General features: G+C 47.8%; 57 protein-coding genes and 4 tRNA genes (2 of these 61 only partly in view). 52 read left to right on the top strand and 9 right to left on the bottom strand.

Annotated elements, in window-relative coordinates:
* The 4 genes from TOL_RS16850 to TOL_RS16835 all read right to left on the bottom strand — a co-directional run.
* On the bottom strand, positions 1–586 hold the 5' portion of the coding sequence (locus tag TOL_RS16850; RefSeq protein WP_015488577.1) for a class I SAM-dependent methyltransferase. It extends 191 nt beyond the left edge of the window; the window shows 586 of its 777 coding nt (coding positions 1–586); the start codon lies at positions 584–586; its stop codon lies beyond the left edge, outside the window.
* 2 nt (positions 587–588) lie between these two features.
* The gene (locus TOL_RS16845; RefSeq protein WP_015488576.1) at positions 589–1,896 is read right to left on the bottom strand and encodes a phenylacetate--CoA ligase family protein; all 1,308 of its coding nucleotides are present in this window, start codon (positions 1,894–1,896) and stop codon (positions 589–591) included.
* Complete coding sequence (locus tag TOL_RS16840; RefSeq protein WP_015488575.1) at positions 1,889–2,599, bottom strand: hypothetical protein; 711 nt, start codon at positions 2,597–2,599, stop codon at positions 1,889–1,891. The genes TOL_RS16845 and TOL_RS16840 overlap by 8 nt, the downstream gene beginning before the upstream one ends.
* Positions 2,600–2,684: 85 nt before the next feature.
* The gene (locus TOL_RS16835) at positions 2,685–4,946 is read right to left on the bottom strand and encodes a beta strand repeat-containing protein (protein ID WP_015488574.1); all 2,262 of its coding nucleotides are present in this window, start codon (positions 4,944–4,946) and stop codon (positions 2,685–2,687) included.
* A 321-nt stretch (positions 4,947–5,267) separates the two neighbouring features.
* Between TOL_RS16835 and TOL_RS16830 the strand changes: the two genes are divergently transcribed.
* A complete protein-coding gene (locus tag TOL_RS16830; protein WP_015488573.1) occupies positions 5,268–5,801 on the top strand; it encodes a methylated-DNA--[protein]-cysteine S-methyltransferase in 534 nt (177 codons plus the stop codon).
* Here the strand turns inward: TOL_RS16830 and TOL_RS16825 are convergent.
* The 3 genes from TOL_RS16825 to TOL_RS16810 all read right to left on the bottom strand — a co-directional run bounded on the left by TOL_RS16825 (position 5,798) and on the right by TOL_RS16810 (position 9,332).
* A complete protein-coding gene (locus TOL_RS16825; protein WP_015488572.1) occupies positions 5,798–6,052 on the bottom strand; it encodes a hypothetical protein in 255 nt (84 codons plus the stop codon). The genes TOL_RS16830 and TOL_RS16825 overlap by 4 nt on opposite strands.
* Positions 6,042–7,898, bottom strand: coding sequence for a Na/Pi cotransporter family protein (locus TOL_RS16820; RefSeq protein WP_041588546.1), 1,857 nt, complete (start codon positions 7,896–7,898; stop codon positions 6,042–6,044). The genes TOL_RS16825 and TOL_RS16820 overlap by 11 nt, the downstream gene beginning before the upstream one ends.
* A gap of 441 nt (positions 7,899–8,339) precedes the next feature.
* Complete coding sequence (locus TOL_RS16810; RefSeq protein WP_015488569.1) at positions 8,340–9,332, bottom strand: adenosine kinase; 993 nt, start codon at positions 9,330–9,332, stop codon at positions 8,340–8,342.
* A 147-nt stretch (positions 9,333–9,479) separates the two neighbouring features.
* Here TOL_RS16810 and TOL_RS16805 point away from each other — a divergent pair, with 147 nt between their 5' ends.
* From TOL_RS16805 to TOL_RS16795, 3 genes are all read left to right on the top strand, one after another.
* A complete protein-coding gene (locus tag TOL_RS16805; RefSeq protein ID WP_144055397.1) occupies positions 9,480–10,610 on the top strand; it encodes a potassium channel family protein in 1,131 nt (376 codons plus the stop codon).
* 91 nt (positions 10,611–10,701) lie between these two features.
* The gene (locus TOL_RS16800; protein ID WP_015488567.1) at positions 10,702–10,986 is read left to right on the top strand and encodes a DUF2946 family protein; all 285 of its coding nucleotides are present in this window, start codon (positions 10,702–10,704) and stop codon (positions 10,984–10,986) included.
* 56 nt (positions 10,987–11,042) lie between these two features.
* Positions 11,043–13,193, top strand: a complete 2,151-nt coding sequence (locus TOL_RS16795) for a TonB-dependent receptor (RefSeq protein WP_015488566.1) — start codon at positions 11,043–11,045, stop codon at positions 13,191–13,193.
* Positions 13,194–13,249: 56 nt separating this feature from the next.
* Here the strand turns inward: TOL_RS16795 and TOL_RS16790 are convergent, their stop codons facing one another.
* Complete coding sequence (locus TOL_RS16790) at positions 13,250–14,065, bottom strand: type 2 periplasmic-binding domain-containing protein (RefSeq protein ID WP_197537898.1); 816 nt, start codon at positions 14,063–14,065, stop codon at positions 13,250–13,252.
* Positions 14,066–14,265: 200 nt separating this feature from the next.
* Here TOL_RS16790 and TOL_RS16785 point away from each other — a divergent pair, with 200 nt between their 5' ends.
* From TOL_RS16785 to tuf (TOL_RS16745), 9 genes are all read left to right on the top strand, one after another.
* Entirely contained in the window at positions 14,266–19,230 is a 4,965-nt protein-coding gene (locus TOL_RS16785; RefSeq protein WP_015488564.1) for an alpha-2-macroglobulin family protein, read from the top strand.
* Positions 19,230–21,626: a penicillin-binding protein 1C gene (pbpC, locus tag TOL_RS16780; RefSeq protein ID WP_041588543.1), complete on the top strand. Its 2,397-nt coding sequence runs from the start codon at positions 19,230–19,232 to the stop codon at positions 21,624–21,626. The genes TOL_RS16785 and pbpC overlap by 1 nt, the downstream gene beginning before the upstream one ends.
* 110 nt (positions 21,627–21,736) lie before the next feature.
* The gene (birA, locus tag TOL_RS16775; protein WP_051052434.1) at positions 21,737–22,693 is read left to right on the top strand and encodes a bifunctional biotin--[acetyl-CoA-carboxylase] ligase/biotin operon repressor BirA; all 957 of its coding nucleotides are present in this window, start codon (positions 21,737–21,739) and stop codon (positions 22,691–22,693) included.
* On the top strand, positions 22,674–23,387 hold the full coding sequence (locus TOL_RS16770) for a type III pantothenate kinase (protein WP_015488561.1): 714 nt from the start codon (positions 22,674–22,676) through the stop codon (positions 23,385–23,387). Before birA ends, TOL_RS16770 begins: the two co-directional genes overlap by 20 nt.
* Complete coding sequence (locus tag TOL_RS16765) at positions 23,363–24,022, top strand: hypothetical protein (protein WP_015488560.1); 660 nt, start codon at positions 23,363–23,365, stop codon at positions 24,020–24,022. The genes TOL_RS16770 and TOL_RS16765 overlap by 25 nt, the downstream gene beginning before the upstream one ends.
* Before the next feature lie 91 nt (positions 24,023–24,113).
* Positions 24,114–24,197, top strand: a tRNA-Tyr gene (locus TOL_RS16760).
* 83 nt (positions 24,198–24,280) lie between these two features.
* Positions 24,281–24,354 (top strand) — tRNA-Gly (locus TOL_RS16755).
* Positions 24,355–24,361: 7 nt separating this feature from the next.
* A tRNA-Thr gene (locus TOL_RS16750) sits at positions 24,362–24,437 on the top strand.
* Between the two features lie 79 nt (positions 24,438–24,516).
* On the top strand, positions 24,517–25,740 hold the full coding sequence (gene tuf / locus TOL_RS16745) for an elongation factor Tu (RefSeq protein WP_015488559.1): 1,224 nt from the start codon (positions 24,517–24,519) through the stop codon (positions 25,738–25,740).
* 135 nt (positions 25,741–25,875) lie between these two features.
* Here tuf (TOL_RS16745) and fusA (TOL_RS16740) read toward each other — a convergent pair whose 3' ends face one another.
* Positions 25,876–27,966 (bottom strand): elongation factor G, encoded by a 2,091-nt coding sequence (fusA, locus tag TOL_RS16740; RefSeq protein WP_015488558.1) that lies wholly within the window; start codon positions 27,964–27,966, stop codon positions 25,876–25,878.
* 310 nt (positions 27,967–28,276) lie between these two features.
* Here fusA (TOL_RS16740) and tuf (TOL_RS16735) point away from each other — a divergent pair, with 310 nt between their 5' ends.
* The 39 genes from tuf (TOL_RS16735) to rpsK all read left to right on the top strand — a co-directional run.
* On the top strand, positions 28,277–29,500 hold the full coding sequence (gene tuf, locus TOL_RS16735; RefSeq protein ID WP_015488557.1) for an elongation factor Tu: 1,224 nt from the start codon (positions 28,277–28,279) through the stop codon (positions 29,498–29,500).
* 66 nt (positions 29,501–29,566) lie between these two features.
* Positions 29,567–29,642, top strand: a tRNA-Trp gene (locus TOL_RS16730).
* Positions 29,643–29,694: 52 nt separating this feature from the next.
* Positions 29,695–30,063 carry a preprotein translocase subunit SecE gene (gene secE, locus TOL_RS16725; protein WP_015488556.1) on the top strand — a complete coding sequence of 123 codons (369 nt, stop codon included), beginning with the start codon at positions 29,695–29,697 and terminating at the stop codon, positions 30,061–30,063.
* 11 nt (positions 30,064–30,074) lie between these two features.
* A complete protein-coding gene (gene nusG / locus TOL_RS16720; protein ID WP_015488555.1) occupies positions 30,075–30,611 on the top strand; it encodes a transcription termination/antitermination protein NusG in 537 nt (178 codons plus the stop codon).
* An 83-nt stretch (positions 30,612–30,694) separates the two neighbouring features.
* Complete coding sequence (gene rplK, locus TOL_RS16715; RefSeq protein ID WP_015488554.1) at positions 30,695–31,129, top strand: 50S ribosomal protein L11; 435 nt, start codon at positions 30,695–30,697, stop codon at positions 31,127–31,129.
* On the top strand, positions 31,129–31,824 hold the full coding sequence (rplA, locus tag TOL_RS16710; RefSeq protein WP_015488553.1) for a 50S ribosomal protein L1: 696 nt from the start codon (positions 31,129–31,131) through the stop codon (positions 31,822–31,824). The genes rplK and rplA overlap by 1 nt, the downstream gene beginning before the upstream one ends.
* Before the next feature lie 216 nt (positions 31,825–32,040).
* Positions 32,041–32,535: a 50S ribosomal protein L10 gene (rplJ, locus tag TOL_RS16705; RefSeq protein WP_015488552.1), complete on the top strand. Its 495-nt coding sequence runs from the start codon at positions 32,041–32,043 to the stop codon at positions 32,533–32,535.
* A gap of 79 nt (positions 32,536–32,614) precedes the next feature.
* Entirely contained in the window at positions 32,615–32,986 is a 372-nt protein-coding gene (gene rplL, locus TOL_RS16700; RefSeq protein ID WP_015488551.1) for a 50S ribosomal protein L7/L12, read from the top strand.
* Between the two features lie 195 nt (positions 32,987–33,181).
* Entirely contained in the window at positions 33,182–37,258 is a 4,077-nt protein-coding gene (rpoB, locus tag TOL_RS16695) for a DNA-directed RNA polymerase subunit beta (protein ID WP_015488550.1), read from the top strand.
* A gap of 65 nt (positions 37,259–37,323) precedes the next feature.
* Complete coding sequence (gene rpoC / locus TOL_RS16690; protein WP_015488549.1) at positions 37,324–41,547, top strand: DNA-directed RNA polymerase subunit beta'; 4,224 nt, start codon at positions 37,324–37,326, stop codon at positions 41,545–41,547.
* Between the two features lie 292 nt (positions 41,548–41,839).
* Positions 41,840–42,214 (top strand): 30S ribosomal protein S12, encoded by a 375-nt coding sequence (rpsL, locus tag TOL_RS16685; protein WP_015488548.1) that lies wholly within the window; start codon positions 41,840–41,842, stop codon positions 42,212–42,214.
* 91 nt (positions 42,215–42,305) lie between these two features.
* Positions 42,306–42,776: a 30S ribosomal protein S7 gene (gene rpsG, locus TOL_RS16680; RefSeq protein WP_025266469.1), complete on the top strand. Its 471-nt coding sequence runs from the start codon at positions 42,306–42,308 to the stop codon at positions 42,774–42,776.
* Positions 42,777–42,795: 19 nt separating this feature from the next.
* Complete coding sequence (fusA, locus tag TOL_RS16675) at positions 42,796–44,889, top strand: elongation factor G (protein WP_015488546.1); 2,094 nt, start codon at positions 42,796–42,798, stop codon at positions 44,887–44,889.
* Positions 44,890–44,918: 29 nt separating this feature from the next.
* Entirely contained in the window at positions 44,919–46,142 is a 1,224-nt protein-coding gene (gene tuf, locus TOL_RS16670; protein WP_015488545.1) for an elongation factor Tu, read from the top strand.
* 150 nt (positions 46,143–46,292) lie between these two features.
* Positions 46,293–46,604 (top strand): 30S ribosomal protein S10, encoded by a 312-nt coding sequence (rpsJ, locus tag TOL_RS16665; RefSeq protein WP_015488544.1) that lies wholly within the window; start codon positions 46,293–46,295, stop codon positions 46,602–46,604.
* Between the two features lie 88 nt (positions 46,605–46,692).
* Positions 46,693–47,325 carry a 50S ribosomal protein L3 gene (gene rplC, locus TOL_RS16660; protein ID WP_015488543.1) on the top strand — a complete coding sequence of 211 codons (633 nt, stop codon included), beginning with the start codon at positions 46,693–46,695 and terminating at the stop codon, positions 47,323–47,325.
* A 3-nt stretch (positions 47,326–47,328) separates the two neighbouring features.
* Positions 47,329–47,931: a 50S ribosomal protein L4 gene (gene rplD, locus TOL_RS16655; protein WP_015488542.1), complete on the top strand. Its 603-nt coding sequence runs from the start codon at positions 47,329–47,331 to the stop codon at positions 47,929–47,931.
* Complete coding sequence (rplW, locus tag TOL_RS16650; RefSeq protein WP_015488541.1) at positions 47,928–48,224, top strand: 50S ribosomal protein L23; 297 nt, start codon at positions 47,928–47,930, stop codon at positions 48,222–48,224. Before rplD ends, rplW begins: the two co-directional genes overlap by 4 nt.
* Positions 48,225–48,238: 14 nt before the next feature.
* Positions 48,239–49,066, top strand: coding sequence for a 50S ribosomal protein L2 (rplB, locus tag TOL_RS16645; protein WP_015488540.1), 828 nt, complete (start codon positions 48,239–48,241; stop codon positions 49,064–49,066).
* Positions 49,067–49,083: 17 nt separating this feature from the next.
* A complete protein-coding gene (gene rpsS, locus TOL_RS16640) occupies positions 49,084–49,359 on the top strand; it encodes a 30S ribosomal protein S19 (RefSeq protein WP_015488539.1) in 276 nt (91 codons plus the stop codon).
* Between the two features lie 13 nt (positions 49,360–49,372).
* A complete protein-coding gene (rplV, locus tag TOL_RS16635; RefSeq protein ID WP_015488538.1) occupies positions 49,373–49,708 on the top strand; it encodes a 50S ribosomal protein L22 in 336 nt (111 codons plus the stop codon).
* Positions 49,709–49,719: 11 nt separating this feature from the next.
* On the top strand, positions 49,720–50,409 hold the full coding sequence (rpsC, locus tag TOL_RS16630) for a 30S ribosomal protein S3 (protein ID WP_015488537.1): 690 nt from the start codon (positions 49,720–49,722) through the stop codon (positions 50,407–50,409).
* A 12-nt stretch (positions 50,410–50,421) separates the two neighbouring features.
* Positions 50,422–50,835 carry a 50S ribosomal protein L16 gene (rplP, locus tag TOL_RS16625; protein ID WP_015488536.1) on the top strand — a complete coding sequence of 138 codons (414 nt, stop codon included), beginning with the start codon at positions 50,422–50,424 and terminating at the stop codon, positions 50,833–50,835.
* Complete coding sequence (rpmC, locus tag TOL_RS16620; RefSeq protein WP_015488535.1) at positions 50,835–51,026, top strand: 50S ribosomal protein L29; 192 nt, start codon at positions 50,835–50,837, stop codon at positions 51,024–51,026. The genes rplP and rpmC overlap by 1 nt, the downstream gene beginning before the upstream one ends.
* A 2-nt stretch (positions 51,027–51,028) precedes the next feature.
* Positions 51,029–51,295, top strand: a complete 267-nt coding sequence (gene rpsQ / locus TOL_RS16615; RefSeq protein WP_015488534.1) for a 30S ribosomal protein S17 — start codon at positions 51,029–51,031, stop codon at positions 51,293–51,295.
* Positions 51,296–51,327: 32 nt separating this feature from the next.
* Positions 51,328–51,696, top strand: coding sequence for a 50S ribosomal protein L14 (gene rplN, locus TOL_RS16610; RefSeq protein WP_015488533.1), 369 nt, complete (start codon positions 51,328–51,330; stop codon positions 51,694–51,696).
* Positions 51,697–51,709: 13 nt separating this feature from the next.
* On the top strand, positions 51,710–52,024 hold the full coding sequence (gene rplX / locus TOL_RS16605; RefSeq protein WP_015488532.1) for a 50S ribosomal protein L24: 315 nt from the start codon (positions 51,710–51,712) through the stop codon (positions 52,022–52,024).
* Between the two features lie 17 nt (positions 52,025–52,041).
* Positions 52,042–52,581, top strand: coding sequence for a 50S ribosomal protein L5 (gene rplE, locus TOL_RS16600; protein WP_015488531.1), 540 nt, complete (start codon positions 52,042–52,044; stop codon positions 52,579–52,581).
* 10 nt (positions 52,582–52,591) lie between these two features.
* A complete protein-coding gene (gene rpsN / locus TOL_RS16595; protein ID WP_015488530.1) occupies positions 52,592–52,897 on the top strand; it encodes a 30S ribosomal protein S14 in 306 nt (101 codons plus the stop codon).
* A gap of 58 nt (positions 52,898–52,955) precedes the next feature.
* Entirely contained in the window at positions 52,956–53,348 is a 393-nt protein-coding gene (gene rpsH, locus TOL_RS16590; RefSeq protein ID WP_015488529.1) for a 30S ribosomal protein S8, read from the top strand.
* Between the two features lie 11 nt (positions 53,349–53,359).
* Positions 53,360–53,893: a 50S ribosomal protein L6 gene (rplF, locus tag TOL_RS16585; RefSeq protein ID WP_015488528.1), complete on the top strand. Its 534-nt coding sequence runs from the start codon at positions 53,360–53,362 to the stop codon at positions 53,891–53,893.
* Positions 53,894–53,903: 10 nt separating this feature from the next.
* A complete protein-coding gene (rplR, locus tag TOL_RS16580; protein WP_015488527.1) occupies positions 53,904–54,254 on the top strand; it encodes a 50S ribosomal protein L18 in 351 nt (116 codons plus the stop codon).
* Positions 54,255–54,265: 11 nt separating this feature from the next.
* Positions 54,266–54,790, top strand: a complete 525-nt coding sequence (gene rpsE, locus TOL_RS16575) for a 30S ribosomal protein S5 (RefSeq protein WP_015488526.1) — start codon at positions 54,266–54,268, stop codon at positions 54,788–54,790.
* A 6-nt stretch (positions 54,791–54,796) separates the two neighbouring features.
* A complete protein-coding gene (rpmD, locus tag TOL_RS16570) occupies positions 54,797–54,982 on the top strand; it encodes a 50S ribosomal protein L30 (protein WP_015488525.1) in 186 nt (61 codons plus the stop codon).
* A 1-nt stretch (position 54,983) separates the two neighbouring features.
* Entirely contained in the window at positions 54,984–55,418 is a 435-nt protein-coding gene (rplO, locus tag TOL_RS16565; protein WP_015488524.1) for a 50S ribosomal protein L15, read from the top strand.
* Positions 55,418–56,740 carry a preprotein translocase subunit SecY gene (secY, locus tag TOL_RS16560; RefSeq protein WP_015488523.1) on the top strand — a complete coding sequence of 441 codons (1,323 nt, stop codon included), beginning with the start codon at positions 55,418–55,420 and terminating at the stop codon, positions 56,738–56,740. The genes rplO and secY overlap by 1 nt, the downstream gene beginning before the upstream one ends.
* A gap of 20 nt (positions 56,741–56,760) precedes the next feature.
* A complete protein-coding gene (gene rpmJ / locus TOL_RS18850) occupies positions 56,761–56,874 on the top strand; it encodes a 50S ribosomal protein L36 (protein ID WP_015488522.1) in 114 nt (37 codons plus the stop codon).
* A gap of 103 nt (positions 56,875–56,977) precedes the next feature.
* On the top strand, positions 56,978–57,334 hold the full coding sequence (gene rpsM, locus TOL_RS16555) for a 30S ribosomal protein S13 (protein WP_015488521.1): 357 nt from the start codon (positions 56,978–56,980) through the stop codon (positions 57,332–57,334).
* A gap of 76 nt (positions 57,335–57,410) precedes the next feature.
* Positions 57,411–57,671, top strand: partial view of a 30S ribosomal protein S11 gene (gene rpsK / locus TOL_RS16550; protein WP_015488520.1) — the 5' portion only. The gene runs 129 nt beyond the window's last position; only the first 261 of its 390 coding nucleotides appear in the window; its start codon is at positions 57,411–57,413; its stop codon lies off the right edge, out of view.

Below are 57,671 nucleotides of genomic sequence, written 5' to 3'. Positions count from 1 at the left end.
AATTTCGATTTTCAGCTTTGGTTACAATAAAGCCTGCTTGTTCTAAGTCGATTAAATCTTGGCTACTGAAGTACCAACCGTGATGGCCCATACTGTTGTGTTGTCCCATCCAGCCATCAAGAAAATCCGCTGTTTTAGAATCTTTATGCGCATCAGCTAGAACTAGAACTCCTTCTTCTTTAAGAACTCGAAAGAGTTCTCTAAATAGTGGTTTTTTATCTTCAGTGTGATGTAAACCCGCCAAACTTAGGGCTAGGTCAATGGTGTTACTGGCATCAGGCAAATTATCGAGCTGACATAGTGTTATCGGGTGACGGCTACCCGAATGACAGTGTTGCTCGAATAGTTTTGCAAATAATTCACTGGTTTCAATATGATGAATATGAGTGTCATTAGGCAGATAGTTGGCAAGGTAACCGCCGCCTGAAGGGACATCTAGAATGCGCATATTCGGAATAATGTCCAAGCCACTGAGTATAGCCTGAAACTCTTGATCACGTGCCGATGGCCAGTCTAACATGGCCTTGTGGTAAGCATCTGCTCGCTGATCAAAAATAGCTTGATAGGTTGTGGCGGGTTTAAACACAATTAAATCCTTGAGACAAACTCTTCGAATTTACCAGAAGGAGCTCGCGGTACGTTATTAACCAGATGAACGGTTACTTTGAAAGGGTAACCTATAGCTTTTTGAATTATTTCTTCGGCTTGTAGACACTGCTCCGATGTTGGCGTATCTGGCGCTTCAATATTAAGTCGTAATTCTTCAACACTAAGTTGTTCTATCTGAAAGCGCGCGAGGGGGAATAAATTCATCAATGCCATTGGATTGTAGGCTGGCCAGCTTTTATCGCCATTTGGATAAGATACGAGATTTCGTGAGCGACCAATAATGCGTTCTAATACGGGTAAATTAATTCCGCAATCACATTTTTTTCCAGGAATGGCGTAGTCACCAATTTCATACCGAATGAGTGGCATTAAGTAATTTTGCAAAGAAGTGACAATAACACGACCCACTTGGCCAGGGGTGCAAGGTTGATTATTGTCATCTAGTATTTCCACCATGCAATTTTCTAATTGAATATGATAATGGTCATATAGAGGACATTGAAGAGCAATATATCCGATTTCTTGAGAGCTGTAGATGTCATGAATTTTGCAGTTGAAGGCTTCCATTACTAATGTTCTGACGAATGGAGGTAGGGTTTCCCCTAATGTCGAAATATTATGTAAGCTATTTAGTTTTTGTTCTCTTATTTGTATTTTGGCTAGCTCTTGCAGTGTGCTCGGGTAGGTCACTAAGTATTTAGGTTGATGTTCGACTAACCACTGATATTGGCGTTCAACTGGCTCTGAGCTATTTAGTAGCATAGCGGGAGCGCTATATCCCAAAATTGCCGTCGATAAGCCCCAGTTGTTACTGGTTTGACCTGGGTATAAGGCTTTGCCATCCGCTAGAAATTTTATCGCTGCTAGCGAAGCGGTTAAATCTCTTTTAGCCCATAAGTGGTCTCGCATCGTGAATGCTCGCCAAAAAAATTGAGCATACTCTGTTGTCCATGTATGTACTGGGCGTCCGGTAGAGCCAGAGCTACGAAAATCGAAGTGTTTGCCATGATTTTTAGGTGGATTCTTACTTATTAATAGCTCTTCATTGGCTTGTAATTCTTTACGGGTCAATATCGGGAATTTATTCCATTCAATATTGCCATTCATGGATCGTATTTTGGGGTGCTGCTGGTAGTAAGGGACAGAACTTAATGCATGAGCCAAAATCGATTGTATCGATTTGCTTTGAAGGCTGGTTTGAAGTGCTGTCGGAGTCTTTTCGCTTTGTAGTAGTTTAAATTGTAAAGCGAGCGGGAGTGCTTCTTCTGCTGATGGAAGACTAATCATCCGTACTACTACCTTCAGAGTTATCGGTTAATTCCACCTCAATGTTAGGGTAGCGGCTTTTATGGATCATAAGTAGGCGGTCGTATATTTCGGGGTCGGTTTTTTTGAACTTTTTGAGTTCCGTAATAGCCTCATTTTTTAATTCATTTTCTTTTTTCAACCGTTTCTTTTCATGTGCTTCTCTTTCTTCTTTTGAATGTGATCTATTTTCTTCGTGTTTTTCTTGCGCATCTAATCTGGCGGCTTCTCTTAATGCTTTTGCTTTTAAAACTAATTGGCGCTGCTCACTTTCTTGTGTGGATAACTTTGCGATTGACTGGTCGGTTAGGTGTGGAGTTGATGAATCGTCATTCGCTTTAATTAGTGTGCTGCGTTGATATTCGCCTTTCGGTAACACTTGTAGCGTGATGATATTTTTTTGATCATTGAACGTTTTAATTATTGAGAAGTTTTGATCTAAAAAGCGTAGTACTGCGTCTTCTGATAAATTTGACCCTCGTAATAAGTCCGGTACGACCACTTGAGGGTCGTAAAATATTTGTATTCCTGATAAAGAACTAAATTCATTGAAAAGCTCTGTTGAGCTGAGTATTTTTTCTGGAAAGTGGTAAGTTTGCGAGGTGTTATCGTATTGAATGGTTGAATCACACCAGACGCTAGGAGCAAAACAAATAAAAAAAAGAGCGAATAAGAGTGACTTCATTGTACCAAGACTTAAAAATAAAATGGGTTGATTGATTATAAAAAAAGGGAGGCCATACGGCCTCCTTTTTTATCGTGTAGCAGTGTTATGGCATTGCAATAGTATTCGTACCACAAATGCCTTCTAAGCAATCAGATTCTAAGAATACACCGCCAGAGAAGCCAGCATCTGTGCCAGTGCCTCCTGCGATATCATAGGCAGCGCCAATTTTGGCTTTTGCATTACCACTAACTACGTATAGAGAGCCGCCTGCACCACCTAGGGTATCTTCATCATTGATGAGGGCTGTGGAAGCATTACCGCCGCCTACGTCAATATTGCCCTTAACGCTACCACCCAGTGCGGATGTAACTGCGATATAGCCACCGTTACCACCCTCTATTTGACCGTTACCACCAGCTGCCGTAACGGAGGCATTCACATTTGCTACGCCAAATGTACTAGCAATGCTTATGCTGCCACCTTGCTTACCTTCATTGTAACCATCGTCTTCACCTTCTTCCGGAATGGCATTATCACTACCGCCATTAAAGGAGAACTCTCCGGTTACATTGATATCATGAATTGCTGAAATCCATGCATATCCAGCGCGAGATGTAGAACCATTATTCACATCGGAACCATTCGATGAAACAATACCGTCGAACTCAATATTCAAGTTCTTCTGTAGGGAAGCAAATCCAGTATCGATGTAGATGTCTAAATCACCGCCACGAGATCCCGATGGCGTAGCCGTTAGTTCACCTGTCGTAACAACCTCACCGGCATTCAATGTCAGGTTGGTCTTAACATTGATTGGAGCCGCTGGTGCATATGCGGTTTGATAGCCGTCGTTAGAATTTGATTCCGTGTAGATTTCGATATCGCCGCCGCTGCTCGCTTGATGTGCAGAGCCACCAGATACGTCAATACTGGTATAACCAACAATTTGGGTAGCTAATGTCGACGCAATTTGAGATGCGTGTGATATCACAATGTCACCACCGTTTCCTGCGTCACCAGATCCTGTATCAGTGGTGGCCGATGTATTACCACCGTTCGCGGATAGATTACCCGAGATAGCGACTAATATCGGGTTTACGTAGCTTTCACCACCATCATATGAATCACTGGCACCGATGTATATTGCACCACCATTACCAGCATCGTAGCTGTCAAATGCGCTGTTACCACCATTTACATTGATGCTGCCGGTATTGATCATGCGTGGAATGGCAATATTCGTACCGCCTTCACCGCCACCTACGTATAGCGATACGTCTCCACCCCCACTGCCTTCGCCACCTGCTGTTACGTCGGTATTGGTCACTGCGGTTGAGCCGATGGCGGTGATATCACCCGTGTTAATCACTTCACTGCTTGAAAAAATGTATGTATTACTTGGATCAATATAGGTGGAACCATTGATACCTGTACCAGCATTACTGCTTATGGTCCCTGTGTTATAGACACCTTTGTAGCCGTAGATGTTAATGTTTTCACCTGCACCTGCGGTGCTTGATGCGCTATCGCCACCTTCGGCAGTTAAGTTGCCAGTGTTTTCAATATACACATTACTATTGATACCGATACTTCCTGCGTCTCCACCAGCAAGCCCTTCCGTATCACCATCTGCGCCCGATGTGTTGAACGTTCCACTGTTCTGTATGATCGACGCGTAAATACTTAGATCACCGCCATCTTGGCCTGGATATTGGCCTGATAAATCTATGCTGCCACTGCCGTAATAGGCTGCTGGATAGAATGAAAGGTTACGAACGGCACTGTCACCTTCTTCCGCAAGGACTTTAATTGTTCCGTCGTTCTGAACGTCATTGAAGAAGTACAATGAATTTGACGTGTTAGTAAATTCTAAAGATAGCGTTGTCCCCGCGGCCACTTGTAAGCCGGTAATGATAGTTGTTCGTTTACCAAGTATCGGAGCATCGACATCGTCAACGGCGCCATCATAGCGATAGATGCGTTGATTATAAAAATAGAGTGTTCCCGCGGATGCGGCGTTAAAACTCGAGGTGTCAGCTGAAATAGTAGTATCAGCCGAAATTGTCGCAGGATTTGTTCCAAGCTGGACCTCGCTGTTGAGCAGGTCATAAGATGCATCAGGGATCCCGTTGACAGTAATATTCAAAGGAGCATCGCTATAGCTTTTATATATGGTGACATCACCACCGTCGCCACTATTGTGCTGCCCATTACCACCTTTAGCGCTCATAACTGCAGTGCCAGCATTATTGCTTGCTAGTCCGGAAGGCGTACTACCGCCGGATGAGCTGCCACCACCGCATGCTGTCAACGTGACGGCTATCGCGAGTATGCTTGTTTTAAAGGGAAGTTGATTTAGGTACATATTTGCTCCGAGCTCTTTACTTTTTGATTGGTTACTAATTGTTCAGTAACTGGGTATTAAAAACGTCTACTAAAGCAGCAGGTTGTGTCGTGGTGTAAATCAGTTATTGTGAAAATCAATCTCTATTTTTTGTATTTATAATTTCGACGTAAGGATTTGGTCACCATCTTGTCATTCCCCATTGTTACACTTCCGCGATTATTAAAAATGTCCGCTTCTGTCGGTTGTTTCTTCAGTGGAATAGGATGTTCTCTGGCGGCGGTCGCTTGTCGTCGTTGAAAGGAGTAACGTGTGCTCACGTCTTTAGAAGGATGGCAGACCATGAATACATCACACACAGAGCTACTGGATTATGGTTGGGGTTTGTCCTCGCTGGGTTTAATTCTAGTGGCGGGTTCTGATACCGCTATTTGTGCAATTTTGGTGGGGGATGATCGTAGTTCGCTCTTAAATGAATTACAGCAGTCGTTTCCTGCTGCGCGCATTCGTCAGGATGATGGGCGCTTGGCTACGCGCATTGGTAAGGTTATTCGGTGCCTAGAGCAACCCCAAGAATTATCGGCATTACCGGTGTTAGAAATGCGTGGTACAGAGTTTCAGCGTCGTGTTTGGAGTGCTTTGCAGCATATTCCGGTTGGTTCAACAGTAAGTTATTCGGCGTTGGCAGAGCAAATCGGTGCGCCAGCGGCAGTTCGTGCGGTGGCCGGTGCTTGTGCGGCGAATAAGTTGGCGGTGTTGGTTCCTTGTCATCGAGTGGTGCGCTCAAATGGCGAGCTATCAGGTTATCGATGGGGTGTTCAGCGTAAGCAGTTTTTATTGCAGCGTGAGCGTCAGTGGGTAAAAGAAGCGGGCTAATCTGTACTATTGTTTTTCTTATTGCTGAGTAGCTGCTCGGCTTTTTCTTGCTGTACCTTAACGATGGCCAATTTTTCTCGCGCGTTTTGGCGTTCTTCTTCGCTTAGTTCTAAATCAATACTGTGTGCTTCGAGCTTAAGTTGTTTTTCTTTAAGCCCTTTTATGACTTGTTTGATGGCTCGTCGAGACACTCCGCGCGCGTCATCACTCATAAAGTTCGCTATTTTCTGCACTATTTTTTCAAGCTTCATTACTTGGTTCCTCGCTCGCATCCGTGGCGAGAGTTTGGCGAACTTGGGTTACATCTTCGTCACTGAGCTGAATCATAGTTTGTGCTTTGGATGTCTGCGGTAGCTGAGCCAAAATAAGTGCCTGCCCTGCGCTAATCAAGCTCAAGGCTATTTGGCGCGCGTAGCCTTGATCGTTCATTAGTGATGTTGCTTGTGCCGGTGTCACTATATGTTCACGAATCATACGTTCGGTTTCACTATCTGCCCGCTCGTGCGCATCATCAAGACGTAATTTCTGGTGTTCTAATTCCAGCAAATAATCATTGAAGAAACTGGCCGCTGCGCTCGGCTCATTGGTGCTTTTGGCAATAATGTTTTCGAGTAATGTAATCACCTGACGGATGTCTTGGCGTAGGGCTTCATAAGCTGCGTGCAAAGTGTGGTGACGACCGTGAAGCGCTGGGTATAAGTTACCATGCAGTTGACCTGATGTTTTAACTGCTTCGACCATGTGATACGTCGCAGAGCGAAACTGCCTGAGGGGCTCAAGCTCTGTTGTGCCAGGCGTTTTATGAGCAAGGCTAATAAAACGCACGATGGCGTTGTAGAGCGTTTTGATGCGGTTGTGATAAGCATCGTCGATTTGTTTTTCAGTGAATTCTTTTGCGGGTGGTAGAAGCGATTCGGTATGAGAGCTGCGCGGCTCCCAATCTAACGCTCGTAATACAATATCCAAGGCATGACGTGTCAGGCGCTGACTTTCTTGGCGCGTGACGCTGGTTGTCGCCAGAGCGGACTCTAGCGCTGCATCGTTAAGGTAGCGCGGTACTTTTATCGAAATCGTATCCGCAGGAATGCGTTTTTCTAGCCACTTTGTTAGGCGTTCTAACTGCGGCAGCATGATGGCTACCCCTAAGGTATTAAAGACCGTATGGAACAAGGCGAGACGTAAGGTGTAGTTGTCTGCTGCTATGCCCAAGCCATTACCCAGCAGTTCGACCACAGGTATTAGAATAGGCAGCGCGAGGAGCGCAACAAGGCCGGTGACGAGATTAAAAACAACATGCCCTAGCGCTAAGCGTTTACCCGCTGCATTAGCGCTAATACTGCCGAGGATGGCCGTGACTGTGGTGCCAATATTGGCGCCGATAGCGACAGCAAGTGCATCCTCATAGTGAATTTGTTGATGAGCTAGAGCGGTGAGTATCAATATTAATGTCGCATGACTTGACTGCATAACAACGGTGGCAATGATGCCTAAGCCGGTAAATAGCAGAAGAGCGGTAAAACCTTGAAAAGGCATCGCGGTTAATTGCATTTGGCTTTGCAAATTGCTGAAGCCGTCCTTCATGAACTGAATGCCAAGAAAAAGAAAGCCAATCCCAGTTAATAAGTGCCCAAGGCTACGCCATGAGGGGCGGCTTTGTAGTTGCAGTACGATACCGAACACCAGTAGAGGTAATGCAAGATCGGATAAATTAACTTTCAAGCCGAACCCTGCGATCAGCCATGCGCCAGAGGTCGTGCCTAAGTTAGCCCCAAATATGATGGCCAGCCCACTGCTGAGTGAAATTAATCCTGCGGATAAGAAGGAAATACTCAATAGCGATATCAGTGAACTGGATTGCATTAGGGAGGTGCTCACGACACCTAACGAAACGGATTTCCCAGTGCTATTGGTTAAGCGTTGAAGCCAGTGTTCCATCCAGCCGCCACTAAGACTCTGAAATCCACGCTCCAGCGACATCATGCCAAATAGAAAAACGGCCACACCAGCGGCAACGGTTAAAAAGGCTTCGCTACGCCAAAATCCCAACCCCAGCCCTAGCAGAAGCACAGGTAGTGCTATCCGCTGAAATTTCGTCATGCATGACCCTTAATCTGAATATGTATTCAGTAAAGCTAATTGTCGCCGTACAGCAAGTTATAAGCAGTGATCAAGATCACGTTTTTGTTATCCACATGTATCCACAGGAAGGTGTGTATAAGCTGTGGGCGCGACGGGGTTATCTTGTGTGTAATCAAAATTGACGAATTTTCACAGCTTGCCTGAGTGGATAAACGACGTGCAAGGCGACAAAATTCCGCCAAGCTATATTGATGATTTTGTTAATGTTTTGACGTTTTTTGCGATAATAGACAGTTCTCTAAAAGAACGTTTCCCAATCATGAAGATGTCCACAGATTCTGTGGATAACCACTCGGATAAGTGGCAAATAAACATTAAGCGGGGGACTGAAATCGGAACGTGCGTTTGAATTGTTTAAAAAATAACCAGCGGCGAGTTGCTCGCCGCTGGTTGTTTTCATTAGGCCAAGTGCTGTTTTAGCGGTTCGTGCTGTTCAGCATTTAGACGTGGTCCAAATTGGCTTACTACTTGTGCAGATGCGGCACTGGCTAAGCGGCCTGCAGCCGCAAAATCATGGCCGTGAGTAATGGCATACAAGAAGGCACCTGCGAACATATCGCCAGCACCATTACTATCGACAGCAGTAACGCTGTGCGGCGCAATGGTGTGTAATTGCTCGCCATCAAAGGCGACAGCGCCCTTTGAGCCAAGCGTAATGGCGAAGGTTTTGGCGACTTTTTTCAAGCCTTCGATCGCGGCGTCGATATCATCAGTATTAGTGAATAACTTGGCTTCTTGTTCGTTGCAGAACAATAAATCGACACCTGTACCTATCATGTCGGTAATGCCTTCTTTGAAGAACTGCACCATGGCAGGATCAGAGAAAGTCATCGCTACTTTGACGTTATTTTGACGGGCTAGCTCACGCACACGAATAGCGGCTTCGCGCGATAGTTCAGATGTGACTAAGTAGCCTTCGATGTAGACATATTCAGATTGCGCTAAAGCGTTTTCATCAATGTGCTTTTGATGTAGTTCGCTGGTAATACCTAAATAGGTATTCATCGTGCGTTCGGCGTCTGGGGTTACCATTACAAGGCACTTTCCGGTCACGCCTTCGTCGCGTGGGCCGTTCATGTTGGTGTCGACACCGGCCGCCTGCATATCGGCCACATAGAATTCACCAGCTTCGTCGTTGGCGACATTGCAGGTGTAGTAAGCCTTGGCCCCGAAGTAGCTAGCACCAATAATAGTGTTGGCAGCGCTGCCGCCACAGGCGCGTTTCTTTAAGCCATACTCGGCTTGCAACGTCGCCAACATGCTGGCCAATTGATCTTCTTCGATCAATGTCATCATGCCTTTTTCAATGCCAGCCTTGGCAAAGAAGGCGTCGTCAACTTCAAACTCTTTATCGACCAGCGCGTTGCCGATGCCGTAAATGTGGTAACCCATGTGGACTCTCTAATTTGGAAATGTAAAACCGAAGGCAGTTTAACTTACTTTGCCCTAGATATCTGACATTGGCATGAATTCGCGCTGTTGTTACAACTTTTTCTTTGCACGTTGGCTGTGTGGCTCGCGGCAGTTTATGATGGCGGCATGAATAAATTCACCCGTTTTGTGCGCCAACGTAAGCGCGTACGCCAAGCGGTCTATCAAACCGACCGCAATATCATGCGCAGCATTGTGCGAACCATGTTGGTGTTGTGTTTGTTTGTGCTGCTGCACGTGAGTGCCATGGTGCTGTTCGAAGGCATGTCGCCTTGGCATGGATTTTGGCTAACCATGACAACCTTAGCGACGGTTGGTTATGGTGATACTTCTGCGACTACGGTTGCAGGCCAGCTTTCTACCATTATCTTGATGTTTATCTGTGGCATAACCGTGATGACCTTGCTCATTAGTGATTATGCCGATTATCGAATTGCACGCCGCGAACGCATTCGTAGCGGTCACTGGGACTGGAACATGGCTGATCACATCCTCATTATCAATGCCCCTAAATACAATCGAGAGTCGTATTTTCATCGCATGATTTCGCAAATTCGTGAATGCGGTGAATTTAACGACACGCCGATTATGCTGCTGAATGAAGACTTTACCGATGGCTTGCCCGATAGTTTGCGTCAGTTAGGCGTTGTGCATGTGACTGGACTTGCTAGTCGTCCTGAAGATTTGGATCGTGCCGGTGCGAAGCGTGCTGCGCATATTGTTGTCTTGGCTCGAGACGAATACTCTGCCGACAGCGACAGCTATACCTTTGATGTTTCGCATCGTTTATTCGAGCTACACCTTGGCCACAAAACGATTGTTGAATGCGTTGATGATTTTAATCGCCCACGTTTAAAAGCACTCGATATCCGTGCCTTGTTGCGACCCATTCGTTCGTATCCCGAAATCATTGTGCGTGCCATGGTTGCTCCAGGATCTGAGCTGTTGATTGAGGATATGTTTACTCATGCTAACGACCATACGGTACGTTATCCTGTGTGGTTGGAAGGTGAGCGTTGGGCTGATGTGGTAACGGCTATTGTGCAAGCGAGTTTAGGTACTCCGCTGGCCTATGTTACGAAAGACGGCCATGTTGAAACGCACCCGGATGGTGAGTCTCACATCCATGCACAGTCGCTGCTGATTTTGGTACACACCGAACGGACTCCGACTACCAAAGAAGTTCATCGAGCAATCGAGCATCACTTCAATACGCGTTTAAAAGACGTCGAAAATTAAGAAAAAGCGCCTGACTTTACCGCATGGCGCTTTACCCTTTGGCATAAATTGGGCAAACTATAGCCAAATTGTAACTTTATAACAGTTTCCTATGCCGCCACGCCAATCCGGTTCCACTCTTGCTTTAATGCTCTGCACTCTGGTCATTATGATGGCCAGTATGCAAACGCTGCACGAGGAGTTAGTGGGCCACGCGATTGGCGAGCACTGCGAGTTGTGCTTAACCGCTGCCGATAGTGGTGGCTTAATCCCGCTAGCGATTGCTTTACCGACTTTAATTCTCGATAAAACGCCAGAGCCCTTAGCGCCACTATTGCCAACCCATGGCGAAGTGCGTGTTATTCCTCAAAATCGCGGACCTCCTACCGCGAACTAACGTCACGCTAGTTATTACATTCAAATCATTGACTTAGTTTTTTTAGAGGAAGACGCATGCGTCCTTTTTTCCGTGCTCCTGTTATTCATACAGTGGGCTTGCCTTTGCTATTGGCAAATTCTGTATTGGCTTATGCCGATGCCAATGCTCCAGATCACGATAACGCCATCGAATTAGAAACCATTACAGTCACAGCATTGCCCAATAATGCTTCAGCCACCGATTCTGCGCAGCCGGTGTTTGTTTTATCTGACGATGATCTAGAGCGAGCTCGTGCAACGTCCTTGGGTGAAACCCTGAGCCAGCAGCCGGGCATCCATAACAGCAGTTTTGGTAGTGCGGTCGGCCGACCTGTTATTCGTGGGCTAGGGGGTGGCCGTGTCAGCATATTGCAGGATGGTCTTAAGGCTGTAGATGCATCAACGGTAAGCCCTGATCATGCCGTCGGTGTGCAAACCAACACAGCACAACAAATTGAAGTAATACGTGGGCCTGCAACCTTACTTTACGGTAGTGGGGCTTTTGGTGGTGTGGTCAATGTGGTTGCTGCAGAGCCGCAGGAAGAGGGGGTCGAATCCGAGATTAACTTGGGCTACAACACGGTTAATCGCGGTAAAGATATTCGTCTCAATCAACAAGGTCGTCAAGGCGACTGGGGTTGGAACTTCGGCGCAGGTCAATTACGCAGTGACGATTATCGCGTGCCGAGAAAAGCTGGTGAAATTCATAATGACGATGGTGTGTTGGAATACCACGATGCTGAGTCGAGTCGTTTAGACAACAGCGATATTGAATACAACCGTCAGTTGAGTGCTGGTGGGCGTTATTTCTTTGATACTGGTTCGACCGGTTTAAATATCAGTCGCCTTACTAGCCGGTTTGGTTTGCCCGGGCATGATCATGGCGACGAAGAAGCGGTACTTGATCCTGCGGCGGCAGCTGATGAAGAGGGCGTTGCCCGAGTGAATCTAAAGCAGCTTCGTATTGCTTTAGACGCCAAAGCCAGTGATCCGCTTCCGGGGGTCACTAATCTTAATTTCGATTTAGCGTGGACGGATTACGAACATAGCGAAGGCCATGTAGAAGCGCATGATGATGCGGCTGTTGCGGAGCCTGATCATGAAGAGCATGGGCCAACCACCTTTGCTAAAGAAGCAATAGAGTCGCGTGTAGCACTATCCCTAACGCCGATTAGAAGTATCGAACAGACAGTGGGGCTGCAAGGTTCGCAAACCGACTTTTCCGCCATGGGTGAAGAGGCACTCGTGCCATCGACTCAAACCAACGAGATAGGGGTCTTCTGGTTGGCCGAACGCAACTTTGGTGCCGTTACTCTGAGTGCCGGAGCGCGCTGGGACCGAGTTCAGCACTCACCACAAACTCCAGATGACGTTAACAGTGTTTGCGGCTTTGGCTTAGACGCGTATCAAAATAAAACGTTTGGTAATACGAGCGCCTCCCTTGGTGCTCTGTACGATATTGATGCCAGCTGGCAGTTAGCGATTTCGGCAACATCGGCTTTGCGTGCGCCGGATGCAGAAGAGCTGTTTTCTTGCGGTGCGCATGAATCCACTCTGACGTACGAAATTGGTAATCCTGATTTAGATTCAGAGCACTCATATAATTTGGATGTTTCTGTACGTCGCAATGTCGGGCGTTGGACCGGAAGCGTCAGCCTATATCAAAATCGGGTAGACCAATTTATCTATCAGCAGGCTTTATTAACAGGTACTGATATCGTGCTGGTGGATGATTTACCGGCTTATCAATTTATCCAAGACGATGCCGTGTTGCGCGGTGGTGAAGTGACTGTTGGTTACACCATTACGCCGCAGTGGCAACTTACGGCAATGGCCGATCGGGTGCGTGCTGAGTTAGTTGACGGTGGAAATTTACCGCGTATGCCTAGCGACCGAATAGGCACTGGGGTTAATTATCAAGCCTTGCATTGGCAGGGGTTTGTTAATTGGATACATAATGCGGAGCAAAATCGTTTAGCCGATAATGGCGAAATCCCAACCGCTAGCTATCAGCTGTTAGATGCTGGCATTGGTTATCGCTGGTATCTACCTACGGTGGAATATCAATTAGATTTAAAAGGTACCAATTTATTGGATGAAGTGGTGCGATATCACACCTCGTTCGTTAAAAACACTGTACCGCAACCTGGACGTGGCTTTCAGTTAGCGTTTGCTGCGCAGTTTTAACGAAAATTGAAGGGTGGTAATGGCAACATGGATGTTGCCAACAGCACAACAACGAACTATTTAAAGGGAATCCACAACTTTGGATTATTAATGGGAGTTGTATTCGGCAGAGAAATATTCGGCAAATCAAAAATCAAAGCATCGTCGAAGCGAGTTAAGGGGAAGGCATCTTTGGTCGTCGGGTGTGTTTGCAAAAAATTGCGCAACTCACCACTTGTCACCATTTTACCTAAGCCATATGTCAGGCGCTCGGCCAGTGCTACGTTGTCTTTGGCGACAAAAAAGTACATCGGAAACGGATAGGAAATAATAATATGATCGAAGACAATTAAATCATCACCACCGTATCCCTCTATCTCGGCATAGACTTCCGTTATTGCTCGAGGAAAGTAATCACAGCGTCCTGCTCGAAGCATGTTGTACATCAATTCAAACTTGTGCACACGTTCAAGTGTATAGCCCGCGCTTTCTAATATGTCAGAATCTGGCCATTGATCGCCTTGACAGGCCGTGAGGGCTTTTAGTGCCGCTTCTTCACGAATATCCTGAAATTTAGTCAGATCGCCACGGCGAATAACGGGTACTCGCCGCCCTAGCAATCCTGCGTAAAGCGGAATACGAATGGGCAGACTGTTTTTTTCGCGCTCAGTAGTGGAACCGGCCCAAAAGATATCAATCCAACCATCTTCAAGCCCTAGGAATCCACGATTTTGGCTAAAGTTATTTGGGCTTTCTGCAATCGTGGCGGCACCGTACTTGTCGGCACTCGCATCCATGACTTTGTTTAACAAATCGATGTAGTAACGGTGACTGCCGTCAAAATTCGTACGCGTTGACTGCACTAGATACTCTGTCGCCTGTGCCGCTGGCATGAGAATCATAAGGCAGAAAAGCAGGGGTAGTAATCTCATAAATGGAGCGATAACCATTGCAACAGAAAAATAAGCATAGCGTAAGGCGTAACAAGTTTGTGTAATAAACCTGAAAGCGGCGCAAAGTTACATATTCTCACCATACTCGCGCTGACGTTTTGATTCTATATACTGCCGTCTCCTAGCAAAGGATTGTTTCCATGTTAAACCTTCGTTCATTATCGTTCGCACTATTAATTCCAGCATTGTTGAGTCTATATGGCTGCCAAGATGACAAATCAGAAGCGACAGCTGGGCAAACGTCTACGGCTAGCCCCAACGCTATGGCGACCGATGACACTAGCGGCCCTATTAATGAGCCGATAGATCCTTCCCTGTACCAAGGTATGCCACTTGAAGTCGCCTTGATTGCCGAAGGTACTTATGATGACGGCACCGTACTAGCAGTCACTTTTTCTGCTCCACTTGATCCAAAACGTGATTTTCAATCGTTTTTACGTGTTAATCGGCTAATTAAAAATAGTAGTGATCAGGCCTCTGAGGCAGAGCATGTAGCCGAGGTGATCTCGGGCCAGTGGATATTAGCCCCTGATGCCCGTCATGCTTACTTTACTCAAATCGATCCAGATACTCGTTATCGGGTGACGGTGCAGCCAGGCTTAGTTGGACTGACGGGTGTTAGCTTGATGCAGCCGCATACGGCTGATATCGATATTGGCTCTATTGCGCCGAGTGTGTCGTTTGCCAGTTCTGGCCACTTTCTCCCTTTAGGTTTGCATTCTGGCTTACCGATTTATGCTCTGAATGTCGCCGAAGCAAATGTGAGCTTTTTTCGCGTTGAACCGGGCAAAGAAAAAGCCATGATGAACTGGATCGGCAATAGCGTTAGTCGTCCTTATTATTGGATGGATACCATTCCAACCTTTGCATCTTTGATACACGAAGGCCGATTTACGTTGACGACTGAACGCAACAAACGCCGTCAAATGAACTTGCCGATTCAGGATGTCGCCGCTCTGCAGCAAGCGGGTGTTTATGTCGCGGTGATGTCGCGTCCGGGGCAGTATGATAGCCAGTTCGCGATTACCTATTTTATGGTCACGGACCTTGGTGTTCACGTTCGCCAGTATAAAAACAGCTTTGATATTTACATTTCTGATTTAAATTCCCCAAGCCCGATTGCGGGTGCCGATGTGCGTATCTATAACGACAATGGTTCTGTTGCTTTTGATGCATCCAGTAGTGCAAGCGGCGTGGTGAATGTTGCTCAGTTGCCGAAGCATGGACAACTGCTTGTCGTCACTAAAGGCGATGCCACCAGTATTTTACCATTGAGTACAGCTGCATTAGATTTGTCGGAGTTTCATTTGTCTTCGCGTGATTATCGTGAAGAAGAGTTATTTATTTATACCCCACGAGACATTTACCGAGGGGGCGACGAAGTTGTTTTATCGGCTTTATTACGTAACGACGATGGCAAACCATTAGCAGCTCGCCCACTGCAAGCCAGTTTATTTCGCCCCGATGGTCAAAAGATAAAAACCTTCGCATGGCAACCGTCGGCACCGGGTTATTACGAATGGCGTTATGCTCTAGGTGATGACGCGCAAACCGGTAATTGGCGCTTAACGGTCGAGGGTGCCTCTGCTGCTCAGTCGTTCCAATTTAAAGTGGAAGACTTTATGCCTGAGCGGCTGAAAATTACTTATAACGAAGGCAAGCCAGCCAAACTGCTGGCTAAGTCGGATGATATGAGTGTTGCCGTTTTGGGTGAATATTTATACGGCGCCCCCGCAAGTGGTAATAAATTTTCGGCAGCAATACGTATTCGTCCAGAGCCACATCCATTTGCTGAATTAGCTGATTTCTCATTCGGTAATGCGGGTACTGACACGGACCGAATAAATTTTGACTACGATGACAAAGAATTAAATAAAGATGGAAAACTGGATCTGGTTGTAGCGTCGCGTTGGCAGAATACTGCAACACCGTTAAAAGTCACTCTAACAGGCAGCCTGTTTGAAAGTGGCGGTCGCCCAGTAGTGCGTCGTTATAGTGCCAACGTTATTCCTGCCGATACCATGATAGGAGTGCGGCCATTATTTAAAGATCGTGCTAAAGCCCGAACCTTGGCGCAATTCGAATTGATTCGTACAAACCAAGCCCAAGAGAAACTTGCTGCTGCAGAGTTGACCGTACGCTTAATTAATCGTACCCATCGCTATCATTGGCGTTTTTCTAGTAGCGACGGTTGGTACATGGACGACACCGCCCAAGAATTTACCGAGTTAACGTTAACTTCGGCGATTACTGCGGGTGAAACGACGAACATTGAATTCCCAGTCGATTGGGGGGATTACCGTATTGAAGTGAGTGACCCTGATAGCAATATTCTAACCAGCTATGAATTTAGTGCGGGCGAAAATTGGTATCGTCGCTGGTCGCAAGCGAGTGATGCTGAGCAAGGTGCCGCGCCAGATCAGGTTGTATTGGCACTCGATCGCTCTGGTTATAGTGCTGGTGATGTGGCTAAGTTGCGAATTGTGCCGCCAGCCGCAGGTCATACTTTGGTGATGGTCGAGAGCGATCATTTATTATGGATGCGCCGCGTCGAATCACCGGCCGAAGGTACGACGGTGGATATTCCGATTAGTGCCGATTGGGCGCGTCATGATCTTCATATTACCGCGTTGCACTTGCAATCAGCCGATGAGCAAGAACGCATTACTCCAACGCGCTCGGTCGGTATTATTCATTTGCCGTTGGATCGTAGCGCGCGGGAATTAACCGTAACTCTTCCTGAAGATGCCTCTTGGTTACCAAATACTGAGGTATCTGTTGCTGTTGACGTGGCGGATAAGCAGGGGCAGCCAATACAGCAAGCTTGGGTGACGTTGGCTGCGGTTGATGTCGGTATTTTATCTATTACTGATTTTAAAACCCCGGATCCATTTAAGTACTTTTTTGAACCACGCGCTTATCGTGTCGATATGTTCGATATGTACAGCCGCTTAATTAGCCTCAATCGTAATCCTTTAGCGCGTCAACGCTTCGGTGGCGATGCGCCAGCGTTAAGTCGCGGTGGCGATAAAGCGCGTGCAGAAGTGCAAATCGTCTCGCTATTTAGCGGCTTAGTAACCGTGACCGATGGTAAAGCCAATATTTCATTTACGTTGCCTGATTTTAATGGCCGAGTGCGCTTAATGGCCATAGCGTTTGATGACACTCGCTTTGGTATGGCTGAGCAAGAAGTGACAATTGCCGCGCCAGTCGTTACGCAGCTATCTATGCCACGCTTTTTAGCCATGGGTGATTTATCCCAAGTGGCATTAGATGTCAGTAATTTGAGCGGTAAAGATCAAACGTTTAAATTGCAATTAAGTAGCAGTGGCGCTGCGGTCGGCAATTCGATTCAGCGAGATCTGGTTTTGAGCGATGGCGCGCGAACGACCATTATTTTACCTGTGGAAGGCAGTTATCCTGCGGGTGCGATTGATATCGCTATGCAATTAACGGACGAATCCGGTGAGGTATTGCAACGCCATTGGCAATTAAATACTCGCGCTGCGAATCCGGCAAAAACAGAGCAATACAATCGGCTACTGAATGCTGGTGAGTCCTACCATTTATCACCTGCGGCTATGGGGAATTGGCTACCTGAAACCTTGGGTGTCAGCGTTAGCATTAATAATCAAATTAATTTAAACCCTAAGAATCAATTACGTGAATTATTCCACTACCCTTATGGCTGTTTAGAGCAGTCGATTAGTTCGACATATCCATGGTTGTATATTAGCGAGAAAAAAGCCGCAAAAATCATTCAGCCTTTACCTCAAGGGCAGCGTGAAAAGAGTTTGATCGAAGGATTGAGGCGAGTTGTGACGCGCCAAAAAGTGAATGGTGGCTATGGCTTGTGGTCGAGTAATGACACGTACGAGCAGCATTGGTTAACCGCTTATGCCGGTGATTTTTTAACGGATGCGATTGATCAAGGAGTGGACGTACCTAAAGATGTTATGCAGCAAACACTTAATCGTTTGAAAGAATACGTGCGTGGTCGCGGCACGATGCAAGAGCGCTGGAGTGGACGTCCCGATTTATATCGCCCTACATATACTGCTTATGCCGCCTATGTTTTAAGTCGTCATAAACGTGCGCCTTTGGCTGATATTCGTCGTTTGGCTCAAGAACGTCCAAAAGATTTATCGTCCTTGCCATTACTGCATTTAGCTTTAGCTGCGGACGCTCAGGGCGATAAAGCATTAGCCGCTGAATTATTAACAGCGATGAAAAATGCGCCACGAGAAAGTAATTTCTATTTGGGTGATTATGGTTCGGATATTCGTGATGATGCGAAAATTGTAACCTTATTATTAACTCATAATATTGAGCAAAGTTACGCAATGACATTAGCTGCCAGTCTTGCTGAATCTGTGCGTAAACATCGCTATTTAAGCACCCAAGAGCGTAATGCTCTATTTATGGCCGCCTTGCAATTAGCGCAAACCAAAGGTGAAAGCTGGCAGGCAAGGTTGGAGCTGGCAGGCTTACAACGGACCTTGCAGCAAGTCGGTGAATTTGCTGAAGTACATTACGGACCGGAGCTGAGCGATGGTTTGGCGATAGTGAATAGCGGTGATAAACCAATACTTGCGGTAGTACAAACTCAAGGCATTTCGAATACCCCGCCAAAGCCAGAGGCCAATGGCAGTACTTTAGAGCGCCGTTATTTTAGCTTAGCGGGTGAACCTATTTTTCCTGTCGACGGTGCCTTAAATATGAAAGTCGGCGACATGATGCTGGTACAGGTAGAGTTAACGGCACAAAAGCGCCATCCAGATATGCTGTTGGTCGATTTATTACCCGCAGGATTAGAGCTGGAAAATCAAAATCTCTCCAGCAGTAAAAAATTAGATGAACTCAGCTTACAAGGTAAGCCACTTAGTGAATGGCAAAATGCAAAGATAGTGCATGAAGAATTCCGCGATGATCGTTATGTTGCTGCGGTCGATTTGAATCACTATCGTACTAATCGTTTGTACTATTTAGTGCGTGCCGTTACGCCGGGTCATTATCAAGTGCCCGCGCCTTTGCTTGAGGATATGTACAATCCAAGTATTCGTGCGATTGGTAAAACTCCCGATATTTTAAATATCGAGCCTTAATGACGCGAAGCGATAAAGTAATTGTAGTAACTGGATTGAGGCGCCGTGCGTTAAAGCTCGGCGTATTAGTTTTCGCGATAGTTATTTTAATTGCGTTATTACTGGATCTCTTATTTCCGATGGATGTTCCACGACTGAACGCTGCTTCGTTCGGTCAACGTTCGGATTTTGCGCAGTTGGTTGTTGATCGCAATAACCGCCCTCTGCGTGCCTTTGCTGATTACGACGGGGTGTGGCGTTATCCCGTTGCCTTGTCAGAGGTTTCGCCACTATATATTCAAGCGCTACTGGAATACGAAGACCGTTGGTTTTATTCGCACCCCGGAATTAATCCTGCCGCGCTACTACGCGCAGCTTGGCAAAACTGGCGCTGCCATTGTGTGGTATCCGGTGGTTCTACATTAACCATGCAGGTGGCACGACGTTTTTATCCTCATGATCGAACGGTGCTCGGTAAAACCACACAGATGCTGCGCGCTTTGCAATTGGAATGGCATTTCAGCAAAAATGAAATTCTCACGCTCTATCTTAATTACGCCCCGATGGGCGGCACGATTGAAGGTGTGGAAGCGGCGAGTCGCCAGTATTTAGACAAACCGGCCGCGCAACTCAGCCAAGCCGAGGCCGCTTTGCTGGCCGTATTGCCACAGGCACCGTCACGTTTACGTCCGGACCGTCACCCACAACGTGCGCGCTTATACCGCGATAAAGTGCTTAAGCGGTTATTCGATTTTGGTGTTCTAAGCGCACAGGCTTTGCAGCAAGCCATGCTTGAGCCGGTGCTTGCCGATACACCGCAGACGCCGATGTTAGCGCCGATATTTTCGCGCTGGGCACGTTCGCAACGACCCAATTCCGCCATAGTACACAGCACCTTAGACGCTGAGTTGCAGTGGCAGTTAGAGGATTATTTGCAGGCGCTTATTCAAAGCTTTCCGAGTCAGCATTCTGCCGCCATTTTAGTGATGGATAATGCCAGCGCAGAAGTGCGTGCTTATCTTGGTTCGGCTGATTTTTTAGACAGTCGCCGCGTTGGCCAAGTGGATATGGTGCAGGCCCAGCGCTCGCCGGGATCAACACTTAAACCTTTTGTTTATGGCCTGGCGATTGAGCAAGGGTTGATTCATTCCGAAAGTTTATTGCGTGATGTACCACGGCAATTTAGCCAATATCAGCCGGATAACTTTACCGGTACATTTTCTGGCCCAGTTTCAACTTCTGAGGCGTTACGTCGTTCACTCAATTTACCCGCAGTGCAAGTAATGGAAGCGTTAGGCCCAAGTGTGCTTTACAACGCCTTGGCTAGTGCCGGTGTGCGCATAGAATTACCGGCATTTGCTGAACCCAATCTCGCCTTAGTATTGGGTGGTGGCGGTTTGTCCTTGTGGCAGTTGGTGCAACTTTACGGCGGCTTGGCCAATCAGGGCTTAGTGCGCGAACCACAGAGCTTATTGCCACTGGTCGCGGATTCCTCGCGTTGGTTGTTGTCGCCCGCTAGTGCTTATGTGGTTGGTAATATGTTGCGCAGTCCACGCCCTGATCGTGCTCGTAGCGATTCGATTGAAGGACAGGGTCATCGCATTGCTTGGAAAACTGGTACAAGTTACGGCTATCGCGACGCTTGGGCTGTGGGTTTTACCCCGCGTTATACCATTGGTGTTTGGTTTGGTCGTCCTGATGGTACACCGTCGCCGGGTCAGTACGGTGCGATAACCGCGCTACCGGTATTGTTTCAAGTATTTGATCGCCTCGACCCGCATCCAGATAATTTCCCACAGCCAGTAGATGTTAGTAAGGCCACAATTTGTTGGCCGCTGGGGCAATTGGCAGCGGCGACACCCGGTAATCAATGCCATCAACAACGCGATGCGTTATTGGTGCGTCAGCAAGTGCCACCGACACTCATCGACGCCACGGTGGATGGTTTTGCCCGCAATCCCTTAACTTTAGCAATTAGTGAGCACCAGTTGCGGGTGGATGGTTACTGCAATGTCAGTGAGCGCCAGTCACTTGAAGTAGCACTTTGGCCTCGCAATTTAGAACCTTGGATTACGCCGAGCTGGCGTTATGCGCAACAAGTACCAGCGCTTGATCCACGTTGCCAAGATCGTGTGCCGGTATCCACCGCGCCCCTGCATATTATTGGTTTAGAAGCCCACACCATAGTGCGTTCTAGTCGCCAAGGGGGGGATGGTGCAAGCCTTGTGATGCCAGAGTTAGACTTACAGGCTATGGGTGGCTCTGGCCTACGCTATTGGTTTGTCGATGGGCAATTCATACGTAATAGCGAGGAAACTCACCCGTGGCGGTGGCGGGCGTCAACGCCGGGGCTGCACGATATTGTTGTAATGGATGAGCAGGGTAGTTTGGATCGAATCGAAGTCGAAGTGCAATAAATATGGCTCTAGCGTCACGACGTCGAGTGCCGGTAGTTAGTCTCAATTCCTTGCGCTTTTGATATAGTCGGTTTTTATACAGATGGCAGCCAACAACTATGGGGATCGGCATGCTGAATAAATTATTGGCTTTGCTCGCGGATGGCCAATTTCATTCCGGTGAAGAGTTAGGTGAAGCACTCGGTGTTAGTCGTGCCGCCGTATGGAAGCAATTAAAGAAGCTGGATGATCTGGATATTCCCTATTCGTCGGTTAAAGGTAAGGGCTATCGGCTGCATGATGCCATCGAATTACTCGACCCTAAACGCATTCGTGGCAGCATTAGCCAGCGTTTGGATATTCTCGACGTTTTGCTGGATGTGAACTCAACCAACTCTTATTTGTTTGAACGCGCTAGCGACCACATGGGTAAGCGCTATGCCGTGTTGGCTGAAAAGCAAACGGGTGGGCGTGGGCGACGTGGTCGTCAGTGGGTTAGCCCATTCGGTAAGAACATTTATTTATCTTTGCTGGTGTCATTTTCTGGCGGCATGTCATCGTTAGAAGGCCTTAGTTTGCTAACCGCGATTGCGGTTGAACGCGCTTTGGGACGCTTAGGTATCGAAAGTATTGGCCTGAAGTGGCCGAACGATATTTATGCTGATGGGCGTAAGCTAGCGGGCATACTTTTAGAAGTGACGGGTGAATACAACAGTCATTGCCAAGTGGTGATTGGTATTGGTTTAAATCTATCGCTGAGCGAAGCCGATGCTGCCGCTATCGATCAGCCTTGGGCCGAATTGCGTAGCCTTAATCCAAATTTATCGCGTAATGAGGTGGCTGCCACCTTGCTAGACGAATTGCTAAAGCTGGTGGATGAATTTCAGCGAACTGGCTTTGCCCCTTGGCAAACCTATTGGTCGGAAAAAGATATTTATCACGATAAAGAGGTCAATATCATTTCTCCGTCTCAAACGATTAGCGGCTTGGTTAAAGGCGTGAATCGCAAAGGTGAATTGATGCTGAAAACCGAACGCGGCATGGAAATTATTAGTGCAGGAGAGCTTAGTGTCCGTCCTGCTTCTTGATGTGGGTAATAGCCGCGTTAAGTGGCGGCTGACAACGCTAAGCGGCGAACGCTATTACGGTGACAGCGATGCTGCCGACATTGCACTGCAAACTTGGGTGGAGCAACCGCAGCGGGTAATGGTATCGAGCGTGCGTGAACAGGCCGATTTGCATACTCAGTTGGAGTTGATCTTCGGTCAGCGTTTGCAGTGGCTGAAAGAGCCGTTGCCGTCATCGCCGCAATTTCAGCATTGCTACCCAGAGCCTCGACGTTTAGGGGTTGATCGTTGGTTGGCTATGCTCGGTGGGCGCGTTCAGCAGTCAGGCGATTTGCTGGTGGTGGACGCTGGAACCGCTCTAACGATAGATTTGTTTTCGGGCGATAATCAGCATCAAGGTGGCTATATCGTACCGGGCTTACGTATGGCGCAAAATGCTTTGTTTACTGGTACTGATCGCGTGCGTCCATACCAAGATGAGCAAAATGAGCAAGATACTGCCCCTGGTAAGAACACTTTAAACTGCGTCGCTGCAGGGGTTTTGCGACAAAATCTGGCTCTGGTGCAATCCTTATTGGACGAGTACCCTGAGCACCAACCTCTTATTACTGGAGGTGATGGACAATTATTGGCCGGTCGTTTGGGGCTTAGCTACAGCCCAGACTTGATATTTGATGGTATGGATTCCTTATGCGCTGGATCTTCTATAGTTTAGTTATCGCTAATATCGTGGTGGCTGGGTATTTCTTGGCTCAACCGAAAAGCGAATCAGTCGCCAATACCGTCGCTGCAGCGCCTATTGCCGGCAAGACATTGCGTTTAGTTGGGGAGGCCGAGCAACCACTGGCGCCAGCCCCTAAATCTGAATTTAGCTCAGCACCGCGTCAACTTTGCTATGTGCTTGGCCCTTATAAAGATGATCTTGATGCGCGCCATGTACAAGCTCGTGCTGCGGCATTGTCATTGACAGGCATGATCAATAGCATTGGCGTTGGCGAGCAAACCGATATCGAATATTGGGTTCATGTACCGCCACGTATTGATCGTGCCGCTGCAATGGCAACGCTAAAAGAACTTCAGCGCCGTTCTATTGATAGCTACATAATTACCCAAGGCGATCTTGCCGAAGGTATCTCTCTTGGGTTGTTCCACAGCCTAGATTCCGCCAAGAAACTTAAAGCTGAAGTCGAAGTCTATGAATTTCCAGTGGATATTCTCGAGATGGGGAAGCGTCAGCTGGAATATTGGGTAGAAATTCGAGAAGTGGCTCAGCTCACGGAACGCATGCGTGAACGTGTTCAAGCTGGTGATCATGGGGTTGAGTGGAAGTTGGTGGAGTGTCTTAACTGAAGTCGACTTAGACTTATCAGCTAAGTCGATAATAAATAAGCCAAAAAGAGTTGACAGCTTGTCGTCTCATCCTGATAATGCGCGTCACTTTGGTGGGGTTCCCGAGCGGCCAAAGGGATCAGACTGTAAATCTGACGCGAAAGCTTCGCTGGTTCGAATCCAGCTCCCACCACCAGTTTTAAAATGATAAGCGCCTCGGCGATTATCGGAGTAGGCCGGAAAGCTATATAGCCGTTAGCGGGCCAGCCTGCTAGATAGGCGGGTATGGTACAATGGTAGAACCTCAGCCTTCCAAGCTGATGATGCGGGTTCGATTCCCGCTACCCGCTCCAAATATTCGCTGATATAGCTCAGTCGGTAGAGCGCATCCTTGGTAAGGATGAGGTCCCCAGTTCGACTCTGGGTATCAGCACCAATATTGATACGACAAGGTAGGCCATGAGCCTGCCTTTTTGTGCATCTAAATTTTACACCACTGACAGAGAGATAAGGTCATGGCAAAGGCAGCGTTTGAACGCACAAAACCCCACGTAAACGTGGGTACTATCGGTCACGTTGACCACGGTAAAACAACTCTAACTGCAGCGTTAACTCGCGTATGTTCAGAAGTATGGGGCGGTGCTGCCGTTGCATTCGACGGTATCGACAATGCTCCAGAAGAGCGTGAGCGCGGTATCACTATTTCAACGTCACACGTTGAGTACGAATCACCATCACGTCACTACGCACACGTCGACTGCCCAGGACACGCGGATTATGTAAAAAACATGATCACTGGTGCTGCACAGATGGACGGCGCGATCCTAGTATGTGGCGCGACTGATGGCCCAATGCCACAGACTCGTGAGCACATCCTGTTGTCTCGTCAGGTTGGTGTACCTTACATCGTTGTATTCCTGAACAAAGCGGATCTTCTTGCTGAAGATTGCGGCGGCGCAGACTCAGAAGAATACGCAGAAATGCTTGAGCTTGTTGAAATGGAATTGCGTGACCTGTTGTCAGAATATGACTTCCCAGGCGACGACACTCCAATCATCGCGGGTTCTGCTTTGATGGCATTGAACGGCACTGATGACAACGAAATGGGTACAACCGCTGTTAAGAAGCTGGTTGAAACTCTGGATTCTTACATCCCTGAGCCAGAGCGTGCTATCGATGGCGCATTCTTGATGCCAATCGAAGACGTATTCTCTATTCAAGGTCGTGGTACGGTTGTTACTGGTCGTGTTGAGCGCGGTATCGTTCGTACTGGTGAAGAAGTTGCGATCATCGGTATCAAAGACACCATCAAAACTACCTGTACTGGTGTTGAGATGTTCCGCAAGATTCTAGACGAAGGCCGTGCTGGTGAGAACGTTGGTGTTCTGCTGCGTGGTACTAAGCGTGAAGAAGTTGAGCGTGGCCAAGTATTGGCTAAGCCAGGTTCTATTACTCCACACACAACTTTCCAATCAGAAGTTTACGTGTTGGGTAAAGATGAAGGTGGTCGTCATACGCCATTCTTCAAAGGCTACCGTCCACAGTTCTACTTCCGTACAACTGACGTGACCGGTGCTTGTGAACTTCCAGAAGGCGTAGAAATGGTAATGCCAGGTGATAACGTTCAATTGACCGTTACTCTGATTGCACCAATCGCGATGGATGAAGGTTTACGTTTCGCAATCCGTGAAGGTGGCCGTACAGTTGGCGCCGGCGTGGTAGCAAAAGTTATCGCTTAATTGCAGATGGCTAGTAAAGAAAGGTCGCTTCGGCGGCCTTTTTTTATGGGTGTGAGTTTGTACCTCGGTTGCTTTTAGATAATAAAAAACCCCGCTCAGCTTGCGCTGGCGGGGTTTTTCTTTAGCGAGTAAGGCTTACTTTTCAGCAGCTTTACGCGCTTTAGCTTCTGCAATAACTTTCTCTGCTACCTGTGCTGGGCACGGTAGGTAGTGAGAGAATTCCATTGAGAACTGACCACGACCAGAAGTAATGGTACGTAGGTGACCGATGTAACCAAACATTTCCGATAGTGGAACGTCTGCTTTAACACGGATACCAGTAGAGCTTGGCTCTTGGTCTTTGATCATACCGCGACGACGGTTAAGGTCGCCGATCACGTCGCCAACGTTGTCTTCTGGAGAGAAAACGTCAACTTTCATGATAGGTTCGATCAGCTGTGGACCTGCTTTCGGCATAGACTGACGGAATGCGCCTTTGGCAGCGATTTCGAAAGCGATAGCCGAGGAGTCAACAGCGTGGTAAGAACCGTCGAATAGCTCGATTTCAACGTCTAGAACAGGGAAGCCAGCCAATGGGCCTTCTTCCATCATCAAACGGAAACCTTTTTCAACTGCAGGCCAGAATTCTTTAGGAACGTTACCGCCAACCACTTTAGAAGCGAACGCGAAGCCTGCACCTGGCTCGGCAGGACGGATGCGGTAATCGATCTTACCGTATTGACCAGAACCACCAGACTGCTTCTTGTGCGTGTAGCTATCTTCGATCGCTTTAGTGATGGTTTCGCGGTATGCAACCTGTGGTTGACCAACGATTAATTCAACACCGTAAGTACGCTTCAAGATATCCACTTTAATATCTAAGTGAAGTTCGCCCATACCTTTAAGGATGGTTTCACCTGAATCTTCGTCAGTTTCAACTTGGAACGTTGGATCTTCTGCAACCATTTTACCGATCGCAATACCCATTTTATCAACAGAGCCTTTGTCTTTAGGCTGAACAGCAATTGAGATTACTGGCTCTGGGAACACCATGGCTTCCAAAGTACATTCATGTTTAGGATCACATAGAGTGTGACCGGTTTGAACGTTTTTCATGCCCACAATCGCGATGATGTCACCGGCTTGTGCGTTACTTAGTTCTGTACGTTCATTGGCTTGCATCTCAACCATGCGGCCAACACGCTCAGTTTTGCCGGTGAAGCTGTTAAGGATGGTATCGCCCTTAGCAATTTTACCTGAGTAGATACGCACGAAGGTCAGGGCACCGAAACGGTCATCCATGATCTTAAATGCCAAAGCGCGGAAAGGCTCTTCAGTAGATACAATGGCGTGCTTACCTGTTGGATTGCCTTCTTCGTCAGTCAGATCTTGTGGATCAACTTCGGTTGGTGATGGCAAGTAATCAACAACGGCATCCAATACGAGCTGCATGCCTTTGTTTTTAAATGCAGAACCACAGTACGTTGGGAAGAACATAAGATCGCGAGTACCTTGACGGATACAACGCTTGATATCTTCCATTGATGGCTCAGTGCCTTCTTCAAGGTATTCCATAAGCAGATCTTCATCAGCTTCTAATGCTGTTTCGATCAATTGCTCACGATACATCTGTGCGTCATCAAGCATATCCGCAGGGATATCCGTGATTTCGTAGTTTTCTGGTAATCCAGAATCATCCCAAACGTAAGCTTTCATGCTTAGTAGGTCGACAACACCAACAAATTCATCTTCACGACCAATTGGCAGCACCATAATAAGTGGGTGTGCGCCCAATACTTTCTTAACCTGATCAGTAACGCGGAAGAAATCTGCGCCCATGCGGTCAAGTTTGTTTACGAAGATGATACGAGCAACTTCAGAGTCGTTCGCATAGCGCCAGTTAGTTTCTGACTGTGGTTCAACACCACCAGAACCACAGAATACGCCGATACCGCCATCAAGTACTTTCAATGAACGATAAACTTCAACAGTGAAGTCAACGTGTCCAGGGGTGTCGATCACGTTGAAGCGGTGATCTTTCCAGAAACAGGTGACAGCAGCAGACTGAATGGTAATGCCGCGCTCAGCTTCCTGTTCCATGAAGTCAGTGGTCGATTCGCCATCGTGAACTTCACCAGTTTTATGGATTTTACCGGTGAGCTTAAGGATACGCTCGGTGGTAGTGGTCTTTCCCGCATCTACGTGGGCAAAGATACCAATGTTTCTATATTTCGACAGATCCGTCATAACGTTACTCGGTTAGCAGAGACAAAATTCGCGCGTAACTTTACATGTTTTCTTCATTACTTTCTCGCCGTTTTTGCAATGAAACGCGTAAATATTCAGATAAGTAGGAAAAAAGTGACTTTCGGCGGTCGCTTAAGTGGCAAATGTGGACTCTTTTGCGGCTGCTGGGAAGTGATTTACTGAATAGCTCAGTGATTTGTTGACAGGTTCGCTGCCATGGGTATGATTACGGCCCTTAGTGGCGAGTCGGCATCAATAGGATGCACACCAGATCGCCAGAGTATTTACTTCTATTATTGAGGGTATGACGGTGGCAAAGGCAGCGTTTGAACGCACAAAACCCCACGTAAACGTGGGTACTATCGGTCACGTTGACCACGGTAAAACAACTCTAACTGCAGCGTTAACTCGCGTATGTTCAGAAGTATGGGGCGGTGCTGCCGTTGCATTCGACGGTATCGACAATGCTCCAGAAGAGCGTGAGCGCGGTATCACTATTTCAACGTCACACGTTGAATACGAATCACCATCACGTCACTACGCACACGTCGACTGCCCAGGACACGCGGATTATGTAAAAAACATGATCACCGGTGCTGCACAGATGGACGGCGCGATCCTAGTATGTGGTGCGACTGACGGCCCAATGCCACAGACTCGTGAGCACATCCTATTGTCTCGTCAGGTTGGTGTACCTTACATCGTTGTATTCCTAAACAAAGCGGATCTTCTTGCTGAAGATTGCGGCGGCGCAGACTCAGAAGAATACGCAGAAATGCTTGAGCTTGTTGAAATGGAATTGCGTGACCTGTTGTCAGAATATGACTTCCCAGGCGACGACACTCCAATCATCGCGGGTTCTGCTTTGATGGCATTGAACGGCACTGATGACAACGAAATGGGTACAACCGCTGTTAAGAAGTTGGTTGAAACTCTAGATGAGTACATCCCTGAGCCAGAGCGTGCTGTTGATGGTGCCTTCTTGATGCCAATCGAAGACGTATTCTCTATTCAAGGTCGTGGTACGGTTGTTACTGGTCGTGTTGAGCGCGGTATTGTTCGTACTGGTGAAGAAGTTGCGATCATCGGTATCAAAGACACCATCAAAACTACCTGTACTGGTGTGGAGATGTTCCGCAAGATTCTAGACGAAGGCCGTGCTGGTGAGAATGTTGGTGTTCTACTGCGTGGTACTAAGCGTGAAGAAGTTGAGCGTGGCCAAGTATTGGCTAAGCCAGGTTCTATTACTCCACACACAACTTTCCAATCGGAAGTTTACGTGTTGGGTAAAGATGAAGGTGGTCGTCATACACCATTCTTCAAAGGCTACCGTCCACAGTTCTACTTCCGTACAACTGACGTGACAGGTGCTTGTGAACTTCCAGAAGGCGTAGAAATGGTAATGCCAGGTGATAACGTTCAATTGACCGTTACTCTGATTGCACCAATCGCGATGGATGAAGGTTTACGTTTCGCAATCCGTGAGGGTGGCCGTACAGTTGGCGCCGGCGTGGTAGCAAAAGTTATCGCTTAATCAACTTTAAGGGTTGATTAATTGATGTGGGTGCTGTAACTTACGGCGCCCTGATTGAGAGTCTTTAGGCCAGTAGTTCAATTGGTAGAGCACCGGTCTCCAAAACCGGGTGTTGGGGGTTCGAGTCCCTCCTGGCCTGCCAAAATTCTTAAGATGGCAGCTTCGGCTGCCATTTTTGGCTTTAGGGAATAGTGATGAGTACCGATAGCAAAGCTGTAAATATGCCACTTGATATTGCTAAGTGGTTCGTGGCGCTCGCATTTCTGGCCGCCGCTGTCGCAGGGAATTACATGTACGCCGAAGTCGGCTTACTTTATCGCGTCCTTGCTGTTGTTGCGTTGATGTTGTTGGGTTCTGGTGTCGCTTTGACGACTGCCAAAGGTCAAACATTTCTGCAGCTATTGAAAGACGCCAACATTGAGCGTCGCAAAGTTGTCTGGCCGACGCGTCAGGAAACAACGCAGACCACTATGATTGTTGTTTTGGTGGTTGTGCTTGTTGGATTGGCGTTGTGGGGTTTGGATACTCTGTTGGGTTGGCTCGTTAAGCTGTTGGTTGGCTGAGGAAGAAAATTATGGCAATGCGTTGGTATGTGGTTCACGCCTATTCCGGCTATGAGAAGCGCGTCCAGAATGCGTTGAAAGAACGTATTGAACTGCATGATATGCAGGATCAATTCGGTGATGTGCTTGTGCCTACTGAAGAGGTAGTTGAAGTTCGCGACGGTAAAAAACGTAAGAGCGAGCGTAAGTTCTATCCGGGTTATGTCTTGGTGCAGATGGATATGAATGATGCGACGTGGCATTTGGTTAACCAGACGCCGCGCGTAATGGGTTTTATTGGTGGTACGGCAGATAAGCCTGCGCCTATTACTCAAAAAGAGGCTGATGCCATTCTGCAGCGAGTGCAGGAAGGTGTTGATAAGCCTACGCATAAAACGATTTATGAGCCGGGTGAAGTGGTTCGTGTTGTTGATGGTCCGTTTGCCGACTTTAACGGTGTCGTTGAAGGTGTGGATTACGAAAAGTCCCGCGTGCAAGTGGCTGTTACTATTTTTGGTCGTTCTACCCCGGTCGAGCTGGAATTTACCCAGATCGAGAAGTCGGCGTAAGAACTGTTTAATGATCGCTACGGTGATCGGGGAGCTAAGCCCGCTTTGTTGCGGCGGCGTTAATACCCATTTAGGAGTAAATCATGGCTAAGAAAGTAGAAGGCTACATCAAGCTGCAAGTTGCAGCTGGTAAAGCGAACCCAAGTCCGCCAGTAGGTCCGGCTCTGGGTCAGAAAGGTCTGAACATCATGGAATTCTGTAAAGCGTTCAATGCTCAGACTCAAGGTATGGAAGTTGGAATGCCAGTTCCTGTAATTATTACAGCGTACAGCGACCGTTCTTTCACCTTCGAATTGAAAACTCCGCCAGCGTCTTTCTTGTTGAAGAAAGCAGCTGGTCTAACTAGCGGTTCAGCTCGTCCTAACACTGTTAAGGTCGGTACTGTAACTCGCGCTCAGTTAGAAGAAATCGCCACTGTAAAAATGAAAGACCTGACGGCTGCTGATATGGATGCAGCTGTTCGTACAATCGCTGGCTCTGCTCGCGCGATGGGTCTTAACGTGGAAGGAGTTAACTAATGGCTAAGCTAACCAAGCGCCAGAAGCTGATCGCTGAACAAGTTCAACCAGGTAAAGTATATTCTGTTGAAGAGGCTGTTACTTTATTGGCTGGTTTGCCAGGCGCGAAATTTAAAGAGTCTATCGACGTAGCAGTGAATCTGGGTATCGATGCCCGTAAATCTGACCAAAACGTACGTAGCTCAACCGTTCTGCCAAACGGTACCGGCAAAACCATGCGTGTTGCTGTGTTCACTCAAGGCGCCAACGCTGAAGCAGCTCGTGCTGCAGGCGCTGACGAAGTGGGTATGGACGACTTGGCTGAAAAAATCAAAGGCGGCGACCTGAACTTTGACGTCGTTATTGCTTCTCCTGATGCAATGCGCGTTGTAGGTATGCTGGGTCAGGTATTAGGTCCACGCGGTCTGATGCCAAACCCGAAAGTAGGTACAGTGACTCCAGACGTTGCTACCGCTGTTAAAAACGCCAAAGGTGGTCAGGTTCGTTACCGTAACGATAAGAACGGTATCATCCACACCTCTATCGGTAAGATTGACTTCACTGCAGAAGCAGTAAAAGGCAACTTGACTGCACTGTTGGCTGACCTGAAAAAAGCTAAACCATCTTCTGCCAAAGGCGTTTTCATGAAGAAGGTAACCCTAAGCACAACTATGGGTCCTGGTTTAGTGGTTGATCATTCTGCTCTTGATATCTAATCGAAAGCATTGATTGACCAAAAGATCTTTGGGGTTGCTGCTGTATGTTTACATGCAGGCAGCAGCTGTCAAAGACCGCAGGAGTTGTTGTGAGACCTCGGTTGATTAACAACTTAATATTTCCTGCGTAGATAGTGTGTGGCCCCGTTCAGAATTCTGAATTGTCACACCGAGACTGGCTCAACTGAGCTCAACTTAACTTGTTAGGAGTTAATCGTGGCCTTAGGACTCGAAGATAAGAAGGCGATTGTCGCCGAAGTCCAGGAAGCAGCTCAAGGTGCTCTGTCTGCTGTTGTTGCGGATTCCCGCGGCGTAACAGTAGGCGCCATGACCGCTCTACGTAAAGAAGCGCGCGAAGCTGGTGTTTGGATGAAAGTTGTCCGTAACACATTGGCTCGTCGTGCTGTTGAAGGTACCCCGTATGAGTGTCTTAACGACATTCTGGTTGGTCCAAGCTTAATTGCGTTCTCAAGTGAACATCCTGGTGCGGCTGCCCGTATCTTTAAAGATTTCGCTAAAAAGAACGACAAGTTTGAACTGAAAGGCGGTGCATTCGATGGTGCTATGGTTTCTGTTGATATGCTGGCTACTTTGCCGACATACGACGAAGCGATTGCACGTCTGATGAGCGTCATGAAAGAAGCGTCTGCAGGCAAATTGGTTCGTACCATTGCTGCTATCCGCGACCAAAAAGAACAGGAAGCTGCGTAATTCATACGCCGTTTTTTAATGATTTATCGAGCCAAAGCTTATTCATAGCTAGTGCTCCTGTAAATTTAGGAAAAGTGTCATGTCATTGACTAAAGAAGATATCATGAATGCAATCGCCGACATGTCTGTAATGGACATCGTTGAGTTGGTTTCTGCAATGGAAGAGAAGTTCGGCGTATCTGCAGCTGCAGCTATGGTTGCTGGTCCTGCGGCAGCTGACGCTGGCGCTGCTGAAGCACAAACTGAATTCGACGTTATCCTAAGCGGTGCGGGCGATAAGAAAGTTAACGTGATCAAAGCAGTTCGCGAAATCACAGGCCTTGGCTTGAAAGAAGCTAAAGCAGTTGTTGATAACGCTCCAGGCGCTGTTAAAGAAGGCGTTTCTAAAGAAGATGCAGAAGCTGCTAAAGCAGTTCTTGAAGCAGCCGGTGCATTGGTTGAAATCAAGTAATTTGCAATTCGTTGCAAAGCAAGACATGTCGCTCTAGAGTCTAGAGCGGCGATTGGCTGACGGGTTTACCCGTCAGCCTTTTTCACGTTATGGAAATCGTGAGCACACTGGCGTAATGCTGGGTTCAAATGCAAGGCAAGTCCTTGAGCCATGGGCGTCAACGCTCAATCGAGGATAACAGTCCGGGGATAACTGATGGCTTACTCATATACTGAGAAAAAACGTATCCGTAAGGATTTCGGTAAATTACCGAGTGTCATGGATGTGCCATACCTTTTGGCAATTCAAATTGACTCTTATCGCAAGTTTTTGCAAGAAGGCGGCAGCGCGGAAGCGCGGAATGACGTCGGTCTTCATGCAGCATTCAAATCTGTTTTCCCAATCGTAAGCTACTCCGGGAATGCGGCGCTGGAGTACGTTAGCTACCGTTTGGGTACGCCAACGTTTGATGAAAAAGAGTGTATGCTCCGTGGTGTGACCTTTGCTGCGCCTTTGCGCGTCAAGGTTCGTCTGATTATTTATGATAAAGAATCAGCTACCAAAGCCATCAAAGATATCAAAGAACAAGAAGTCTACATGGGCGAAATGCCTTTGATGACGGATAACGGTACCTTTATTGTTAACGGTACTGAGCGTGTAATCGTGTCCCAGTTGCACCGCTCTCCTGGTGTGTTCTTTGACCACGACAAGGGTAAAACCCACTCGTCCGGTAAGTTGTTGTATAACGCTCGCGTTATCCCTTACCGTGGTTCTTGGCTCGACTTTGAATTCGATCCAAAGGATCTTGTGTTCGTACGTATTGACCGTCGTCGTAAATTGCCGGCGTCAATTTTGTTACGTGCATTGAATTTCTCTACCGAAGAAATTCTGGCGACCTTCTTTGAAAACGATAACTATCGTCTAACGACTGATGGTGCAATGCTGAAACTGATTCCTTCGCGCTTGCGCGGTGAAACAGCGGCATTCGACATCCTAGATAACGATGGCAATATTATTGTTGAAGCGACTCGTCGTATCACAGCACGTCATATCCGTCAGCTTGAAAAATCTGGCGTCGAAGAACTGACTGTGCCGATTGATTACCTCTTGGGTCGCGCCTTAGCGAAAGACATTGTTGATTCGAAAACTGGCGAAGTATTAGCACCTGCTAACGCTGAACTAACTGTCGAATTGCTTGCTCGTTTTGCTGAAGCGAAGATTACCGATTTCGAAACGATTTATACCAATGAGTTGGATTGCGGTCCGTTCATTTCTGATACTTTGCGTGCCGATCCAACCAGCAACCAATTGGAAGCTTTGGTTGAGATCTACCGCATGATGCGCCCTGGCGAACCACCAACAAAAGAAAGTGCAGAGACTCTGTTTGAGAATCTGTTCTTCGCTGACGAGCGCTATGACTTGTCTGCAGTGGGTCGTATGAAGTTCAACCGTCGTATTGGCCGTGAAGAAATTCTTGGTTCAGGCACGTTGGACAAGAGCGACATCATTGAGGTGCTGCGTACCCTGATCAATATTCGTAACGGTATTGGTAACGTCGATGATATCGACCACTTGGGTAACCGTCGTATCCGTTCTGTAGGTGAAATGGCCGAGAACCAATTCCGTGTTGGTTTGGTGCGTGTTGAGCGTGCGGTACGTGAGCGTCTGTCTATGGCAGAAAGCGAAGGTTTGATGCCGCAAGATTTGATCAACGCTAAGCCGGTTGCGGCAGCGGTGAAAGAATTCTTCGGTTCATCACAGTTATCTCAGTTTATGGATCAGAACAACCCACTATCAGAAGTCACGCATAAGCGTCGTATTTCTGCGTTGGGACCTGGCGGTTTGACGCGTGAGCGTGCCGGCTTCGAAGTTCGTGACGTTCATGCGACTCACTACGGACGTGTATGTCCTATTGAGACGCCAGAAGGTCCGAACATCGGTTTGATCAACTCCTTGTCTTCATATGCTCGTACTAACGAATACGGTTTCTTAGAAACTCCGTACCGTAAAGTAATTGATGGTGTTGTTACTGACGATATTATCTATGTGTCAGCTATTGAAGAAGCCGATTACGTAATTGCACAGGCATCGGTTCCGACGGATGAAACTGGCCGTCTGCAAGGCGACTTGATTTCTGTACGTCATCAGAACGAATTTACGGTGATGTCACCGGTTAACGTAACCCTGATGGATGTATCTCCACAGCAGGTTGTGTCGATCGCGGCTTCATTGATTCCGTTCTTAGAACACGATGACGCCAACCGTGCATTGATGGGTTCTAACATGCAGCGTCAGGCTGTTCCGACTTTGCGCTCTGAGAAGCCATTAGTAGGTACAGGTATTGAACGCTCAGTAGCATCCGACTCTGGCGTTTGTGTGGTTGCTAAACGTGGTGGTGTGATCGATTCAGTCGATGCATCGCGTATCGTTGTAAAAGTTAACGATGACGAAACGGTTGCTGGTGAAGCCGGTGTCGACATCTATAACCTAACTAAGTACACCCGTTCTAACCAGAACACCTGCATTAACCAGCGTCCTGTGGTTAAGTCTGGTGATTCGATTGAGCGCGGTGACATCATGGCTGATGGTCCATCGGTTGACTTGGGTGAGCTTGCGCTTGGCCAGAACTTCCGTATCGCCTTTATGCCGTGGAATGGTTACAACTTCGAAGACTCGATTTTGCTATCTGAGCGTGTTGCTCAGGAAGACCGCTTAACCACTATCCATATTCAGGAACTTACCTGTGTGGCACGTGATACTAAGCTGGGTGCAGAAGAAATCAGCGCGGATATCCCGAACGTGGGTGAAGCTGCTCTGGGTAAACTGGACGAGTCTGGCGTAGTTTATATCGGTGCAGAAGTTAAGCCGGGTGACATTCTGGTTGGTAAGGTGACACCGAAAGGTGAAACCCAGCTGACGCCAGAAGAGAAGCTACTACGCGCTATCTTCGGTGAAAAAGCATCGGACGTAAAAGATACCTCTTTGCGTGTTAAGACCGGCACTACTGGTACTGTTATTGACGTTCAAGTCTTTACCCGCGATGGCGTGGAAAAAGACAAACGCGCGCAAGACATCGAAAAAATGCAGCTCGACGAAGTCCGTAAGGATTTGAACGAAGAGATGCGTATCGTTAAAGGCGCTACTTATGAGCGCTTGCATCGTGCGTTGGTTGGTCAAGTTGTGAATGCAGCTCCTAACCTGAAGAAAGGCGACACTCTGACTGCCGAATACCTACAGTCATTGTCTGCAGATCAGTGGTTCAAAATCCTGCCTCAGGACGAAGCGCTGGCGGACATGCTTGAGAAAGCAGAGCAGTCTCTTGAAGAGCGTGCGAAGCAACTGGATGACAAGTTCGAAGACAAGAAGCGCAAGTTACAAACTGGCGATGACTTGGCTCCGGGCGTCCTGAAGATTGTTAAGGTTTACCTAGCCATCAAACGGAAAATCCAGCCAGGTGATAAGATGGCGGGTCGTCACGGTAACAAAGGTGTTATCTCTGCGATCAAGCCTATCGAAGATATGCCATACGATGAAAACGGTGTCACCGTTGATATCGTACTGAACCCGCTGGGCGTACCGTCGCGTATGAACGTGGGTCAGATCATGGAGATCCACTTGGGCATGGCGGCCAAGGGTCTTGGTGATAAGATCGACCGTATTATCAAAGAACAGCAGGAAATCGCTAAGCTCCGCGAACTGCTGCACGAGATCTATAACGGTGGTGATGGTCGTATCGAAGATCTGGACAGCTTCAGTGATGCTGAGATTCTAGAACTTGGTCGTAACTTGAGTAACGGTGTGCCGATGGCAACGCCTGCATTCGATGGTGCGAAAGAGAGCGAAATCAAGCGCATGTTGCGTCTAGCTGAGTTGCCAGAATCAGGTCAGTTTAACTTGTACGATGGTCGTACTGGTGAGGTCTTCGACCGTCCAGTGACCGTGGGTTACATGTACATGCTGAAACTGAACCACTTGGTTGACGATAAGATGCACGCTCGTTCTACCGGTTCTTACAGCTTGGTTACTCAGCAGCCGCTGGGTGGTAAAGCGCAGTTCGGTGGTCAGCGTTTCGGGGAGATGGAAGTATGGGCACTGGAAGCATATGGTGCTGCTTACACTCTACAAGAAATGCTTACTGTTAAGTCGGACGACGTGGCCGGCCGTACCAAGATGTATAAAAACATCGTGGATGGCGATCACCGTATGGAGCCTGGTATGCCAGAGTCCTTTAACGTATTGGTTAAAGAGATTCGCTCGCTGGGTATCGACATCGAACTGGAAAACGAAAAGTAGCGGATTAGTAGTCTGTCCCGCCATCGTGGCGGGCAGGCTCTGACTCCAAACGGAGCTATAGCCATATGAAAGACTTAGTCAATTTTCTGCGCAATCAGAACAACGCTGACGAGTTTGACGCCATCCGCATCGGCCTCGCCTCTCCAGCAATGATTCGCTCATGGTCCTTCGGTGAAGTTAAAAAGCCGGAAACCATTAACTATCGTACGTTCAAGCCTGAGCGTGATGGTTTATTTTGCGCACGCATCTTTGGTCCTATTAAGGACTATGAATGCTTGTGTGGTAAGTACAAGCGCCTTAAGCACCGCGGAGTAATCTGTGAGAAGTGTGGCGTTGAAGTTACTCAAGCCAAAGTACGTCGTGAGCGTATGGGTCACATCGACCTAGCGTCACCGGTTGCACATATTTGGTTCTTGAAGTCACTGCCATCTCGTATCGGTTTGATGCTGGATATGACCCTGCGTGACATCGAACGAATTCTTTACTACGAATCATTCGTTGTAACTGAGCCAGGCATGACCACGCTTGAAGTGGGTCAGTTGCTGTCTGATGAACAGTACTACGAAGCGATTGAAGAATTCGGTGATGAGTTCGAAGCTAAAATGGGTGCTGAAGCCATCCAGATGCTATTGGGCCAAATCGATCTACCAGAAGAAGTTCAGCGCCTGCGTGAAGAAATTCCGGGCACGACTTCTGAAACTAAGATCAAGAAGCTATCAAAGCGTCTAAAAATACTTGAGGCCTTCCATAATTCTGGAAACGATCCTCAGTGGATGATCATGTCTGTATTGCCAGTATTACCACCGGATTTGCGTCCATTGGTACCACTGGATGGCGGTCGTTTCGCTACTTCGGATCTAAATGATCTGTATCGTCGCGTTATTAACCGTAACAACCGTCTAAAGCGTTTGTTAGAGCTTAGCGCTCCAGACATCATCGTGCGCAACGAAAAGCGTATGCTGCAAGAAGCGGTAGATGCCCTGTTGGATAACGGTCGTCGCGGTCGTGCGATTACGGGTTCTAACAAGCGTCCTTTGAAGTCACTGGCTGACATGATCAAAGGTAAGCAAGGTCGTTTCCGTCAAAACTTACTTGGTAAGCGTGTTGACTACTCAGGCCGTTCGGTTATTACCGTAGGTCCGCAGTTGCGTCTGCATGAGTGTGGTCTGCCGAAGAAAATGGCACTTGAATTGTTCAAGCCGTTTATCTTCAGCAAACTAGAGCACCGCGGTTTAGCCACAACCATTAAAGCTGCAAAGAAAATGGTTGAGCGCGAAACACCAGAAGTTTGGGATATCTTGGCTGACGTGATTCGCGAACATCCAGTCATGCTGAACCGTGCACCAACATTGCACCGTTTGGGTATTCAGGCGTTCGAACCACAATTGATTGAAGGTAAAGCGATTCAGTTGCACCCACTTGTGTGTGCGGCATACAACGCCGACTTCGATGGTGACCAAATGGCGGTACACGTACCGTTAACAATCGAAGCACAGCTAGAAGCCCGTGCTCTGATGATGGCCACCAACAACGTATTATCGCCTGCCAACGGTGAACCTATCATCGTTCCTTCACAGGACGTTGTATTGGGCTTGTACTGGATGATTCGTGATCGCATCAACGCGAAAGGTGAGGGCATGATGCTCGCCGATCTTGATGAAGTGACTCGTGCTTACCAGACTGGCGCTGCTCACCTGCAAGCAAAAGTTAAAGTACGTATCAAAGAAACGTCTATCGACATTAATGGTGGTTCTGAAACCATCACTCGTGTTGTTGATACGACGATTGGTCGTGCATTGTTGTTCCGTATTGTGCCAGACGGCTTATCTTTCGACTTGGTTAACCAACCAATGAAGAAGAAGGCAATCTCAAACTTGATTAACACGGCGTACCGTCGCGTTGGTCTGAAAGATACTGTTATCTTCGCTGACCAAGTGATGTATACCGGCTTCCAGTTTGCGACTCGTTCTGGTTCGTCTATCGGTGTTAACGATTTCGTTATCCCAGATGAAAAAGCGGAAATCGTTGCTAACGCGGATGCGGAAGTAAAAGAAATTGAAAGCCAATTCGCTTCAGGTCTTGTGACCCACGGCGAAAAGTACAACAAGGTTATCGACATTTGGTCGCGCGCTAACGAATTAGTAGCGAAGGCGATGATGGATAACTTGGGTAAAGAAAAGGTTATTGACCGCGACGGCAACGAAGTGGATCAAGAGTCTTTCAACTCTGTATACATGATGGCCGACTCAGGCGCTCGTGGTAGCCCGGCTCAGATCCGTCAGTTGGCGGGTATGCGTGGTCTGATGGCGAAACCAGACGGTTCCATCATCGAAACGCCAATCGTGGCGAACTTCCGTGAAGGTTTGAACGTACTTCAGTACTTCACCTCGACTCACGGTGCTCGTAAAGGTTTGGCCGATACGGCATTGAAGACAGCTAACTCCGGTTATCTGACTCGTCGTTTGGTTGACGTAGCCCAAGATTTGGTTGTTACCGACCGTGATTGTGGCACTGAGCACGGCTTACAGATGACTCCGCTAATTGAAGGCGGTGACGTTGTTGTGGCATTGGGTGGTCGTATTCTTGGTCGTGTTATCGCGACTGACGTATACAAGCCAGGCAGTGTTGGCGATATCGTCGTGCCAGCGGGTACTTTGATTGATGAAGCTTGGGTACAAAAGATCGAAGCTGAAGGTATCGACGAAGTGAAGGTGCGCTCTGCGATTACCTGTGAATCACGCGTTGGTATTTGTGCGGCTTGTTACGGTCGTGACCTTGGTCGTGGTCATCAGGTTAACGTTGGTGAAGCAGTCGGCGTTATCGCTGCTCAGTCGATCGGTGAGCCTGGTACACAGTTAACCATGCGTACGTTCCACATTGGTGGTGCGGCATCACGTTCTTCTGCTGCTGATAGCGTTCAAGTTAAGAACAACGGTACCGTTCGTTTGCATAACTTGAAAACTGTAACGCGTGATAACGGCAACCTAGTTGCAGTATCGCGTTCAGGTTCGATTGCCTTGGCAGACGAACACGGTCGTGAGCGTGAGCTATACAAGCTGCCTTACGGCGCGGTTATCAGTGTTGTTGACGGCGAAAAAGTACAAGCTGGCCAGAAAGTGGCAAGCTGGGATCCACATACTCACCCAATCGTGACCGAAGTAAAAGGTCGTATCGAATTCGTGGGTATGGATGAAGGTATCACCATCAACCGTCAAACTGACGAGTTGACGGGTCTATCCAACATCGAAGTTATTGATCCAAAAGATCGCCCAGCGGCGGGTAAAGATATTCGTCCGATGGTTAAACTGGTTGATGCATCAGGCAACGACGTTTCTCTACCAGGCACAAACGCACCAGCACAATATATGCTGCCGCCGAATGCCTTGGTTAACCATGAGAACGGTACTGAAGTATCAGTGGGTGACATCATTGCGCGTATCCCACAAGAAACCTCTGGTAACAAGGACATCACGGGTGGTCTGCCACGCGTTGCTGACTTGTTCGAAGCACGTAAGCCGAAAGAGCCTGCAATTCTTGCAGAGATCACCGGTACTGTGAGCTTCGGTAAAGAAACCAAAGGTAAGAAGCGTTTGGTAATTACTCCGAACGATGGTGGTGACGTTTATGAAGAACTGATCCACAAGTGGCGCCACATGAACGTGTTCGAAGGTGAACAGGTTGAGAAGGGTGAGGTTATTTCCGATGGTCCGATGAACCCACACGATATCTTGCGTCTGCAAGGTGTAGGTCAATTGGCCATGTACATCACTAACGAAGTACAGGAAGTTTACCGTCTACAAGGCGTTGGCATCGATGACAAACATATCGAAGTTATCGTTCGTCAAATGTTGCGTAAGGTTCTAATCCATGAAAATGGCGACAGCTCTTTCATTCCGGGTGATCAGGTGGAATACACCAATTACCTAACTGAAAATGAGAAGTTGGTAGAAGCTGGCAAGATTCCGGCGAAGAGCGAGCGCGTGCTATTGGGTATTACCAAAGCATCGTTGGCAACCGAATCGTTTATCTCTGCGGCATCGTTCCAGGAAACAACTCGTGTACTCACCGAAGGTGCAGTAACCGGTAAAGTTGATAACTTGCGCGGTCTGAAAGAAAACGTGGTTGTGGGTCGTTTGATCCCTGCTGGTACAGGTTTGGCTTATCACGCTGATCGTAAGCGTAAGCGCCTGAATCGCGATAACGAACGTCGTAAAGCATTGCCAGAAGGTCTCAGCGTTTCAGCTGAAGACATGGAAGCAAAACTGAGCGAAGCGTTCAGCGATAAATAATCACTGAGTTAATCAGCGGTTAAATAAAAACGGGAGCTTCGGCTCCCGTTTTTTATTGACTTATTATTAATCGCTATCGTGATTCTCTAGATATAGGTTTGGCGTCGTTTGAACGATCGAATACGCCAGCTAAATGCTGTCGTTATCCACGTTTTAGTTGCCTTGAATACCTTTTAACCCCTTGACCTAAAACCGTTCTAAGAGTACTCTTCCCGCCCCCTTTATTGTGTCGGTAGCTGTATATTGGCTGTCGGTATGATAGATGACTTTAGAAATAATTGGAGTTTGCTAAATGGCTACAATCAATCAGTTGGTTCGTCAGCCTCGTAAACGCAAAGTGGCTAAGAGTGACGTACCTGCATTGCAAGCATGTCCTCAGCGTCGTGGTGTATGTACTCGTGTATATACCACTACACCTAAAAAGCCTAACTCGGCATTGCGTAAAGTATGTCGTGTGCGTTTAACGAATGGTTTCGAAGTAACTTCGTACATCGGCGGTGAAGGTCACAACCTGCAAGAACACAGTGTTGTACTGATCCGTGGCGGTCGTGTAAAAGACTTGCCAGGTGTTCGTTATCACACAGTACGCGGTTCGCTAGATACTTCTGGTGTTGCTAACCGTCGTCAAGCACGTTCTAAGTACGGTGCTAAGCGTCCTAAGAAGTAATTTTTAGGACTTAATGTTAGATAAGAGTAAGGCTGAGCTGATTGTTAAATCGGGATGTTCAGACTGACCTGAAGACCTATGAGGGCTTATCATGCCAAGAAGACGCGTCGCCGCGAAACGCGAAATACTGCCAGATCCGAAATTCGGAAATACTGTACTGGCTAAGTTCATGAACCATGTAATGGTTAGTGGAAAGAAATCCGTTGCCGAGAAAATCGTTTACGGTGCATTGGATACTATGGCTTCAAAACAGGGTGGCGATCCGCTAGAACTGTTTGAAAAAGCATTAGAAGCAATCCAGCCTTTGGTAGAAGTTAAGAGCCGCCGTGTTGGTGGTGCTACTTATCAAGTACCTGTTGAAGTTCGTCCTTCACGTCGTCAAGCTTTGGCGATGCGTTGGTTAGTAGATGCAGCTCGTGGTCGTGGTGAAAAGTCCATGGCTCAGCGTCTTGCGAACGAGATGCTGGATGCAGCTGAAGGTAAAGGTTCTGCGGTTAAGAAGCGTGAAGACGTTCACCGCATGGCTGAAGCGAACAAAGCGTTCTCTCATTACCGCTTTTAATTAGACCGAGGACTGCACAGTGGCACGCACAACGCCGATTGAGCGTTACCGTAATATTGGTATTGTGGCTCATGTCGATGCGGGTAAAACCACAACGACGGAGCGCGTACTTTTTTACACCGGTGTTTCTCACAAAATCGGTGAGGTACATGACGGCGCCGCTACCATGGACTGGATGGAGCAGGAACAGGAGCGTGGTATTACTATCACCTCCGCTGCGACCACTTGTTTTTGGGCCGGTATGGCACAGCAATTTAACCAGCACCGTATCAATATCATTGATACGCCTGGGCACGTTGACTTCACTATTGAGGTTGAGCGTTCGTTGCGTGTGTTGGATGGCGCTGTTGTGGTGCTGTGTGGTTCCTCTGGTGTTCAGCCTCAGACTGAAACAGTCTGGCGTCAGGCGAACAAGTATGAAGTTCCCCGCCTTGTATTCGTTAATAAGATGGACCGTGCTGGTGCCGACTACTTTATGGTGGTTGAGCAGCTGAAGAGTCGTCTTGGTGCGAATGCAGTGCCTATTCAAATCAATATTGGCGCTGAAGAGAATTTCAGTGGCGTTATCGATTTGATTAAGATGAAGGCAATTCGTTGGAGTGAAGCTGATCAAGGTATGACCTTTGTTTATGAGGACATTCCTGAAGACATGGTTGACGTGGCACAAGAGTGGCGCGAAAACATGATCGAAGCAGCCGCGGAAGCCAATGATGAGCTGATGGATCGCTATTTAGAGGGCGAAACGTTGGAGGAGGCTGAGATTAAGGCTGCTCTACGTCAACTTACCTTATCTGGCGATGTTGTACTGGTAACTTGCGGTTCTGCCTTTAAAAATAAAGGCGTGCAAGCGGTACTTGATGCCGTAATCGAATATATGCCATCTCCAATTGAGGTGAAGGCAATCGACGGTGTGTTAAACGATGCTGCAGAAACACCTGCGGTGCGTGAAGCATCTGATACCGCGCCATTTGCTGCGTTGGCATTCAAAATCGCCACTGATCCTTTCGTTGGTACATTAACCTTTATGCGCGTTTACTCTGGGGTCTTGAACTCGGGGGATAGTGTTTTTAATCCGGTTAAGTCGAAGAAAGAACGTGTTGGGCGTATGGTGCAAATGCATGCGAACTCGCGCGAAGAAATTAAATCTGTATGTGCTGGTGATATTGCTGCGGCCATCGGATTGAAAGATGTAACGACGGGCGATACCTTGTGTGCCATTGATCACGTTATTACGCTTGAGCGTATGGAATTCCCAGACCCAGTTATCTCGGTTGCTGTTGAGCCGCGCTCAGTAGCTGATCAAGAGAAGATGGGAGTTGCGTTGGGTAAACTTGCGCAAGAAGATCCATCGTTCCGTGTGGAAACAGATCCTGAAACCGGCCAGACCATTATTTCTGGTATGGGTGAATTGCATCTCGATATTATTGTCGATCGTATGCGTCGTGAATTTAACGTTGAGGCGAATGTGGGTAAGCCGCAAGTGGCTTATCGCGAGAAAATCACCGCAACGGTTGAGATTGATCACAAGTTTGTTAAGCAATCGGGTGGTCGTGGTCAGTACGGGCACGTAGTGATCCGTTTCGAGCCTTCGGATGAAGAAGGCCTCGAATTTATCAATGAAGTGGTTGGTGGCGTTATTCCGCGCGAATATATTCCTGCGGTAGAAAAAGGCATCTTCGAGCAAATGAAAAACGGTGTGCTGGCGGGATACCCATTGCTGGGCCTAAAAGCGACGTTAATCGACGGCTCGTATCACGACGTTGACTCGAATGAGATGGCGTTTAAAATTGCTGCCTCACAGGCAACTAAACAGCTTTCGGAAAAAGGTAAGGCAGTCTTGCTCGAGCCTACGATGAAGGTTGAGGTTGTAACCCCTGAAGCAAATATGGGGGATGTGGTAGGTGATTTGAATCGTCGTCGAGGATTGATTTCAGGAATGGATGACACGCCTTCCGGTAAGGTGGTCGACGCCAGCGTACCTTTGGCAGAGATGTTCGGTTATGCGACCGATTTGCGTTCTGCTACTCAGGGTCGTGCGACCTATTCGATGGAATTTGAAAAATACTCGGAAGCACCTGCCAGTGTTGCCGATGCGATTATTAAAAGATATTAATCACTTACAGATATTGAACGAGGTATTCTATGGCTAAGGCAGCGTTTGAACGCACAAAACCCCACGTAAACGTGGGTACTATCGGTCACGTTGACCACGGTAAAACAACTCTAACTGCAGCGTTAACTCGCGTATGTTCAGAAGTATGGGGCGGTGCTGCCGTTGCATTCGACGGTATCGACAATGCTCCAGAAGAGCGTGAGCGCGGTATCACTATTTCAACGTCACACGTTGAATACGAATCACCATCACGTCACTACGCACACGTCGACTGCCCAGGACACGCGGATTATGTAAAAAACATGATCACTGGTGCTGCACAGATGGACGGCGCGATCCTAGTATGTGGCGCGACTGATGGCCCAATGCCACAGACTCGTGAGCACATCCTGTTGTCTCGTCAGGTTGGTGTACCTTACATTGTTGTATTCCTAAACAAAGCGGATCTTCTTGCTGAAGATTGCGGCGGCGCAGACTCAGAAGAATACGCAGAAATGCTTGAGCTTGTTGAAATGGAATTGCGTGACCTGTTGTCAGAATATGACTTCCCAGGCGACGACACTCCAATCATCGCGGGTTCTGCTTTGATGGCATTGAACGGCCAAGACGACAACGAAATGGGTACAACCGCTGTTAAGAAGCTGGTTGAAACTCTAGATGAGTACATCCCTGAGCCAGAGCGTGCTGTTGATGGTGCCTTCTTGATGCCAATCGAAGACGTATTCTCTATTCAAGGTCGTGGTACGGTTGTTACTGGTCGTGTTGAGCGCGGTATCGTTCGTACTGGTGAAGAAGTTGCGATCATCGGTATCAAAGACACCATCAAAACTACCTGTACTGGTGTTGAGATGTTCCGCAAGATTCTAGACGAAGGCCGTGCTGGTGAGAACGTTGGTGTTCTGCTGCGTGGTACTAAGCGTGAAGAAGTTGAGCGTGGCCAAGTATTGGCTAAGCCAGGTTCTATTACTCCACACACAACTTTCCAATCAGAAGTTTACGTGTTGGGTAAAGATGAAGGTGGTCGTCATACACCATTCTTCAAAGGCTACCGTCCACAGTTCTACTTCCGTACAACTGACGTGACAGGTGCTTGTGAACTTCCAGAAGGCGTAGAAATGGTAATGCCAGGTGATAACGTTCAATTGACCGTTACTCTGATTGCACCAATCGCGATGGATGAAGGTTTACGTTTCGCAATCCGTGAAGGTGGCCGTACAGTTGGCGCCGGCGTGGTAGCAAAAGTTATCGCTTAATCGCGAATAACTGTAAAAAACACGAAAGCCCTGCCTTAACAGCGGGGCTTTTGCATTTGTGTGGTTGACACTTTTTGTACAGCCGCATACAATTCGCGTCCCCTAGAATCTGGGGGAAGCAAGCTGAAGCACTCTAACTTGGAGTTTGGTATGCAAAACCAACGAATCCGTATCCGTTTGAAGGCGTTCGACCATCGCCTGATCGATACATCGACTCAGGAAATCGTCGATACGGCTAAACGTACGGGCGCTCAGGTACGCGGTCCTATTCCGTTACCTACACGTAAAGAGCGTTTTACCGTTCTGGTTTCACCGCACGTTAATAAAGACGCGCGCGACCAGTACGAAATCCGTACGCATAAGCGCATGCTCGACATTGTTGAGCCAACTGAGAAAACAGTTGATGCGTTGATGAAACTAGATCTGGCTGCCGGTGTGGAAGTACAGATCAGCCTAGGTTAATTCGTAAGAATTAATATTTAGGCTCTGTGTAACGCTCATGTTGAGCGGCCATAGCGGGTTAAAGCCCCGTACACTAGAGGAAATTGAAATGGCAATTGGTATTGTCGGTAAGAAAGCGGGTATGACCCGTGTATTTACCGAAGAAGGTCAATCTGTTGCTGTCACTGTTCTGCACGTAACGCCTAACCGCGTTGCTCAAGTTAAAACCGCCGAAACTGACGGTTACAGTGCTCTGCAGGTTACATATGGCGCGAAGAAAGCTTCTCGCGTTTCAAAACCTGAAGCTGGACATTTTGCGAAAGCAAATGTTGAAGCTGGTCGTGGTGTTATGGAATTCCGCACTGACGAAACTTTCGCCGCTGGCGATGAGTTGACCGTTGCGCAATTCGAAGCAGGCCAAAAGGTTGATGTTACTGGTATGTCTAAAGGTAAGGGCTTCCAAGGCGGTATTAAGCGCTGGAATTTCCGTATGCAAGACGCTACTCACGGTAACTCTTTGTCTCACCGCGCACCTGGCTCTATTGGTCAGTGTCAGACTCCTGGCCGCGTATGGAAAGGCAAAAAAATGGCCGGTCACATGGGTGCTGAGCAGGTAACTACTCAAAGCCTAGAGATCGTTCGTGTAGACGCAGAAAATAATCTGCTGCTGGTCAAGGGTGCAGTTCCAGGTGCGACTGGTTCCGACGTAATTGTTAAACCAGCTGTAAAGGCTAAGGGGTAAACAATGGAACTTAAAACAAACACTGGCGCGGCAGTAGCAGTTTCTGATGCTACCTTTGGTCGTGAATTCAATGAAGCTCTGGTACACCAGATTGTTACTGCTTATATGGCAGGTGGCCGTCAAGGTACTAAAGCTCAAAAAACCCGTTCTGAAGTTTCTGGTGGTGGTATTAAACCATGGCGTCAGAAGGGTACTGGTCGTGCGCGTGCTGGTACATCAAGCAGCCCTATCTGGCGTTCAGGTGGTGTTACGTTTGCTGCTAAGCCACGCAACTACGAACAGAAAGTGAACAAGAAGATGTATCGCGCAGCGATGCAGTCAATTCTGTCTGAACTAGTTCGTCAGGATCGTTTGGTTGTTGCTGACTCCTTCTCTGTTGAGTCGCACAAGACTAAAGCATTCATTGCTAAGTTAAACGAAATGGATCTGAAGAATGTTCTGATCGTTGCTGATGATATCGATGAGAATCTATATCTAGCGGCTCGTAACGTGCCACATGTTGGCGTTACCGAAGCATCTGCAATTGATCCGGTTAGCTTGATCGCGTTCGAGAAAATCCTAGTGACTGTGTCTGCTCTGAAGAAACTTGAGGAGACCTACGCATGAATCGTGAACGTATCTTTAAAGTGTTAGTAGCGCCTCATATTTCTGAGAAGGCCACTATCCTAGCTGACAAGAATGATCAGTATGTTTTCCGTATTGCGCCTGACGCAACTAAGCCGGAAATCAAAAAAGCGGTTGAAGCTCTGTTTGACGTGAAAGTTCAGTCAGTACAGACCGTCAACATTAAAGGCAAAACAAAGCGTACTGCTCGCGGCATTGGCAAGCGTAACGATGTGCGTAAAGCATACGTTCGTTTGGTAGCGGGTCAGGACATCGACTTCGCAGACGCGAACTAAGGGAGGCTTAAGTCATGGCATTGGTGAAAACTAAACCGACTTCTGCTGGCCGTCGCCATCTGGTAAAAGTCGTAAACGCTGAACTGCACACGGGTAAGCCGCATGCAGCTTTGCTTGAGAAGAAGTCTAAGAGCGGTGGTCGTAACAACAACGGCCGTATTACCACTCGTCACATTGGTGGTGGTCATAAGCAACACTACCGTTTGGTTGACTTCAAACGTAATAAAGATGGTATCCCAGCCGTTGTAGAACGCTTGGAATACGATCCGAACCGTAGCGCGAACATCGCTCTGTTGAAATATGCAGACGGCGAACGTAGCTACATCCTGGCACCAAAAGGCTTAGTTGCTGGTGATCAGGTGATTTCAGGTGAAAACGCACCTATCAAAGTTGGTAGCTCTATGTCGCTACGCAGCGTACCGGTAGGTAGTGTGATTCACAACGTTGAGCTGAAGCCTGGTAAAGGTGGTCAGATCGCTCGTTCTGCGGGTACATCTGCTCAGCTGGTTGCTCGTGATGGTGCTTACTGCACACTGCGTCTTCGTTCAGGCGAAATGCGTAAAGTGCTGTCTGACTGCCGCGCTACTCTAGGTGAAGTTGGTAACGCTGAGCATGCTCTGCGTGAACTGGGTAAAGCTGGTGCATCGCGCTGGCGTGGTGTTCGTCCAACCGTTCGCGGTGTGGTAATGAACCCTGTTGACCACCCACATGGTGGTGGTGAGGGTCGTACTTCTGGTGGTCGCCATCCAGTAACTCCTTGGGGTGTTCCTACCAAAGGTTATAAGACTCGTAAGAATAAGCGTACCGATAAGCTCATCGTACGTCGTCGTTCTGCGAAATAATTAGAGAGGATTGAACTGTGCCACGTTCATTGAAAAAAGGTCCATTCATAGACCATCACTTAATGAAGAAGGTAGAGACCGCTCTTGAGAAGAACGACAAACGTCCGATCAAGACTTGGTCTCGCCGCTCCACAATCTTTCCAGATTTCGTGGGGCTGACTCTTGCTGTTCATAACGGCAAGCAACACGTGCCTGTTTTCGTAACTGAAGACATGGTTGGTCATAAACTCGGTGAATTCGCCTTGACTCGTACCTACAAGGGTCATGTTGCGGATAAGAAAGCCAAACGTTAAGGAGGGGTGAAATATGTCTGAAGTAGCCGCTGTACTACGTGGAGCTCGCTTGTCTGCGCAAAAGGGTCGCCTAGTTGCAGATCAGATTCGCGGCAGAAATGTTGCTGAAGCTCTAAACATTTTGACGTTCAGCACCAAGAAAGGCGCTGATCTGATGAAGAAAGTGCTGGAATCTGCTATCGCCAACGCTGAGCACAATAACGGTGCTGATGTTGATGAACTTAGTGTTTCTACTGTGTTCGTTGATGAAGGTACGACTTTGAAGCGCATTCGCCCTCGTGCGAAAGGCCGCGCAGATCGTATCTGTAAGCGTACTTGTCACATCACTGTGAAAGTTTCAGAAAAATAGGAGTTGGTCAGATGGGTCAGAAAGTTCATCCAACCGGTATCCGCTTGGGTATCACCAAAGATCATAATTCGATCTGGTATGCTGGGAAGGATAAATACGCCGACAACCTGCTGACTGACATTGCTGTTCGATCTTTGATCGAAAAGCGCCTTGAAAAGGCTTCAGTGAGCAAGGTCGTTATTGAGCGTCCAGCGCAAAACGCCAAAGTAACCATCCACACTGCCCGTCCAGGCATCGTGATTGGTAAAAAAGGCGAAGACGTAGAAGTATTACGTAAAGATGTAAGCGATTTGATGGGTATTCCAGTACACATCAATATCGAAGAAGTTCGTAAACCAGATTTAGATGCTCGTTTGGTAGCGCAAAGCGTTGCTAACCAGCTCGAACGTCGCGTTATGTTCCGTCGTGCTATGAAGCGCGCCGTTCAAAACGCAATGCGTGGCGGTGCTGAAGGCATCAAAATCCAGGTTGGCGGTCGTTTAGGTGGTGCTGAAATCGCTCGTTCAGAGTGGTATCGCGAAGGTCGTGTTCCGTTGCATACATTGCGCGCTGACATCGATTATTCGACGTATGAAGCACACACTACCTATGGTGTTATTGGCGTTAAGGTTTGGATCTTCAAAGGCGAGATCCTAGGCGGAATAGAAGAAGTCCGTGACCGTGCCAAAAACCAAGGTAAAAAGAAAACCGGCCGTTCGTAAGGGGATTGAGTTATGTTATTACCAAAACGTACGAAGTTCCGTAAAGTCCAGACCGGCCGTAACCGTGGTTTGGCCATTCGTGGCTCCAAGGTTAGCTTTGGTGAGTACGCACTAAAAGCAACAGGTCGTGGTCGTTTGACTTCACGGCAGATCGAATCAGCGCGTCGTGCGTTGACTCGTAAAGTGAAGCGTGGGGGCAAAATCTGGATCCGCGTTTTCCCTGATAAGCCAATTACCGAGAAGCCTCTTGAAGTGCGTATGGGTAAAGGTAAGGGTAACGTTGAATACTGGGTTTGTCAGATTCAACCAGGCCGCGTTCTCTATGAGATTGAAGGCGTTCCAGAAGAGTTGGCTCGTGAAGCTTTCGCTCTGGCCGCTGCTAAGCTGCCTTTTGAAACCGCATTTGTTAAACGGACGGTGCTGTGATGAACGCAACTGAACTGAAACAAAAATCAGTAGCTGAGCTGCAAACTCAGCTAGAAGAACTGTTGAGCGATCAATTCAAACTGCGTATGCAGAAGGCGACTGGCCAGTTAGGTCAAACGCATCTAGTACGTCAGACACGTCGTGATATCGCTCGCGTTAAAACCGTGCTTGCAAGCAAGGCAGGGGAATGATCATGAGTGAGAACACAACTATTGCACGCACTATGAGTGGTCGCGTTGTCAGCAACAAGATGGATAAGTCAGTAACTGTACTTATCGAACGTTTTGTTCAGCACCCGATTTACAAGAAGTTCGTGAAGCGCTCTACGAAAGTAATGGCGCATGATGAAAATAACGAATGTCAGATTGGTGACACCGTTACGCTAAAAGAGTCGCGTCCTTTGTCTAAAAACAAGACATGGGCGCTGGTAAGTATCGACGAGCGCGGCGCCAAGGTTTAATACCTGGCGAAGCTAGTTAAGGAGCGAGCAGCATGATTCAAACTCAATCAATGCTTGACGTTGCCGACAACAGCGGCGCGAAGCGCGTACAGTGCATTAAAGTACTGGGCGGTTCACATCGTCGCTATGCCGGCATCGGTGATTTGATTAAGGTATCCGTGAAGGAAGCGATTCCTCGCGGTAAAGTTAAAAAAGGTCAGGTAATGAACGCAGTAGTAGTACGTACCCGTAAAGGTGTACGTCGTCCAGACGGCTCTATCATCCGTTTCGACACCAACTCTGCGGTACTGTTGAACGCGTCTCTTGCGCCGATCGGTACACGTATCTTTGGCCCTGTGACTCGTGAGCTGCGCTCTGAACAGTTCATGAAAATCATTTCCCTAGCACCTGAAGTGCTGTAGGGGAGGGGACGATATGTTAAAGATTCGCAAAAATGACGAAGTAGTTGTTATTGCCGGTAAAGACAAAGGCAAACGTGGCAAAGTACAAAAAGTACTAGACACCGGAAGCTTGGTTGTAGCTGGTATTAACATGGTGAAAAAACACCAGAAACCAAATCCGTACCTACAGCAACCAGGTGGTATCGTTGAGAAAGAAGCGAGTATTCAAGCTTCCAACGTTGCTATCTGGAACCCGAAAACTGAAAAAGCTGATCGTGTTGGCTTTAAAGTTGAAGGCGAAAGCAAGGTACGTATCTTCAAATCCACTGGCGATCAAGTTGACGCCTAATCGGACTGGGTACTGCTATGTCACGTTTAGAACAACTGTACAAAACTGAAGTAGTAGCCAAGCTGAAAGAAGAGTTTGGTTACAAAAACATTATGGAAGTGCCACGCGTTACCAAAATCACCCTGAACATGGGTGTTGGTGAAGCGCTTGGTGACAAGAAGTTGATGGACAGCGCCGTTGCCGATATGGAAGCGATTGCTGGTCAGAAAGCGATTGTTACTAAGGCACGTAAGTCAGTAGCGGGCTTTAAAGTTCGTGAAGGCTGGCCAATTGGCTGTAAAGTAACCCTGCGTCGTGCTCGCATGTGGGAATTCATGGATCGTTTGGTAGATGTATCTCTACCTCGTGTACGCGATTTCCGTGGTATTAACCCTAAGTCGTTCGACGGTCGTGGTAACTACAGCATGGGTGTGAAGGAACAGATCATCTTCCCGGAAATTGAATACGATAAAGTAGACAAGATCCGCGGTATGGATGTGACCATCACAACAACTGCTAAAACAAACGATGAAGGCCGCGCTTTACTGAAAGCGCTGCAGTTCCCGTTCCGTAACTAAGGAGTTAACCATGGCTAAGATTAGCATGAAGAATCGTGAACTGAAGCGTGAGAAGTTGGTAGCAAAGTTCGCCGCAAAACGCGCCGAACTTAAAGCAATCATCATCAACGTAGATTCATCTGATGAAGCTCGTTGGAACGCACAACAAGCATTGCAAAAGCTGCCGCGTGATTCGTCATCAAGCCGCCTGCGTGCACGTTGTCAAATGACAGGCCGCCCACACGGTGTATACCGTAAGTTCAAGCTTTCACGTATTAAGTTGCGCGAAGAAGGCATGAAGGGTAATGTGCCTGGCCTTAAAAAAGCTAGTTGGTAAGCAATTCCCCCTTCCTCTAATCCGGAAGGGGGGCGCTGTACAACAGAGGTAATATTAAATGAGTATGCAAGATACGTTGGCGGACATGTTCACCCGCATTCGTAATGCCCAGCAAGCTGGTCATTCGAATGTAAGCATGCCGTCTTCAAAAATTAAGAAATCAGTGGCCGAGGTTCTAGAATCTGAAGGCTACATCGCAGGTTTTTCAGTTGAGTCAGGCGTTAAGCCGACTATGACGATTGACTTGAAATACTACGAAGGCAAGCCAGTTATTGAACGTATCCAGCGCGTAAGTCGCCCTGGTCTGCGTCAGTACCGCGGCACCACCGAACTGCCGAAAGTTGAAGCAGGTTTGGGTGTAGCTATCGTTTCCACTTCTAAAGGCGTTATGACTGATCGCGCTGCTCGTGCTGCGGGCGTTGGCGGTGAAGTTATAGCGACCGTATTCTAAGGGGAATAACGATGTCTCGCGTAGCAAAAGCTCCTGTACAAATCCCAGCTGGCGTTGAAGTAACTGTCGCCGCTGACAAGCTTTCTATTAAAGGTAAGCAGGGACAATTAGAGTTAAACGTTCATTCTTCTGTAAATATTCAGAAAGAAGAAAACGTACTAACTTTCGCCCCAAAATCGAACGACAAGCAAGCTAACGCTTTGGCTGGTACGTTCCGCGCTCTAGTAAACAATATGGTTACTGGTGTAAGCGTAGGTTTTGAGAAGAAGTTGATCCTGCAAGGTGTTGGTTATCGTGTTAAAACCACGGGCAACACTCTGAATTTAACACTGGGCTTCTCTCACCCTGTCGACTATGAGCTGCCAGCAGGTGTTACTGCTGAGACTCCTAGCCAAACTGAAGTGGTTATCAAAGGTATTGATAAGCAGCAAGTTGGCCAAGTAGCAGCTGAAATCCGTGGCTATCGTCCACCAGAGCCTTATAAAGGCAAGGGTGTTCGCTATGCTGATGAAAACGTGCGTCGTAAAGAAGCCAAGAAAAAGTAAGGTCTAGGCCATGAATGAGAAGAAAAAAGCTCGTTTACGCCGCGCCCAGAAAACACGGATAAATATCCGTGAGAAAAGCGCGGTACGTCTGTGCGTATACCGTACGCCCAGACACATCTATGCTCAGATCATCTCGGCCAACGGCGCTAACGTCTTGGCTACTGCTTCTACTGTAGAAGCTGATCTGCGTACTGAACTGACTGGTAATGTTAACGCTGCCACTAAAGTTGGCCAGCTGATTGCTGAGCGCGCGAAAGCCGCTGGCGTCACTAAAGTAGCGTTCGATCGTTCTGGTTTTAAATACCATGGTCGTGTTAAAGCTCTGGCTGACGCGGCTCGTGAAAGCGGCCTGGAATTCTAAGGGTAAAGATCATGGCAAATAATGAACGTAATAACGATCGTAACAACGACCGTAACGAAAGCGAACTCCAGGAAAAACTGGTACAAGTTAACCGCGTAGCCAAAGTTGTAAAAGGTGGTCGTATTTTCGCCTTTACAGCTTTGACAGTAGTGGGCGACGGCAATGGTCGTGTGGGCTTCGGTCGTGGTAAATCACGCGAAGTGCCACTGGCTATCCAGAAAGCAATGGAACAGGCTAAGCGCAATATGGTTACCGTACAATTGGACGGTAACACTTTGCAGTATCCTATCCGCGCCCGTCACTCTGGCGCTCAGGTATACATGCAGCCTGCTTCTGAAGGTACGGGTATTATCGCCGGTGGTGCGATGCGTGCTGTTCTGGAAATGGTCGGCGTTAAAAACGTATTGGCTAAGTGCTACGGTTCAACTAACCCGGTGAACGTCGTTCGCGCAACCTTTAATGGTTTAGCGCAAATGAAATCTCCGGAACAAGTTGCAGCTAAGCGCGGCAAGTCTGTTGAAGACATCCTGGGGTAATCTGTTATGGCTAATAAAACCGTAAAAGTGACCCAAACACGAAGCACTATTGGCAAATTGCCAAAGCATCGTGAAACCATGAAAGGTTTGGGTCTCCGTCGCATTGGTCACACCGTTGAGTTGGAAGATACTCCATCTGTACGCGGTATGATCAACCAAGTTCAATACATGATTAAGGTTGAAGGGGAGTAATATGCGTCTCAATGAATTGAGCCCAGCTCCTGGTTCTAAACCTGCTGCTAAGCGTGTAGGCCGTGGTATCGGTTCTGGTCTGGGTAAGACTGGTGGTCGTGGTCACAAAGGTCAAAAATCGCGCTCTGGTGGTAAAGTGGCTCCAGGCTTCGAAGGCGGTCAGATGCCTATTCATCGCCGTTTGCCAAAATTCGGCTTCGTTTCTCGTCAAGCACAGTATGTTGCTGAGATTCGTTTGAACGAATTGGCATTGGTTGAAGGTGATGTGGTAGATCTAGCAGCTCTTAAAGCAGCAGACGTTATTGGCGAGAAGATTAAAACTGCTCGCGTGATTCTGTCTGGTGAAGTTAAGAAGGCTGTGACTGTTAAAGGTTTAAAGGTCACTAAAGGCGCTAAAGCTGCTATTGAAGCAGCAGGTGGAAAGGTCGAAGACTAATGGCTAGGCAAGGCTCACTACCGCAGGGCATGCAATCTGGATTAAGCGAGCTTTGGGCTCGCATCCGATTCGTCCTGTTGGCAATTGTTGTATATCGTGTGGGTACCCATATACCGGTACCAGGCATTAATCCAGACGCATTGGCGCGCCTGTTCGAACAGAATCAAGGTACTATCTTGGAAATGTTCAACATGTTCTCCGGCGGTGCACTGGAGCGTATGAGTATTCTCGCGCTGGGCATCATGCCTTACATTTCTGCGTCGATTATCATGCAATTGTTGACGGCTGTGAGTCCTCAGCTAGAGCAATTGAAGAAAGAGGGTGAGTCTGGGCGTCGAAAGATTACCCAGTACACCCGCTATGGCACCGTATTATTGGCAACGGTTCAAGCATTCGGCGTATCCGCCGGCTTGGCTAGCCAAGGTGTTACTTTCTCATCCGGCGTAGAGTTCTATGTCACGGCCGTACCGTCCTTCGTGGCTGGTGCAGTGTTCATGATGTGGCTAGGAGAGCAAGTTACCGAGCGTGGTATCGGTAACGGCATCTCGATTCTGATTTTTGCTGGGATTGTTGCTGGCTTGCCAAGTGCTATTGGTCAGGCGTTTGAGTCTGCCCGTCAGGGCGACTTAAACATCCTGTTATTATTGGTGATTGCTGCTCTAGCCGTTGCTGTAATCGGGTTTGTCGTGTTCGTAGAACGCGGTCAGCGCCGTATTACAATCAACTACGCCAAGCGCCAGCAAGGACGCCAAGTATTTCAGGCACAGACCAGTCATCTGCCGCTTAAACTGAATATGGCTGGGGTTATCCCAGCGATCTTTGCCTCAAGCTTACTTTTGTTCCCTGCGTCTTTGGGTCAATGGTTTGGTCAAGGCGAAGGCATGGAATGGTTGCAGAAGTTCAGTAATGCGTTGGCTCCTAGTCAGCCGCTTTATATTGTTCTGTTCGCAGCTGGAATTATCTTCTTCTGCTACTTCTACACGGCGTTGATGTTCAACCCTCGTGATGTTGCAGAGAACTTGAAGAAGTCAGGCGCGTTTATTCCAGGGATTCGTCCAGGAATTCAAACAGCCAATTACATTGATAGCGTACTAGGTCGTTTGACACTGTTCGGTTCTCTGTATATTGCCGCTGTGTGCTTGTTACCTCAGTTCTTGGTAGTAGCTGCAGATGTTCCTTTCTATTTTGGTGGAACGTCATTGTTGATCGTTGTGGTTGTCGTTATGGACTTTATGGCGCAGGTGCAATCGCACTTGATGTCGAGCCAGTACGAATCACTGATGAAGAAATCAAATCTTAAGAATTTTGGCTCAGCACGCTGAGTCAGATTTAGGAGACCGTCATGAAAGTACGTGCGTCTGTTAAAAAAATCTGCCGTGAATGCAAAGTAATTCGCCGTAACGGTAGCGTGCGAGTGATCTGTACAGATCCTAAGCACAAACAACGTCAGGGTTAATTCTTCTGACAAGGCCGGGTCGCGATTCAGATAGCTTGATTTCTGATCATGTTATCTGTACTATTCGCGGCCCTTTCATTAAGTAAGTGTAACGGAGTTAGACATGGCCCGTATTGCCGGTGTCAACATTCCTGACAACAAGCATGCAGTTATCTCTCTGACCTATGTCTATGGCATTGGTAAGACGTCTGCCCAGCAAATCTGTGCCAGTGCTGGCATTGCTGAGAGCACCAAGATTGGTGATTTGAGCGAAGAGTTGTTGGATGTTGTTCGTAACGAAGTAGCAAAATACACGGTTGAAGGCGATCTGCGTCGTGAAGTCCAGATGAGCATCAAACGTTTGATGGATATGGGTTCCTTCCGAGGCATCCGTCACCGTCGTAGCCTGCCACTTCGCGGTCAGCGTACTAAAACAAATGCTCGTACCCGTAAAGGTCCGCGCAAACCGATTCGTAAGTAATTTTACTTGCGATCGGGTTTTTAGTGTAGCTGCATTCGACTTGTTGCAGTGTTGATATTAAAAGCAGGATTTAAAAATGGCTAAGCCAAATAGATCACCAAAGAAGAAGGTTAAAAAGACGGTAGTAGACGGCATCGCCCATATACACGCCTCTTTTAACAACACCATCGTAACCATTACCGATCGTCAAGGTAACGCTCTGTCATGGGCTACCGCCGGTGGTTCTGGTTTCCGTGGTTCTCGTAAGAGCACTCCTTTCGCAGCTCAGGTTGCTGCGGAGCGCGCTGGGGAAGCCGCCAAAGAGTACGGCCTCAAGAATCTGGACGTGGAAGTTAAA

The sequence above is a fragment of the Thalassolituus oleivorans MIL-1 genome (assembly GCF_000355675.1).
GTDB lineage: Bacteria > Pseudomonadota > Gammaproteobacteria > Pseudomonadales > Oceanobacteraceae > Thalassolituus > Thalassolituus oleivorans.
The sequence above is the reverse complement of the archived record's forward strand: the minus strand, read 5'-3'. Positions and strand labels throughout refer to the sequence as shown.

Coding starts and splice junctions, on each gene's coding strand:
- TOL_RS16845 (WP_015488576.1), bottom strand. CDS start 1,896: ATGATTAGTCTTCCATCAGCAGAAGAAGCACTCCCGCTCGCTTTACAA.
- TOL_RS16840 (WP_015488575.1), bottom strand. CDS start 2,599: ATGAAGTCACTCTTATTCGCTCTTTTTTTTATTTGTTTTGCTCCTAGC.
- TOL_RS16835 (WP_015488574.1), bottom strand. CDS start 4,946: ATGTACCTAAATCAACTTCCCTTTAAAACAAGCATACTCGCGATAGCC.
- TOL_RS16830 (WP_015488573.1), top strand. CDS start 5,268: ATGAATACATCACACACAGAGCTACTGGATTATGGTTGGGGTTTGTCC.
- TOL_RS16825 (WP_015488572.1), bottom strand. CDS start 6,052: ATGAAGCTTGAAAAAATAGTGCAGAAAATAGCGAACTTTATGAGTGAT.
- TOL_RS16820 (WP_041588546.1), bottom strand. CDS start 7,898: ATGACGAAATTTCAGCGGATAGCACTACCTGTGCTTCTGCTAGGGCTG.
- TOL_RS16810 (WP_015488569.1), bottom strand. CDS start 9,332: ATGGGTTACCACATTTACGGCATCGGCAACGCGCTGGTCGATAAAGAG.
- TOL_RS16805 (WP_144055397.1), top strand. CDS start 9,480: ATGAATAAATTCACCCGTTTTGTGCGCCAACGTAAGCGCGTACGCCAA.
- TOL_RS16800 (WP_015488567.1), top strand. CDS start 10,702: ATGCCGCCACGCCAATCCGGTTCCACTCTTGCTTTAATGCTCTGCACT.
- TOL_RS16795 (WP_015488566.1), top strand. CDS start 11,043: ATGCGTCCTTTTTTCCGTGCTCCTGTTATTCATACAGTGGGCTTGCCT.
- TOL_RS16790 (WP_197537898.1), bottom strand. CDS start 14,065: ATGCCAGCGGCACAGGCGACAGAGTATCTAGTGCAGTCAACGCGTACG.
- TOL_RS16785 (WP_015488564.1), top strand. CDS start 14,266: ATGTTAAACCTTCGTTCATTATCGTTCGCACTATTAATTCCAGCATTG.
- pbpC (WP_041588543.1), top strand. CDS start 19,230: ATGACGCGAAGCGATAAAGTAATTGTAGTAACTGGATTGAGGCGCCGT.
- birA (WP_051052434.1), top strand. CDS start 21,737: ATGCTGAATAAATTATTGGCTTTGCTCGCGGATGGCCAATTTCATTCC.
- TOL_RS16765 (WP_015488560.1), top strand. CDS start 23,363: ATGCGCTGGATCTTCTATAGTTTAGTTATCGCTAATATCGTGGTGGCT.
- tuf (WP_015488559.1), top strand. CDS start 24,517: ATGGCAAAGGCAGCGTTTGAACGCACAAAACCCCACGTAAACGTGGGT.
- fusA (WP_015488558.1), bottom strand. CDS start 27,966: ATGACGGATCTGTCGAAATATAGAAACATTGGTATCTTTGCCCACGTA.
- secE (WP_015488556.1), top strand. CDS start 29,695: ATGAGTACCGATAGCAAAGCTGTAAATATGCCACTTGATATTGCTAAG.
- nusG (WP_015488555.1), top strand. CDS start 30,075: ATGGCAATGCGTTGGTATGTGGTTCACGCCTATTCCGGCTATGAGAAG.
- rplK (WP_015488554.1), top strand. CDS start 30,695: ATGGCTAAGAAAGTAGAAGGCTACATCAAGCTGCAAGTTGCAGCTGGT.
- rplA (WP_015488553.1), top strand. CDS start 31,129: ATGGCTAAGCTAACCAAGCGCCAGAAGCTGATCGCTGAACAAGTTCAA.
- rplL (WP_015488551.1), top strand. CDS start 32,615: ATGTCATTGACTAAAGAAGATATCATGAATGCAATCGCCGACATGTCT.
- rpoB (WP_015488550.1), top strand. CDS start 33,182: ATGGCTTACTCATATACTGAGAAAAAACGTATCCGTAAGGATTTCGGT.
- rpoC (WP_015488549.1), top strand. CDS start 37,324: ATGAAAGACTTAGTCAATTTTCTGCGCAATCAGAACAACGCTGACGAG.
- rpsL (WP_015488548.1), top strand. CDS start 41,840: ATGGCTACAATCAATCAGTTGGTTCGTCAGCCTCGTAAACGCAAAGTG.
- rpsG (WP_025266469.1), top strand. CDS start 42,306: ATGCCAAGAAGACGCGTCGCCGCGAAACGCGAAATACTGCCAGATCCG.
- tuf (WP_015488545.1), top strand. CDS start 44,919: ATGGCTAAGGCAGCGTTTGAACGCACAAAACCCCACGTAAACGTGGGT.
- rpsJ (WP_015488544.1), top strand. CDS start 46,293: ATGCAAAACCAACGAATCCGTATCCGTTTGAAGGCGTTCGACCATCGC.
- rplC (WP_015488543.1), top strand. CDS start 46,693: ATGGCAATTGGTATTGTCGGTAAGAAAGCGGGTATGACCCGTGTATTT.
- rplD (WP_015488542.1), top strand. CDS start 47,329: ATGGAACTTAAAACAAACACTGGCGCGGCAGTAGCAGTTTCTGATGCT.
- rplW (WP_015488541.1), top strand. CDS start 47,928: ATGAATCGTGAACGTATCTTTAAAGTGTTAGTAGCGCCTCATATTTCT.
- rplB (WP_015488540.1), top strand. CDS start 48,239: ATGGCATTGGTGAAAACTAAACCGACTTCTGCTGGCCGTCGCCATCTG.
- rplV (WP_015488538.1), top strand. CDS start 49,373: ATGTCTGAAGTAGCCGCTGTACTACGTGGAGCTCGCTTGTCTGCGCAA.
- rpsC (WP_015488537.1), top strand. CDS start 49,720: ATGGGTCAGAAAGTTCATCCAACCGGTATCCGCTTGGGTATCACCAAA.
- rplP (WP_015488536.1), top strand. CDS start 50,422: ATGTTATTACCAAAACGTACGAAGTTCCGTAAAGTCCAGACCGGCCGT.
- rpmC (WP_015488535.1), top strand. CDS start 50,835: ATGAACGCAACTGAACTGAAACAAAAATCAGTAGCTGAGCTGCAAACT.
- rpsQ (WP_015488534.1), top strand. CDS start 51,029: ATGAGTGAGAACACAACTATTGCACGCACTATGAGTGGTCGCGTTGTC.
- rplN (WP_015488533.1), top strand. CDS start 51,328: ATGATTCAAACTCAATCAATGCTTGACGTTGCCGACAACAGCGGCGCG.
- rplX (WP_015488532.1), top strand. CDS start 51,710: ATGTTAAAGATTCGCAAAAATGACGAAGTAGTTGTTATTGCCGGTAAA.
- rplE (WP_015488531.1), top strand. CDS start 52,042: ATGTCACGTTTAGAACAACTGTACAAAACTGAAGTAGTAGCCAAGCTG.
- rpsN (WP_015488530.1), top strand. CDS start 52,592: ATGGCTAAGATTAGCATGAAGAATCGTGAACTGAAGCGTGAGAAGTTG.
- rpsH (WP_015488529.1), top strand. CDS start 52,956: ATGAGTATGCAAGATACGTTGGCGGACATGTTCACCCGCATTCGTAAT.
- rplF (WP_015488528.1), top strand. CDS start 53,360: ATGTCTCGCGTAGCAAAAGCTCCTGTACAAATCCCAGCTGGCGTTGAA.
- rplR (WP_015488527.1), top strand. CDS start 53,904: ATGAATGAGAAGAAAAAAGCTCGTTTACGCCGCGCCCAGAAAACACGG.
- rpsE (WP_015488526.1), top strand. CDS start 54,266: ATGGCAAATAATGAACGTAATAACGATCGTAACAACGACCGTAACGAA.
- rpmD (WP_015488525.1), top strand. CDS start 54,797: ATGGCTAATAAAACCGTAAAAGTGACCCAAACACGAAGCACTATTGGC.
- rplO (WP_015488524.1), top strand. CDS start 54,984: ATGCGTCTCAATGAATTGAGCCCAGCTCCTGGTTCTAAACCTGCTGCT.
- secY (WP_015488523.1), top strand. CDS start 55,418: ATGGCTAGGCAAGGCTCACTACCGCAGGGCATGCAATCTGGATTAAGC.
- rpmJ (WP_015488522.1), top strand. CDS start 56,761: ATGAAAGTACGTGCGTCTGTTAAAAAAATCTGCCGTGAATGCAAAGTA.
- rpsM (WP_015488521.1), top strand. CDS start 56,978: ATGGCCCGTATTGCCGGTGTCAACATTCCTGACAACAAGCATGCAGTT.